The sequence below is a fragment of the Actinoplanes sp. NPDC049681 genome, assembly GCF_044465265.1.
GTDB lineage: Bacteria > Actinomycetota > Actinomycetes > Mycobacteriales > Micromonosporaceae > Actinoplanes.
On sequence record NZ_JBITLP010000003.1, the window covers coordinates 656,298 to 712,184 of the forward strand.

Sequence of the window (55,887 nt, forward strand, 5' to 3'; positions counted from 1 at the left end):
CGAGCCGGAGCCCGCCCAGCCCGAGCCCGCCGAGCCGGTGCCCGCCGAGCCGGAGCCCGCCCAGCCCGAGCCCGCCCACCCGGCGCCGGGCGAATCCCCGTGTCCGGGGAACGGCGGATCCGGCCCCGCGATCAGATCCCGCAACACATCGGGTGCCGACGGAGGATCGGCGCCGGGCCGCACGACCCAGTAATAAAAGGTGCCGCTCGCATGCCGGGAGGGTGGTGCCACCACGTAGCCGCCCGCCCCGCGCCAGTCGACGCCGGGCAGGAGGTGGACGCGGTTGCCGTACCCGAGGGGCGCGAACCAGAAATGCCAGCCTCCGCTGCCAGTGCGGACCTGGGGACCCACCGGCATGGCTCCGCCGAGGATGTGGCGCAGGCCGTGCCAGCCGGTGGGTGAGTCCACGTCGGCGACGTCCATGGCTGTGCCCGTACGCAATCCGATGTTGGCTTCCGGCCACCGCGACCACCACATCTCGATCCGGCGGGGGTCGACGGTCGCGTCGGTGAGGCCGTGCCGGAGCCGGGGGTGCTTGCCGGGCCGGTCGCAGTCCGGCCGCCCGCACGAGCAGGAGCCGTCTCGCGCGGGCGTGTGCACCGGCAGGACGGGGATTCCGTGCCGGGCGTACGCGAGAGCGGCGTCGAGCATCATTGGAACAAGTGTACGAGAGACTCGGGTGGTCCGCCTGGTTGTCCACAGGAGGTCCGGGCCTGTCAGGCGGCCAGCGTCTGCAGCACGTGCGCGATGTGGTGCGACGTGCTCCAGCCGATCCAGCTCGCCGGGCTGCCTCCGCCGCGCGCGCTGCGAGCGCGGGAGGCGATCTGGGCGTCTCCCCAGGAGAACCGGGCTCCTCGGGCGGGCCAGTGGGGTGAGTCGACCAGGGTTCGGCACAGGTCGTGGCAGCGGTCGTCGCTGCGGCCTCCGCGCCGGGCCCAGCGGTAGATCCACCAGTCGGTGTCCGCGGTGTAGCGCAGGGTCGGGAGCTGGCGGTGGCTGCTGCCGTTCCGGCGTACCGGGGAAGTGACGCCGTAGTCCGCATAGCCGACGCCCGGGTCGCTCAGCCGGGCCCACACCTGGGCGTCGAGGCGTCCCACGGTGACCGGCTCGTCGGTCGGCAGATCGTCCAGATTGGGCGGCATGGCGCCGGCCGCGACGGTGACCGAGCGCCACGGCATCGAGCGGGCCCAGCGCAGCACGAGCCGGGCGCGTTGCTCGAAGCGGTCCGCGTGCGCCGCGCATGCCGTCTCCGCGAGGTCGATGATCAGGTCGACGTGCTCGGGCTCGAGGCCGGCGCCGGCCAGCATGCGGGTGGTCTCGGTCGTGGCCTGCGCCGAGTTGCGGACGTCGACGTGGGGCTGAAGACGCAGGACCGCCCGCATCAGGTGCATGCGTGCGGCCAGGCCGTGCTCCACCAGGCGGCGGGGACTTTCGTACGCCCTGAGCACCGGCACCATCGCCACACCCAGCGCCGCGAGCCCCTCGGCAAGGTCGAGCGGTGGTGACACCAGCGGGTCCCGGGGGTCCGGCACCGCGCTGAGGTCGACGGCGATCACGCCGGTGCGGGGCGGCAGCTGCCGGACGAGCTGGGGGAGCCGATCCACCGGGGAGACCTCGACGATCGGGGTGACCCGCCGGGCCGCGGCCGCGTCGAGGTGGTGCAGGGCGGCCATCTCGCCGCGGCGGGGACGGAGGATGGGGCGGTACACGCCATCCTCCGTGATCTCCGGCCGGGTGAATACCGTCATTCACTCAAAGTAGCGAAATATGACGCTCTCGTGTCGATGCAGAGTCCATTCCCCACTTCGGGGGAAGTTGCGTCTCCCGTATTGTGTCGGACTCCCCGGATACGGTGGGCGCCGTGACCGCGACACCACCACCGGAAACCCCTGCCGCCGAGGCGGCCCGGGTCGTCGACGCCGTGCTGCGCGACCTGGCGACGTCGGAGCATCGCGGCGTCGTGGTCGACTCGCCGCCCGGCGCCGGCAAGAGCACGCTGGTGGTCAAGGCGGCCGGGGTGCTCGCCGCCACCGGTGCCCCGCTGATGATCGTCGCCCAGACCAACGAGCAGGTGGACGACCTCATCGCCCGCCTCGGGACGGCGTCGCCGGAGCTCGGGGTGGGCCGCCTGTCGGCGGTGGACTACGCGGCGACCGAGCGGGTCCGGTCCCACCCGTCGTGCCGGGTCGCGGCCAAGGTCGCCGACCTCGGCGGAGCACCGGTGACGATCGGCACGGCCGCCAAGTGGGCGACGGTCACCGACGGCACGTGGCCCTGGGCGATCGTCGACGAGGCCTACCAGATGCGCTCCGACGCCCTGCTCCGCGTCGCGCCCCGCTTCGAACGGGCGCTCTTCGTCGGCGATCCCGGCCAGCTCGACCCGTTCTCCACGGTGGAGGTGGACCGCTGGACCGGCCTTTCGTGGGACCCGATGCAGAGCGCTGTTGCGGTCCTGCTGCGGCACAACCCCGGCCTTCCGGTGCACCGCCTTCCGGTGTCCTGGCGCCTGCCCGCTTCCGCGGCCCCCGTCGTCGCCGAGGCGTTCTATCCGTTCACGGGATTCCGGTCCGGCACCGGCCCGGACGACCGGAGCCTCCGTTTCGCCGATTCGCAGGGCCCGGCCGAGCGGATCGACGAGATCCTGGACACCGCCGCGGCAACCGGCTGGGGCCTGTATGAACTGCCCGCGCGCTTCACCGTACGCACCGACGCGGAAGCTGCCGCAGCCTGCGCCGCGCTCGCCGCTCGAGCGCTGACCCGCGGCGGCGTCACCGCCTCCGAGTCGGGAACGGCTCCACTCACCGCCGACCGCATCGCCATCGGCGCGGCCCACCGGGACCAGGTCGCAGCGATCCGCTCCTTCCTCCCGTCCGAGGCGGCCGATGTCACGGTGGACACCGCGAACCGGCTCCAGGGCCGCGAGTACGACCTGACCGTCGTCCTGCATCCCCTCTCCGGCCGCCAGGACGCCACCGCCTTCCACCTGGAGTCGGGGCGGTTGTGCGTGCTGACGTCGCGGCACCGGCATGCGTGTGTCGTGGTGGCCCGCGCCGGGATCGCCGAGTTGCTGGACGCCCACCCGTCCACCGAGCCGGTTCACCTGGGCGTACCGGTGAAGTTCCCGGACGGCTGGGAGGCGAATCAGGCGATGCTCGCCCACCTGGCTCTGGTGCGCCGATGATCACTGTGCGTGGATGTTCGCATCGCTGTCACCCGCTCGAAATATGGACAGGATTCACTGTCAAATAGAGGACTGACTCGCGAGCCGACATGCAACTTGCATGCGCGATTCGCCGTGCAAGTTGCATGTTCGCGGGTCGCGGACCTGCTGCTCCAATGTCGCCGCAACGGTTTGACCGTCCTGCCGCATTTCATTCACGAACGTTTCTGAGATCTCGCGGGAATCCTCTTCCTGTCGATCTCCGGAGATGCAACTCTTCTAGCCAGACGTAGCGCCAGCGACACGGACGGTGGTGGTACCGAATGCGTCCAGACGTTCTTGTCGGTCCGAGCGACTGGGTTGTCGAGCAGTTCGGTGACAAGGTCGCCGCCGAGCTCTGGACCCGGGTTCCCGAGGCGTTGAGCACGGCGATCGAGCGTGAGGTCACCGCGCATCCCTCGACGGCTCAGACCGCGGAACGAGTCATCGCCAACCCGCGCTGGCCCCTGCCGTACGAGGAACTGGTCCTCTTTCTCGGCACCCTGCCCGGCGCCGAGATCATCAGCGTGCCCAAGTCGGTCTACCAGCTCGTGGTCATCAACGGTCACGTGGTCGTGCCCTGGTGTTACGGCCAGTCGGCGCGGGACTCGATGCGCGACGCGCCTGTCGGCCGCTCCTTCGGCCGTCTCGCCCGGGAGCTGCTGCGCCGCTTCGGCCCGCCGTGGCGTCGTCCCCAGGCCGAGTACCCGCTCCCGCTCGACGCCGTCGACGAGCGCGAGGTTGCCAAGATCTGCGCCGCCATCGCCCGCATCGTGCCGACGCCGGAAGTGGTGATCGCCGGCTTCGCAGGCGCACCCAACCTGGGTCTGCTGCGCGCCTGCCTCGGGGAGATCAAGTCGACCGACAACGGCTCGCTCAACTGGAGCCACGTCGACGACCTACCGCTGCCGCCGCCGGTGATCCCGCGCCCGCGTCGCATGCGGTTCCCCTGATCCGCGTCGCGCCGGTGCCGTGTGCCCCGGTGGGCCGGGAGAATGCCGGCATGGCGCTGGCTGACTTCGTACGGTATCCGCTGCTGTTCGGGCCCTCACCCGTGCACCGGCTCGAACGGCTGACCCGCCACCTCGGCGGCGCCGAGCTGTGGGCCAAGCGCGAGGACTGCAACTCGGGCATCGCGTACGGCGGCAACAAGACGCGCAAACTCGAGTACCTCGTCGCCGAGGCGCTCGAGCAGGGCTGCGACACGCTGGTGTCCATCGGCGGCGTGCAGTCCAACCACACGCGGCAGGTCGCGGCCGTCGCGGCGTACGCCGGGCTCAAGTGCGTCCTCATCCAGGAGAGCTGGGTCGACTGGCCGGACAGCGTCTACGACAAGGTCGGCAACATCCTCGTCAGCCGGCTCGCCGGCGCCGACGTGCGGCTGGTGCGGGCCGGCTTCGGCATCGGCTTCAAGGAGAGCTGGGACCGCGCGCTGGCCGAGGTGAAGGAGGCGGGCGGGAAGCCGTACGCGATCCCGGCCGGCGCCTCCGACCACCGCCTCGGCGGCCTCGGCTTCGCGAACTGGGCGAAAGAGGTGGCCGACCAGGAGGCCGAGCTGGGCGTCTTCTTCGACACCATCGTCGTGTGCTCGGTCACCGGCAGCACCCAGGCCGGCATGATCGCGGGCTTCGCGGCGCTCGGCGACGACCGGCCGCGGCGGGTGCTCGGCATCGACGGCTCGGCGAAGCCGGCGGAGACGTGGGCCCAGGTGGCCCGGATCGCCCGCGCCACGGCAACGCTCATCGGCGTCGGGCGCGAGCTGCGCGACGACGAGATCCTGCTGGACGACCGCTACCACGCCGGCACGTACGGCATCCCGGACGAGGCCACTGTGGACGCGATGCGGCTGGCGGCCCGGACCGAGGGCATGGTCACGGACCCGGTCTACGAGGGCAAGTCGATGGCCGCGCTGATCGACCTGGTCCGGCGCGGCGAGATCCCGGCGTCCGCGACCGTTCTGTACGCGCACCTCGGCGGCCAGCCGGCACTCAACGCGTACAGCGCCATCGTGACCTGACCCGGGCAGGGACGCAACGGTGGCCGTTTCGCCATCTGTCGGTCGGGAGTGGACAGCTGGTTCCCTCTCTCGTATGCAACGAAGAATGCTTCTCGTCAGCGGCGGCGCGGCCGTGGCCGGCATGCTGGTCGCGGGCAGGGCGTCGGCTCTTCCCGCGGTCGACATGGAAATGGTGCTGCTTGCCGCCCAGGTCGACCCGCCCAAGGACGGCACCGGCACCACCTCCGGCGCCGCCGCGCACGTGCTGGAGGTCGAGCGGGCCCTGCAGGCCAAGGGCCTGCTCGCGGCCGATGCGGTGGACGGTCACTACGGGACGTCCACCATCGCCGCCTACGCCGCCTGGCAACGGTCGCTCGGCTACTCGGGGATCGATGCGAACGGCATCCCGGGCGCCACCTCGCTGGCCAAGCTCGGGAGTGGCCGCTTCACGGTGACCAGGACGGTCTCGGCCGGCTCGCGGACCAGCACGTACGGCGGCAAGCGCGTCGACGGCCGTACGGGGGACATGCTCGCCGCGGCTGACGCGATGCTCAGCTGGAACCTCACGCTCGACCAGGGCTCGTACAGCACGTCGGATCCCACGTCCGCCGGTACGCACGACGGCGGCGGGGTGGTCGACGTCTCGGTGGGGAGCTTGTCCTCGACGCAGCGCTGGGAGACGGTGCGTGCGCTGCGTACGGTCGGGTTCGCCGCGTGGTTGCGTACGCCGTCGCAGGGGTCGTGGCCGTACCACATCCATGCCGTCGCGGTTTCCGACCCGGATCTGGCGAAGCCGGCCGCCGATCAGGTCCACGACTACTACTTCGGGAAGAACGGGCTCGCCAACCACGCCCCCGATGACACGCCCAGCGCCTACCGGGCGGCGTTCACGTGGTGGGAGAAGTACGCGCGGAGCTGACGGGCGGCGTACATCGGATAACCTGCGAAGAATGCCCGAGCCTGAGTCGCCCACCGTCATCCGGGACCGGGCCGTCTCCGTCGCCGACTATCTGCTGGCCGTGCGCGCGCAGATGGAACGGCCGGCTCGCACCGTGCCCGCGGAGGCGCACTGGCTCGACGCTCTGCCCGGGCATCCCGCATGTCAGAGCGGTCCGGCGGCCGACGGCACGACGTGGCTGCGGGTGGGTCTGCCGGACCTGCCCGGCCCGCCGCCGGTCCCGGCCGAGTTGCGCCGCCGGCTCAACGACGCGGGCGGCGAGATCGGGGCAGCGGCGGGCGACGAGCCGGTGGTGGAGGCGGAGGAGCCCGACGACGGGTTCGCGGCCTGGCGGGACGAGGTGTGGCGGCCGTGGTCGTTGCTGAGCCGCGGCGCCGAGCAGACCCGTACCCTGCATCGGCAGCTCTTCGATCTGATGCACCAGGTCGACATGAGCGCAGCCACCACCGAGCTCGTGTGGGGGCACGGCATCCTGGACACGGTCGTCGACGGCCAGCGGGTGCGCTATCCGCTGGTCGCGACGCCGGTGATCATCGAGTACGAGCCGGACCGGTCCCTGATCACGGTCTCCCCGCAGGGGCCGTCCCGGCTGCAGACCGACGCGCTGGCCGGCCTCGACGAGCGCTATCTGGCGCAGCTGCTCGCCCTGGCCGGGCCGGCGGGCACCCTCGAGGTGGACCTCTGGGACGACCTGGAGCGGCGGGAGCTGTTCGAGCGGGCGCTGGGCCGGCTCGGCTACGACCGGGTCGTCGCCCGGCCCGGTGACCAGGTGGCCGGTCCGCACATCGTCGACACCGGCGTCCTCTTCGCGCGGCCGAAGCAGCGGCTGCTGCGCGGGTTCCTGGAGAGCCTGCGTGACCGCCTGCTGGCCGGCGACACCGCGAGCGTCGGCGCGCTCGCGGCGATCGTGGCGCACGAGCCGAGCCGGCTCGAGATGCCCGGCGACCGACCGGAGGACTGGCATCGGGTGGGGGAGCGGCTGCTCATGCCGCTGCCGACCAACGAGGCGCAGGAGTCGATCGCCCGGCGGCTGGCCCACCACCGCAACGTCGCCGTCCAGGGCCCGCCCGGCACCGGCAAGACCCACACGATCCGCAACCTGATCTGCCATCTGATGGCCAACGGCAAGCGGGTGCTCGTCGTCGCGCAGAAGGAGGATCCGCTGCGGGTGCTCCGCGACGGGCTGCCCGAGCAGGTCCGGGCCCTCTGCCTGGCGGTGCTGGGGCGTACGACCGACCAGCTCGTGCAGCTGCAGCTCGCCGCCCGGGAGCTCTCCGACCGGGCCGCCACCCTGGACAAGGCCGCCGAGGCCGCCCGGGTCGAGCGGCTCACCGGCCGGCTGGAGGAGGCCGAGCGGGAGCTGGCCCGGGCGCTGGGCGGCCTGCGGGCCATCGCCCAGAGCGAGTCGGCCACGTACCGTCTCGACGACGTCGACCTCTCGCCCGCCGACGTGGGTTCCTGGCTGCGGGAACGGGCGGCCGCCCACGGCGGCATCCCGGACGCCGTCGATCCGCTGGATCCGCCGCCGCTGGGCGCCGACGAGTTCGCCGTGCTGCTCGAGCTCGCCGCGTCCCTCGCACCGGCGGACCGGGCCGCGGCGTTGCGCGATCTGCCCGACGTCGCGTCGCTGCCCGACGCGGCGCAGGCGAAACAGGACCGGGCCGACCGGGCGGCGGCCGCGGAGCGGGTGTCGCGCTTGGAGGCGGCCGGCGTCGACCCCGATTCGGTACGGGCACACGGCTCGAAAGCCCTGGCTGACCTGCTCGACGGGCTCCGGGACGCGGTCGCGTGGCTGCACCGGCGCGAAGGCACCTGGACCGACCGGCTCGGCCGCCTGCTCGCCGACCCGCACTGGGCCACCGTGTGGGCCGACCACGTCACCGCCACCGAGGAGCTCCAGCGGTCCCTGGCCGACCTGACCCGCCGCCTCGCCGGGCACCGGGTCGCCGCGCCGCCGTCGCTCACCGCCGAACCCCGACGGCTGCTGGCCAGCCTCGCCGAGGTGCGGGAACGGTTCGCGGCCGGCAAGGGCCTCCACCGGCTGCTCCAGGCGTCCCTGTGGAAGGTCGCCGACGAGGTACGCGTCGACGGCGAGCCGCTGCGTAGCGCCGACGACGTCGACATCGCCGTCGCCTGGGTCGAGCGCGCGCGGGCGCAGCGCCGGCTGGGCGAGCACTGGTCGGAGTGGATCCAGCGCCTGGCCATCCCGCCGCGCGAGGGCGATCCGGAGGTATGGGCGGGTGGGCTGCTCGCCGACGCCGCACAGTCGCTGGGCTGGGACGCCCGCCAGTGGCCCGAGCTGTCCGCCCGGCTTGCTGTGCTCGTACCTCAGGAAGACCTTGAGCTGGATGCGGCCCGGCTGGCGGAGATCTCGGAGCTCCTCGACGACAGCCCGGTGGTCCTGGAACTGGACCGGCTGGACGCCGCCGACCGCGCGGTGGCCGACGCCCTCGCGCCCTGGCCGCGGCTGGCCGCGGCCTGGCGGACGCTGGACGGCTGGGACGAGGCGCTGACCGAGACCCGCCGGTTGCTGGCCCTGCGCCCGGAGGTGTCCCGCTTCCTCGAGCTGCACGGGCGGCTCGCGGCGGTGGCGCCGGAGTGGGCGGCGCAGATCGCCGCCGGCCTGGTGCCGGCCGTTTCCGGGACCGCGTGCCTGCAGGCGTGGCAGTGGCGGCAGGCGCAGACCTGGTTCGACCAGGTGGTCGGCAGCGTCGACCCGGCGGTGCTGAACCGCCGCGTCGAACAGGGCCGCGAGAAGATCCGCAGGCTCACCGGCGAGCTGGTCGTCGCCTCCGCATGGCTCGAGGTGGCCCGCGCCCTCGACGACCGCCGCCGCGCGGCCCTGGCCGACTGGACCACCGCGCTACGCAAGATCGGCAAGGGCACCGGGCGCAGCGCCGCCGCCTGGCAGGCGCACGCCCAGCGGGCCATGGAGTCCGCCGTGGAGGCCGTACCGGTCTGGGTCATGTCGGTGGACCGGGCGATCGAGCAGTTCGCCGGCGGGGCCCGCTTCGACGTCGTCATCGTGGACGAGGCGTCGCAGGCCGACCTCTTCGCCCTGCCGGTGCTGTCGCTGGCGGAACGGGCCGTCGTGGTCGGCGACGACCAGCAGATCGGCCCCCAGCTCGGCTTCGTCGGCTCGGTCTCCGGCCTCATCCACAGCCATCTCGGGGACGTGCCGTCCGCCGAGCACTTCGATCCGGAGTCGTCGCTCTACGACCACGCGGTGCGCCGCTCGCCCGAGCGGATCCTGCTCACCGAGCACTTCCGGTGCGTACCGCAGATCATCGAGTTCTCGTCGCGGCACTACTACGACGGCAAGATCCAGCCGCTGCGCGCCGACCGGTCCGCCCTCGACCCGGTCAAGGCCGTCTTCGTCGCGGACGGCGTCCGGCAACCCCTCCCGACCTTCGGTGACGTCAACGTCGACGAGGCCGAGGCCCTGGTCGACCGGGTCGCGGCGATCGTGGCGGACCGGGCGTACAGGGGGAAGTCGATCGGCGTCATCAGCCTGCTGAGCAGCAGCGGCCAGGCGTCGTACCTGCTGTCGCGGCTGCGCGAGACCATCGGCGAGGACGAGATGGAGGCCCGCCGGCTGCGGGTCGGCGACGCGTACACGTTCCAGGGCGACGAACGCGACGTGGTCCTGGTGTCCATGGTGGTCTCCGACAACGACGGCCGCGTCGCGGCCTTCACCAAGCGCGAATACCACCGCCGGATCAACGTCGCCGCCTCCCGCGCCCGGGACCAACTCTGGATCTTCCATTCGGTACGCCCGCAGTCCCTGCACGCCGACGACGCCCGCGCGCTGCTGCTGAACTACGCCCTGAACCTCACCGCGTTCGGCGCGCAGGCAGACGCCGACATCCTCTGCGAGAGCGACTTCGAACGGGAGGTCCTGCGCCGCATGGTGGCCCGCGGATACCGGCCGACGCCGCAGTTCCGCATCGGCGGTTACCGCATCGACTTCGTGCTCAACGCCCCGGGCGGACGGCGGCTGGCGGTGGAGTGCGACGGGGACGCGTACCACGGGCCGGAGCAGTGGGAGAGCGACATGCGCCGGCAGGCGGTGCTGGAGCGGGTCGGCAACTGTGTCTTCGTCCGCATCCGGGGAAGCATCTTCGCCCGCGAACCGGAGGCCGCGCTGCGACCGCTCTGGCAGCGCATCGAGGAGCTGGGGATCACGCCGTTCGTGGACCGAAGCGACGCCGGTACGACGTCGGGGTCAGGCCCGTCTCCCGGCGCATCAGCGCGCGGAGATTAGTCGCTGTCCCCAGGCCGGTGCGGCGGGCCACCACGTCCAGCCGGGTCTCGCCGCGTTCGATCAGGCGGCGGGCCAGCGTGACGCGTTCGCCGGTGAGCCAGGCCAGCGGGGTCGTGCCCAGTTCGGCGCGGAAGCGGCGATGCAGGGTGGCCGGGCTCACCGCCGCCTGAGCGGCCAGGTCGGCGACCGTGAGCGGGTGATCGAGCCGTTCCTGGGCCCAGGCCAGGACGGGCGCCAGCGAGTCGTCCGGGATGCGGGGGACGGGACGCTCGACGAACTGGCGCTGGCCGCCGTCGCGGTGGGCGGCGAAGACCAGGCGGCGGCTGACCGCGTTGGCCACCTCGGCGCCGTGGTCGCGGCGGACGACGTGCAGGCCCAGGTCGAGGGCGGCCGCGCTGCCGGCGGACGTGAGGATGTCGCCGTCGTCGACGAACAGTACGTCGGGTTCGAGCCGTACCTGGGGGAAGCGGGACCGGAACGCGTCCGCCCACTGCCAGTGGGCCGTGGCGCGTCGGCCGTCGAGCACACCGGCCTCGGCGAGGGTGAACGCTCCGCTGCAGAAGCCGATGAGGCGGGCGCCGCGGGCGTGGGCGCGGCGGATCGCCGCCAGGACCGCGGGGCGGCGGGGCGTCTCGACGTCCGGGCGGTTCGGGACGATCACCGTGTCCGCGTCGTCGACCGCCCGCAGGGGCGCCACCCCGGTGAGCGTGAAGAAGCCGTCGCGCATCCGGGTGCGGGGGGCGGCCGCGCACAGGCGGAAGTTGTAGAGGAGGCGGCCGATCTCGGGGCGGCGCAGGCCGAACACCTCGGTGGCGCAGCCGAGCTCGAACGGGTTCGAGTTCTCGTCCACCAGCACGACGACGCGGTGCAAGGATCCTTGCGACATGTGCGATTCCTAGCACTCACCACGTACCCGGGGAAGGGGCGACGATCGGGGGGTGAGCGAACCGATCTCCCTGACCGGGGCCCTGGCGTCCTTCGACGCTCTCTGGAGCCCGCGCATCGTGACCACGGTGAACGACTACGACGTACGCATCGCCAAGGTGCAGGGTGAGCACGTCTGGCACACGCACGACCACACGGACGAGTTCTTCCTCGTCCTCGACGGCGAGCTGCAGATCGCCCTGCGCGAAGGGGTGGTGACCCTCCGCCGCGGCGACGTCTTCACCGTGCCGCGCGGGGTGGAGCACCGGCCTTCGTCAGCCGCCGGCGCGGCGATTCTGATGTTCGAGCCGTCCGGGACGCTCACCGTGGGCGACCGGCACGACGGCGTCCCGGATCACGTCGACGCCACCACGGGCCACCCGCTCTAGACAGCTGCCTCCTCGGCGGGCTCGATGCGGGCCTTGAGGCCGGAGTGCTCCGCGAGCAGGCTCAGGAGCGCCGGACCGTCGAGCAGCTCGATGGGCCGGCCCCTGACCGCCTCCTGGGCCTCCTGCTCAAAGCCGTCCGTGGCCACCAGGACGCCTTTCGTGGCGCCTGCCTCGGTCACGGCGGCAACCAGTGCCGTTGCGGTGGCCGCGTCCACGGTTCTGCCGCGTACCGCCTGGATCACGACCTGGCCGCCGAACAGCGGCCGCGGGTCGGTGGCCCGCCACCGGCCGTCCTCGGCGGCGCCGACCGCCAGGCCCATGTTGCCGAACAGGTCGGCGATCGTCTGCTCCCACTCCCCGGCGGCCATCGTCGCGAGGTTGGGACGCTGGTCGATGTCGGCCAGGACGTTGAACTCCTGCGTGAAGTCGCGGTCCGCCTCCCGGTCGAAGTCCACCACCGGGTCCACGCCGTCCAGCTGATCCGGCGTGCCGGAGAGGCCCGCCTGCAGGTGCTTGAGGCAGGCGATCGGGTCGACGCGGCGCAGCTTGATCGCGGCGAAGGTGTCCCGGTCGGTGCGCAGCGAGACCAGGCAGGGCCGCACGAAGAGCCCGGTACGCCGGTCGATCGTGTCCACGATGCCGTTGAAGAGCACCTCCCGGACCAGCCCGCCGCGGTCGGCCTCGATGATCTCGTGGACGGTCCGCAGCGCCACCATGGAGATGATCTCCGTGTAGCGGCGGCGGATCTCGTCGTCGTCGCGCGGCACCGCCAGCAGGTCGTCGCGGACCCGGTCGTAGCGGTACTCCTTGACCACCGGGATCACCTCGACCGGCGGGAGGTGGTACTCGACCAGGAGGTGCTGCTTCTTCGGCAGGTACGCGAGCCGGAAGTGCTGAGGGAAGTCGTCCGGGTACACGGAGTTGCCGAGCACCATCGCGAAGTACTCGACCACCGCCGTGGGGTTGGCGCTCGCGACGGCCGCGGCGAACCGGTCCACCTCCGCGTTGTACTCGAGCAGCTTCGCTTCATGACGGCGGCGGTTCTCCTCGTACTGCCGGCGGCGTGCCTCGAGCTGGCGGGTGCGGCGCCGCTCGCCCTCTGCCCACTGCGCCTTCGCCTCCTCGAACGCCTGCCGCGCCTGGGCGAGCTGCTGCTGGTGGAGGCGCTCGCCGCCGAGGATCTTGCCGACGCCGCGGGGCTCCGGCGGGGCGTAGCTCTGCCAGGACGGCTCCGGCGCCGGGCGGCCCAGCCGTCCCGGGTCGAACGCGGGCACGGCGATCGGCTTCTTGAACCGGTCGAGATCGATGTGGTCGTCCACGTCCAGCGTGGACAGCAGCAGCGCGTCGAGGTCCGACAGCCGTGCCCTGAGGTCCGCGTTCGCGGCGGCGGCGTCGGCGCTGCGGGCCTCCGCGTACAGCCTGCGGTGCTCGCGTTGCCGTTCGGCGTCGGCAGCGGCCTGCTGCGCCGCGGCGATCGCCAGGTCCGCGTTGCGCCGGATCAGCTGGCGTTGCTGGGCCGCGGCCGTACGCGCCCGTTGCTCGGCGGCCGCCTGCGTCGCGTGCGCCCGCTGCATGTCCCGAATGATGCCCATGCGTGGTCCTCGCTCACGTGTCCGAAGGGCCACCATATCCACCGTCTCGTGATCTCTTTACGGGGAGCACCGTCCCGGACGCGTTCGGTGCATGTTGATCGAGGTCGACGGGTAGGTGTCGCACATGGTTCCACTATCACCACTCGCAGTAACTGTCCGTCATGGACCCGGGGTCGCCGGCCGTGCGCCGGGACCGTCGGCCGATCGGCTAATTTCACCGTCTGAACGGCGGAGAACTGCCTGTTCGCTGTTTTGTTGGGCGAGCTGCGAAAACATTCTCGCGGCCGCCCCCTGTTACCCGGAGCGGTAACGGGTCGTAATAGGTCAGGGGCATCATCGCGGCAGGACGGGAGGTGACGGCTGCACATGACAGCACCGGACGAACGTTTTCCGCGTCCGCGCGCGTTGCGCGACCGGCTCTCCCGGCGTCCCCGCCTCGGCCCCAACTCGGCGCCCAAGCGGCCCCATCTGCCGGAGTCGCGCATGCCCGCCGACGACGAGGTCTGGTTCACCTACACCGCCGACGGCGACCGGATCATCTGGTCCGAAGGGCTCGCGGCGCTGCTCGGCCGGCCACCGAAGGGCGACGAGCTGAGCCGTCAGCTCCTGGCCCGGCACGTGCACCGCGACGATCACGCGAAGGCGCTGGGCTCCATCACCCGGGCCTGGACCGCGCGCGAGCCGGTGCGCACCACCGTGCGCCTGATGCGCGCCGACGGCGGCTGGTTCGACGTGGACTGCCGCCTCGAGCCCATCGCCGGCCCTGATGGCACGGTCAGTGGCGTCCGAGGCGCGCTGCGTGACGTCTCGGCGCGCGAGCGGGCCCGCCGCGAAGTGGCGCGCCTGACCCGCCGGGGCGAGACCGTCCAGGCCTCCATCATCGACCCCGACCCGGCGACCGGGTTGCTCACCCGCGCCCGGTTCGCCGACGAGATCGACCGCGCGCAGCGCAGCGGCGGGGGAGCGTTGCTGATCGTGCGCGTGGAACCCGACCGGACCGACGGCGTGCGCTTCGACGCCAACGCCGATCTGCTGCACCGGGCTGCGCGCGTACTCGAAGGGCTGGTCCGGCCGGACGACCTGCTGGGCCGCGTCGGCCCGAACGAGATCGGGGTGCTGCTGCCCGGCGCCTCCTGGGTCATGGCCCGCCGCCAGGCGGACCTCTTCGTCGAGGCGCTCCGCAGCCAGGCGTTCGTCCTGCCCGACGCATGGGTGCGCGCCCGCGCCTGGGCCGGCCTGGTGCGCTTCCGCCCGGACGGCGACGCGGGCAGCCACGACCTCCTCATCGACGCGGAACACGCGTGGCGGCAGGCCCGCGAGGGCGACCGGCCCCTGACCCTCATCGCCGACCCGGTGCCGGCGAAGGACCGGCAGGGCTCCTACCGCAACCGGGTCGCCGACGCCCTCGGCACCGACCGGTTCACCCTCTTCGCGCAGCCCATCCTCGAGCTGCAGACCAACCTGGTGCTGCGCCACGAGCTGCTGCTGCGCGTCCTGGACGAGAACGGCAACCCCCAGTCGCCGATCCACGTGCTCGACACGGCGGAGCGCCTCGACGCCGTCTACGACATCGACCTGTGGGTGGTCGAGCGGGCGATGGAGGTCGCGGCGACGCTGCCCGCGCAGGCATTCCAGATCAACCTCTCCGGGCGTACGGTGGGCGATCCGCGCCTGACCGCGGAGGTCGAGGCCTTGATCGACCGGTACGCGGTGAACCCCGAGCAGCTCACGTTCGAGATCACCGAGACGGCGCTGATCGGCAACCTGAGCGAGGCCCGCAACTTCGCCGACCGCATCCGCGACCTGGGCTGCCAGCTGGCGCTCGACGACTTCGGCTCCGGGTACGCGTCGTTCCGCTACCTGCGGCTGTTCCCGATCGACCTGGTCAAGATCGACGGCGAGTACGTCCGCGACCTCGTGCACAGCCCGCAGGACCAGGTGCTGGTGCAGGCGCTGGTGCAGGTCTGCCAGGCGTACGGGATCCACACGGTGGCCGAGTTCGTGCAGGACGAGGCGACGTTGCGGATGCTGCGGGAGTTCGGGGTCGATTTCGCCCAGGGCTACCTCATCGGCCGGCCCGAGCCGGTATCGGCATTGGGCCCGGTGCCCCGCCTGCGGCGGTCCTGACCGGCGCCGCCGGGGGATTGCCGACCCGGGCTTGCGGGTAACGGGCCAGGCATGGAGCACTACACGATCGCCACCGTTGCCGAGAAGAGTCCGGATTTCCGCCGTGTGCTGTGGACCGGCAAGCACACCCAGCTCGTGATCATGACGATCCCGCCGGGCGGCGAGATCGGCGAGGAGGTCCACGAGGTGGACCAGATCCTGACGTTCGTGAGTGGCACCGGCGAGGCCAAGGTCAGCGGCCAGACCCGCAAGGTCAACCAGGGTGACCTCGTGGTGGTACCGGCCGGGCACAAGCACAATTTCGTGAACGCCGGCCCGAACCCGCTGGTGCTGTACACGGTCTACGGCCCGCCGGAGCACGCGGAGGGCGCGGTCCACAAGACCAAGGAGCAGGCGGACAAGCTGGAAGAGGCCGGCAAGGACGAGCCCCCGCAGTCCTGAGTTCTGGTGCGCCGGGATCGGCCGAGCCCCCAGCGGCCGATCCGGGCGGCAGGTCACTAACCTGCAGCCATGGAACAGCCACGGTGGTTGACGGACGAACAGCAGCAGGCGTGGCGCACATTCGTCGAGGTTCTCGTCAAGGTCCCGGCCGCGCTCGAGGGCCAGCTGCAGCGGGATGCGGGCGTGACCCACATGGGCTACCTCGTGCTCGCCACCCTCTCGGAGCGTACGGACCGCCGGCTCGCGATGAGTCGCCTGGCGAAGAAGGCGAGCGCCTCCCTCTCCCGCCTCTCCCACGTCGTGGCACGCCTCGAGGCCCAGGGGTGGGTACGCCGCGAGCGCGACCCGGAGGACGGCCGGGTGCAGATCGCCGTCCTGACCGACGAGGGCTACCGCAAGATCGTCGACTCCGCTCCCGGGCACGCGGAGGCGGTGCAGCAGCTCGTCTTCGACCGGCTGAGCCCGGCCCAGGTCCGTCAGCTGCAGAAGCTCTGCGAGTCGCTGCTGGAGAAGCCGGCCGAGGGCAGCTAGAAGCGCCCGCCACCTCCCCGGCGTCCGCCACCGCCACCACCGGTGCGACGGCCGCTGCCGCCGAAGCCACCGCCCCAGCCGCCGCCGACTCCGCCGCCGTGCGACCGGCCACCACCGGCCAGGATGCCGCCGAGGACGGCTCCGGCGAACGCGCCGGGGTCGAAGCCGCCCGAGCCGTATCCCCCCGGGCCGTACCCGGACCAGCTCTGCACGTCGGAGTGGGCCGCGCTGCTCGCCGCCATGGCGTGCTGCTGGGCCTGCTGAGCCTCCGCCACCGCCGTGACCGGGTCCGACTCCGCGAGGCTCTCCGCCAGGGCCAGATGCCGATGAGCCTCCGAGAGCGAGGCCCGCGCTCCGGTGCCGACGGCCCCGCGCCGGGTGGTGATGAAGTCGGTGGCGGTGGCCACCTCGGCCCTGGCCACCGGGAGCGCCTGGCTGAGCAGCCCACGAGCGCGAGCCGATCGTTCCGCGGCGTCGCGGGCCTCGGCGAGCGCGCGATCCAGCGCCGCGTCGGCGGCCTGCAGGGCGGCCACGGCGGCGACCGGGTCCGGCTTGTCGGCGGCGAGCCGGGTACGCACCTCGGCGACCGTCTGCTCGGCACCGGCGACCGCGGCGGCGAGCCCGGCCGAAGCCCCGCTCGGCGCGGCGCGGCCGGCGGCGATCTCGGACTCCAGCTCGGTGAGCAGCGAGCCGGCCGCGGAGCCGGCGTTCTCGAGGTCGGCGGCGGCGCGATGCACGCCCGCCACGAGCTGTTCCGCCTGCTGCACAGCCTGCTCGGCCGCCCGCACGGCGAGCGCCGCCTCGGCACGCCCGCCGCCCGTGGCGCTGTGACCACCTGCGACGCCTTCGCCGGTGGGAGCGCTCTGGCTGCCGCCTTCGCCGGCCGCCGCGCTTTCGCCGGCCGCCGCGCTTTCGCCGGCTGCGGCGCTTGGGCCGGTCGCGGTGCTTGGGCTGGCGGCCGCGCTCGGGCCGGCCGCCGTGTCGCTGCCTGATCCGGCTGTCTCGCCGGCCGACGCCAGGGCGGCACGTGCCCGGGCGACGGCATCCGTGGTGAACTGCAGCCGCTCCCGTGCCTGATCGACATTCCCGGAGACCGCGGTGACCGTCTGGCCCGCGTACCGCCGGCTCAGCTCTTCCGTCACCCGCGCGGCCTCCGGCAGGGCGGCCTCCACCGCGGCCCGGCGGCGTTCCACCTCGGTGGCCGCCTCCTCGGCGCGGCCCTCCAGGTCGCGGAGCCGGTCGAAGGCCTCCGACTCGGCGTCCAGTCGCTCGTCGGCACTCCGGCAACGGGCGATGATCTCCGCCAGCGTGCGGCGCCGGGCCTCGTCGTCCGGCGCCGGCTCCTCCTCCAGGGTCATCCGCAGCCGGAACGCCTCCGCCACGTCCGCCCGTGAGGCCGCCAGCGCCTCGGCGAAGCGGGCCGTCTCCGGCTCGCCGTACTGGGCCTTGGCCAGGGCCAGCTCGCTCCCGCTGGCCCGCAGGTCGTCGTCGAGCTCGAGCAGCAGGGCGTTCGCCTGGGCCGTGAGCTCCTCCAGCGACGGACCGGCGGGCGCCGGCGGACGCGCCCGCCGGCGGCGACGGCGCCACACCCACAGCAGCGCTCCGGCGATCACCAGCGCGAGAACGACGAAAACCCAGAGGTACGGGATGCCGTCGGTGGCGTCCGTGTAGCCGTCGGCCGCCGCGACGACCGCACCCGACCAGTCCGCTCTGGACAGGGCCGTTTCGATGTCCCGCTCGGCCACCCGCTCCAGCTCGGCGTCCGACATGCGGGGGTCGGGCGGGAACGAATACGCGTACGCCCGGTCGGTGGTCGCGACCGCCAGCAGGGCGTCGCGGTCTCCCAGGTCGCTGAGCTGGGCCGTCCGGTCCGTCCACTCCTGGGCGGGGACGCCGTCGAACGAGTCCACGAACACCACGAAGAGCTGGACCCCGGTCTTCTCGCGCAGACTGGCGAGCGCCCGGTCGACGGTCGCGCGGTCGGTGAGGACGCCGGCCTCGTCGGTCACCTGGGTCGCCAGCCGGGCCGGCGGATCCGCCCGGGCCGGGGCCGGGAGCAGCACGAGAGCGAGAACCAGCAGCAGTACGCGGCGGACGACGGTCACCCGGACACCGTAGATCCTCCGGCGCCTGATCGCGCCCGGCGCACCGCGGTGGCAAGGTGGTCGGCATGAGCCAGCGAGTCAACGGAGTCATCGCCCGGGCCAAGGGCGCACCCGTCGAGGTGACCACGATCGTCGTGCCGGATCCCGGGCCCGGCGAGGCCGTCGTGCGGGTCCAGGCGTGCGGGGTGTGCCACACCGATCTGCACTATCGCGAGGGCGGCATCAACGACGACTTTCCCTTCCTGCTCGGCCACGAGGCGGCGGGCGTCGTCGAGGCGGTCGGTGCCGGCGTCACCGACGTCGCCCCGGGTGACTTCGTCGTGCTGAACTGGCGTGCGGTCTGCGGCGACTGCCGGGCCTGCCGCAAGGGCAAGCCGTGGTACTGCTTCAACACCCACAACGCGGCACAGCGGATGACGCTGGAGGACGGCACCGAGCTGTCGCCCGCGCTGGGCATCGGCGCGTTCGTGGAGAAGACGCTGGTGCACGCCGGTCAGTGCACGAAGGTCGACCCGGCCGCCCGGCCCGCGGCGGTGGGCCTGCTCGGCTGTGGGGTGATGGCCGGCATCGGTGCGGCGATCAACACGGGTGGCGTCACCCGGGGCGACTCGGTGGCGGTCATCGGGTGCGGCGGCGTCGGCGACGGGGCCGTGGTGGGGGCGGCGCTCGCCGGGGCCACCACGATCATCGCGATCGACACCGACGATCAGAAGCTCGAGTGGGCGCGCAAGTTCGGTGCCACCCACACGGTCAACGCGCGCGGGACGGACGTGGTCGCCGCCGTGCAGGAGCTCACCGGTGGGAACGGCGCCGATGTCGTCGTGGAGGCGGTGGGCCGGCCGGAGACGTACAAGCAGGCCTTCTATGCCCGGGATCTGGCGGGCACGGTCGTGCTGGTGGGCGTGCCGACCCCGGAGATGACCATCGAGCTGCCGCTGCTCGACGTCTTCGGCCGCGGCGGGGCGCTCAAGAGCAGCTGGTACGGCGACTGCCTGCCCACCCGCGACTTCCCCATGCTGACCGAGCTGTACCTGCAGGGCCGCCTGGACCTGGACGCGTTCGTGACCGAGGAGATCCGCCTGGACGGGGTGGAGGACGCGTTCGCCAAGATGCACACGGGCGGCGTACTGCGCTCGGTGGTGATCTTCTGATGGGCGTACGCGTCGATCACGCGGTCACCAGCGGCACGTTCTCGCTCGACGGCGAGACGTTCGACGTGGACAACAACGTGTGGGTGGTCGGCGACGACACCGAGTGCGTGGTCGTCGACGCGCCTCACTCCGTACCGTCGATCATGCAGCTGGTGAACGGCCGCAAGGTCGTCGCGATCGTCCTCACCCACGCGCATGACGATCATGTCCGGGTCGCTCCGGAGCTGGCCGCGGAGACCGGGGCGCCGCTGCTGCTGCACCCCGCCGAGGACGTGCTGTGGAAGCTGACCCATCCGGGCGTGCCGATGCCGGCGCCGCTGAACGACGGCCAGGAGATCGCGGTGGCCGGCATCACCCTGCGCGTGCTGCACACGCCGGGGCACAGCCCGGGCGCCGTCTGCCTCTACGCACCGGCCCTGGGCTGCGTCTTCACGGGAGACACCCTGTTCCAGGGCGGGCCGGGCGCGACCGGCCGCTCCTACAGTGACCGGCCCACGATCGAGCAGTCGATCCGCAGCCGGCTGCTGACGCTGCCGCCCGAGACCGTCGTGCACACCGGTCACGGCCCGGACACGACGATCGCCGCGGAGAAGCTCTAGGCCGCTCGCGCGTAGGCGGGCACGGAACGGTCCGCGAGCAGGTCGAGGGCCAGGGCGGCGGTCCAGCTGAACGTCGGGGCGCCGATGCCCGCGCCGGTGTCCGGGTGGAAGTACTCGAAGTGCCCGGAGCGATGGACCAGCCGGACCATTGCCGTACGCAGGTCCTCGGCCTGGTCGCGATAGCCGTGCACCAGCATGCCGCGGCGCAGCAGCCAGTTGACGTTGATCCAGATCGGGCCGCGCCAGTAGCGCAGCGTGTCGAAGTCCGGCGCGGTCCGGTCGTAGCTGGGCACCGGCAGGCCCGTCGTCGCCGGCAGGCCGAACCGGGGTGACGCGGCCTCCGCCATGATCGCCTCGACCTGGTCGCGCGGCAGATCCGGCAGGAGGAGAGGCACCAGGCCGTTGATGCACCGGGCCGGACTGAGTTCTCCGGTACGCACATCGCGCGCGCGGAAGGTCGCGGTGCTGTCGTCGTACAGGTGCCGCGAGATCGCCTCGGTGATCCGACGCGCCCGCCGCCGGTGCGCCATCGGGTCGGCGCCGACCACCGCGGCGATGTGGACGAGGGCGAGTTCGGCGGCCGCCAGGATCGCATTGAAGGACGGGCACTCGACGACGAACGCGTGCCGCTGCGCCAGGTCGGTGTCCGCATAGCCGCCGTCGCGGTAGTCGAGGACCAGGTTCACGTAACGGGCGTAGTCCAGGTCGGTGGGCCGGTGCGCGGCGTCCGCGACCTCGATGTCCCGGCGCCGGAAACGCTCGAGCAGGCCGAGGTCCCCCGGTACGCGCGCCATCGCCGCATCCCACGAGGGGCTGTTGTCGAGGCCGGACTCCCACGGGTGCACGATGCTCGCCAGCCCGTTCCCGCCGGCGTCACGGCGCCGGGTCAGGTACTCCTGCTGTGCCACGAGCCGCGGGTAGAGCCACTTGAGCTGCTGAATGGCCTCGTGCGCGCACGCCGCCCCGTGCGAGGCGGCGCGCCGGTACACCGCCCAGGCGGCGACGGCGTGCAGCGGCGGCTGGACCAGCCCGGTGCTGCCCCGCGCGGGCCGGCCGCCGTACGCCGGAACGTCCCAGAAGCCCGGCCCGGGGAAGTAGTCCTCCTCGGCGGTCAGCGGGTCGAAGACGATGTGCGGTACGCGGCCGTCCGGCCACTGCGCCTCGAACAGGCTTCGCAGGTCGCGCCAGGCCCGGGTCGGGTTCACGTACGCGAGGCCGAGGGCGATGAAGGCGGCGTCCCAGCTCCACTGGTGGGGATACAGCCGGCGGGACGGGACCATGTGGTCCTGCGCCCAGTTGGTGTCGAGAACGGAAGCGGCGGACTTCCAGAGATCAGCAGACATGACGGGATTCACTACAGCGGTCGGGTCGGACGGGGACAAGTGCATCTTCGTATAGACCTTTCCGCTGCGGGCCGCGGCAAACCCCCCTCATCGGCCGGCGGGCGTCCCGCTGTAGAGATCAACCCGGGCGGCCGGTGCGACATGTCCGTTCGGCCGAGAGGCGGGGCGGCGCGCCGGCCCATGATCGCCTAAGCTGCGACGGCTTCAGGCGTTCATGGGGAGGAATGTTTCGATGCCGTCCAACTCCGTCCGGCGCGTCTCTGCGGCACTCGCCGCGATCGCCGCGACCTGCGGGCCCGCCGCGGCCGCCGCCGCACCCGCGGCCGCCGCCCCGGCCGCGGGACTCACCATGATCGTCCGCGACATGACCCTGCCGGTGGGCGGCGCCGGCACCCTGCTCAGTCCGTCGTGGTGGGCCGACGAGGAGACCGTGCTGTCCGAGCCGCGGCTCACGTACACCCTCAGCGGCCTGACCGGCGTCACCCTCGCCGACGGGGACGGCGTCGGGGAGTGCGTCAACGAGTCTCCGGTGAAGCTCGAGTGCACGGACGACTGGGAGCTCTCCACCGGCCCGGACGGCATCACCGGCTGGTTCTCCGCCATGCTCAAGGCGACCCGCTCGGCGACTCTCGGCACCTCCGGGACCCTGACGGCGACCTTCGTCGCCGACGGGATCGCGCCGATCACCGAGCAAGCCACGATCCGGGTCGCCGGCGGCGTCGACCTGAAAGCGGGTCCGGACGTCTCGTTGAGCCGCAAGCCCGGCGCCACCTTCGACGCGCCGCTCGTCGTCCACAACGCGGGCCGGACCGTGGCCGACGGCACCTCGGTCGTGTTCAACCGGGACTGGGCGTTCCAGACGACGACCCGGTTCAGCAACTGCTTCTACCGCGACGGCGAGCTCACCGCCTGCACGTTCGACCAGTCGCTCGCCCCGGGTGCCACGCTGCGCGGCGCGATGCCCTACAAGCTGCGTGCCGACACGTACGCCCCCGGCGGCGCGGTCAATCAGCTCGAGTGGCTCACCCCGGCCGAGCTGGAGGACCTCGAAGCCCTGTTGCGCCAGGAGGGCCGTACGCTCGGCACCCCGGGCGGCGGCGGAGTCCTCAAGCTGAGGCAGGCCGCGTCGGCGAGCAGCCGGCAGGCCGACACCAACCCGGACAACAACTGGACCAACGTGGGGATCCGCGCCACCGGCACGAACGGCGCCGATCTCGTAGCCGTCGGCGCGGACCTGAAAGGTGCGGCCGGCGAGGTGGTGACCGCCCGGGTCGGGGTCCGCAACGCCGGCCCGGCCACCGTCGACTTCGGCCGCTCCGGCGAGCCCGTCGCGAGAATCAAGGTCAAGCTACCGGCCGGCACCGAACTGGTCTCCGCGCCCGACGGCTGCTCCCGGGACGGCGCCGCCTACCGCTGCTCCGGCGGCTGGTTCCTGCAGACCGGCCACGCGGAGACGTACACGTTCAAACTGCGCGTCACCCGCGTCGTCCCCGACGCGAAGGGTGCGGTCGTGGTGAACGAGCCGTGCGAATGCGAGCAGTTCAGCCAGGACACCAACCCGGCGAACAACACCGGGGCGATCGTCCTCAACGGTACGGGCACGGGCACGGGCACCGGCACCGGCACGGGTGGCGGCGGTGGCCAGGGCGGCGGCCTGCCCGTGACCGGCCCGGTCGCAGGCGTGATCGGTGGCGCCGGGCTGGTGCTGCTGGTCGCCGGCGGCGCGGGAGTGGTCATCGCCCGGCGGCGCCGCACCCGCTTCGTCGCCTGACGCTCCGCACCATCACGACGCGCCCGCCCCGCCAGGCGGGCGCGTCGCTCGTTTCGGCTCAGGTGGCGTCCACGGCCAGCCACAGGCGGCTGCGGCGGCCCAGGAGATACGGCGAGTCGAGGCGCTTGGCGACCACGCCGCCGAGCCCCTGCGCCTGCGCGGCCTGCAGCGCGAACTCGCCCCCGCCCGGGAAATACGGCGGTGTCTGCCAGTTGTCGCCCGCCAGCCCCAGGCCCTCCAGCAGTTCACGTCGCTCGGCGTAACGGACCAGCTCCACGGTGGAGTGTCCTTCGAGCCACAGCAGGTCGTAGATCAGGAACTGCACCGGCGTGCGCTCCGCGGCCCGCCGTGCCGCCGCGGAGTCGCGCGGCGCCTTGCGGCGCTCCAGCAGCTGCGGGGAGACGGCGGGCCCTTCGAACGCCACGATCTCCCCGTCCAGTACGGCCTCCAGCGGCGCCAGCGCCTCCCCGAGCGGCCGCACCTCCGGGTACCAAGAGGTCACGTCGGCGCCGGTCGCGTCGGTGAGGCGTACCCGGCCGCCGGAGACGTACGCGAGGGTACGGCGGCCGGCCCAGCTCAGCTCGTACCCCCAGTCCTGATCGTCCGGCGGAAGGCCGGCGGCCCTGGTCGCGAGCATGGGTTCGACGGCCTCGGGCATGCTCTCCCAGCCGGGTTCCGGCGGGTCCATCCGGCGCACCATCCAGTCCCGGCCGCCGGTCTGAAAGAAGACGTAGCGTCCCGAGGTGCGGTCGCCGTGGAACGTGACACCGATCTCGTCGTCGCGCCACTTGTCCGCCTCGTAGGTGCCGCGGTCGTGGATCAGCATGTGGCCGCCGCCGTACTCGCCCGCCGGGATCTCACCGTGGAAGTCCAGATACTCCAGTGGGTGGTCCTCGGTGTGTTTGGCCAGGTAGTTGCGGGCGCGGTCGCGGGGCAGGCCGCGCGGCACGGCGAAACTCACGAGTACGCCGTCCCGCTCCAGCCGCACGTCCCAGTGCAGGCTGCGCGCGTGGTGCTGCTGGATGACGAACCTGTTCCGGCCGCTCGGGCGGGGCCGGGCCCGCGGTACGGGCTCCGGCGTGCGGCGGGCGTCCCGCTTGCGCCGGTACTCGTCCAGACGGTCGGTCATATCACGATTGTCTGCCCGGATTACACGGTTGTCATTCGCGCGGACTGTCGTACCCCCGTGCCAGGGTGAACCCATGTACGCCGAACGGGCATCGAAGCTGCCGCACGTGATCGCCTGGCGCAGCATCGTGCCGCCCGGCTGCCCGCCGACGCGGGTCCTGCCCGACGGCTGCCTCGACGTGATCTGGCAGGACGGCAGTGTCTACATAGCCGGGCCGGACACGACCGCGCAGGTGGTCGGGTCGCCCGCCGGCAGCAGGCTGTTCGCTCTGCGCTTCGCCGACGGCGTCGGCGCCTCCGTGCTCGGTGTCCCGGCCGACGAGCTGACCGACCGTCGCGTGCCCCTCGACGAGCTGGTCGCTCCGCCCGAGGCGCGCCGGCTCGCCGAGGCCGACGACCCGCTCGCGGCCCTGGAGGCCTTCGCGGGGCGCCGGTGGCGGACCCCTGACAAGGCGATGGTCGCGGTCGCCGAGCAGGCGCGCGCCGGCGTTCCGGTCGGCGCGATCGCCGAGCAATGCGGCCTCAGCGCGCGACATCTGCAGCGACGATGCCGGAGCGCTTTCGGGTACGGGCCGAAGACTCTGGCCCGCATTCTCCGGCTGCAGACGGCGCTGGGCCTCGCCCGGCGTGGCCGCCCGTTCGCCGACGTGTCGGTGGCGGCGGGCTACGCCGACCAGGCCCACCTGTCGCGGGAGGTGAAGGCGCTGGCCGGTGTGCCCCTGCGGGAGCTGGTCACGTAGGAAGCGGCGCGAAGAGCTCCACGTTGTTGCCGTCGGGGTCCAGGACGATGCCGTAACGCTGTCCCCATACGGCGTCCCAAGGTTCCAGGTGAGACTGATAACCGGCGGCCACGAGCGCGCTGTGCGTACGGTCCACGTCGGCCGGATCGTCGCAGGCGAAGGCGAGGCTGACCCGGCTGTCGCCGGAGGCGGGGGAGAAGCCGGGGTGGAAGGAGCGGATGGTCTCGTAGGGGTCCCACATGAGCCGGACGCCGGTCGGCAGGGTCACCTCGGCGTGCGGCGCGTCCCCGGCGCCGGACGGGATGTCGAGGCCCAGCCGGCGGTAGAACGCCAACGACTTTTCCATGTCGGCCACTGCCAGGCCGATCGCAGCGAAGGTAGGTGCCATGGCCACGACGCTACGAGCCGTCGGCGGGGCTCGTCTTGAACAAATCGGACGTGATCATTCTCGTGGGTGGCCTGGTTCGGTGGCGCCCGGTAGTGTCTTGGCTCCGACGCGTATCGACCACCCCTCGGAGGCGTTGCTGCGATGACCTTGCGCATCCTCGTCGTGGGCGCCGGCATCAGCGGCCTCGCGGCGGCCCGGGGGCTGCGGATCGCGGGCTTCCGGCCGGACGTGGTGGAGGAGCTGCCCGCCACGATGGTGCCGGGTGCCGGCATCTATCTGCCGGGCAACGCCTCGCGGGCGATGCGCCTGCTCGGTCTCGACGCCCCGCTGCGTCCCCTGGGCGATCTCATCTTCCGGCAGGTCTTCCAGGACAGCGCCGGGCGTGAGCTCTTCGAGCTCGACGTGGCCGCGCTCTGGGCCGGCGTCGGCGAGTCCCGGGCGCTGTCGCGCGGCGACCTGCAGCAGGTGCTGCTCACCGGTGTCGGCGGCGAGGTGCGCTACGACACCGCCGTTCGCGGCCTCGACCTGATCGACGGCGCCGCCAAGGTCGAGTTCGGCGACGGCAGCGTCGCCGAGTACGACCTCGTGATCGGCGCCGACGGCCGGCGTTCCATGATCCGGGAGAAGGCCGGCCTCGGAGGCCCGGCCGTCCCGACCGGTCAGATCGTCTACCGCAGCGTGGTCAGCGGAGGGCCCGCGCTCAGCGACTGGACGGCGCTGCTCGGTCATCGGGCCCAGTTCGTGGCCATGCCCATGGGCGGCCGGCGCCTCTATCTGTACGCCGACGAGTCCGCAGGCCCGGACACGCCCAACCCGGCCGATCCGCGGGCGCGCCTGCGGGAGGTCTTCGGCGGCTTCGGCGGGTGCGCGCCGGCGATCCTGGACGCGGTGGAGAAGGTCCAGGTGGCGCGCACCGACGAGGTGGCGATCGACGGCTGGACCGCCGGCCCGGTGCTGCTCGTCGGTGATGCTGCCCACGCCACCGCCCCCAGCCTCGCCCAGGGTGCCGCGATGGCCCTCGAGGACGCGGTGGTGCTCGGCGAGGTGCTCAAGGCGGCCTGCGGCGACGTCCGAGCGGCGCTGCGTGCATACGAACGCCGCCGCAGGGAACGCTGTGACCAGGTCCGGGAGCGGACCCGCGAGCGCGACCGGACCCGGGACGTGCCGCCGGCGGAGCGCGATCCTATGCTGCGCAGGCGGGGCCAGCGGATCTTCACGGATCACTACCGCGCGCTCGTGGAGCCGTTCTGAGACCTGGGTGGTCTTTGGTCACCCCGCGCCCGCCGGAGGTCGGCGGGGGACTATTCTGCCTGCGAGGTACGCCTTTCACTTCCGGCGTACGCAGTGGGACGAACGAGACACCGGAGGCTATCCGTGACGACCGTTGCGCCTAAGCCGATCGTGACCCGGCCATGGCCGGTCAGGCAGCAGGTCAAGGGCTCGGCCCTCGCACGGATCCTGCGGACGACGGACGCGAAGCAGATCGGGATCATGTACATGATCACCGCCTTCGTGTTCTACATCCTGGGCGGCTTCATGGCCCTGCTCATGCGGACCGAGCTGGCCCGGCCGGGCATGCAGCTGCTGTCCCCGGAGCAGTACAACCAGCTGTTCACGATGCACGGCACGATCATGCTGCTGTTCTTCGCGACGCCGATCGTGTTCGCCTTCGCGAACTTCGTGGTGCCCATCCAGATCGGCGCGCCCGACGTGTCGTTCCCGCGGCTCAACGCCTTCGCGTACTGGCTCTACCTGTTCGGCGGCACGATCACCATCGCCGGGTTCGTGACGCCGGGTGGTGCCGCCGACTTCGGCTGGTTCGCGTACACGCCGCTCAGCAACTCGCTGCACTCGCCGGGCATCGGCGGCAACATGTGGGTGGTCGGCCTGGCCCTGTCGGGTCTGGGCACGATCCTCGGCGGCGTCAACATCATCACCACGATCATCACGCTGCGCGCGCCCGGCATGACCATGTTCCGGATGCCCATCATGACGTGGAACATCCTGGTCACCAGCCTGCTGGTGATCATGGTCTTCCCGTTCCTGGCCGCCGCGCTCTTCGCGCTCGCCGCCGACCGCGTCATCGGCGCGCACGTCTTCGACGTCGACACCGGCGGCCCGATGCTGTGGCAGCACCTCTTCTGGTTCTTCGGCCACCCCGAGGTGTACATCATCGCGCTGCCGTTCTTCGGCATCATCACCGAGGTCATCCCGGTCTTCAGCCGCAAGCCCGTCTTCGGTTACAAGGGCCTGGTCGGCGCCACCCTGCTGATCGCGGCGCTGTCCATGAGCGTCTGGGCGCACCACATGTTCGTCACCGGCCAGGTGCTGCTGCCGTTCTTCAGCTTCCTGAGCTTCCTGATCGCCGTGCCGACCGGCATGAAGTTCTTCGTGTGGATCGGCACGATGTGGCGCGGTCAGATCAGCTTCGAGACACCGATGATGTTCGCGATCGGCTTCCTCGTGACGTTCCTCTTCGGTGGCCTCTCCGGCGTGCTCCTCGCCGCCCCGCCGATCGACTTCCACGTCTCGGACTCGTACTTCGTCATCGCGCACTTCCACTACGTGCTCTTCGGCACGATCGTGTTCGCGGTGTTCTCCGGGATCTACTTCTGGTTCCCCAAGATGTTCGGCCGGATGCTCGACGACCGGCTCGGCAAGATTCACTTCTGGCTGACCTTCATCGGCTTCCACGCGACGTTCCTGGTGCAGCACTGGCTCGGCGCGGAGGGCATGCCCCGCCGGTACGCCGACTACCTGCCGGGCGACGGCTTCACGTTCCTCAACACGTTCTCGACGGTCGGCTCGTTCGTCCTGGGCGCCTCGACCCTGCCGTTCATCTACAACGTCTGGAAGTCGTACAAGGTCGGCCAGCTCGTCACGGTGGACGACCCCTGGGGCGCGGGCAACTCCCTGGAGTGGGCGACCTCCTCGCCGCCGCCGCTGCGCAACTTCGACCGCATGCCGCGCATCCGCTCCGAGCGTCCCGCCTTCGACGCGAAGTACCCGGAGCTGGCAGCGGGCGAGCAGTCCATCGCCGGGCCCCCGGAGGGCGGCGCCCGCCCCCTGACCGGCGAGTCCGACGGCGGCGCGACGTACAAGGAAGACCTGACCGACCGCAAGTAGCCCGACCGCAACGACGAGCAGCCCGCCCCGGCGTCCCGGGGCGGGCTTCTTCGTTCCGGTGTCGCGGCCGGCTCCGGGGTGGGCCGGGAGTGAGGTCCGTCAAATCCGTTGGGAATGTCGTACCCCTGGCGGACACTGTCGGGCGGAGGTTAGGACCGCAATGACACTCACGCCTTACCGCGAGACGCTCGCCCTGCGCGGGATCCCGTCGCTGCTCATCGTGGCGACCCTGGCCCGGATCCCGATCACCGCCGGCACGGTCACGCTGACCCTGCACGTCACCCAGGACCTGCACCTCGGGTACGGCGCCGCGGGCCTGGTCGGGGCCGCGTTCACCATCGGCAGCTCGCTGGGCGCTCCGGTCATCGGGCGGATCACCGATCGCCGCGGGCTGCGACCGGTGCTGGTGCTGACCACCGCCGCCGAGGTGACGTTCTGGTCGGCGGCACAGGCCATGCCGTACTGGGCGCTGCTCGTCGCCGCCCTCGTCGCCGGGCTGCTGACGCTGCCCGCGTTCGCGGTGGCCCGGCAGTCGATCGCGGCACTCACCCCCGAGACACACCGCCTGCCCGCCTTCGCGCTCGACTCGATCACCACCGAGCTGTCGTTCATGGCCGGCCCCGCGCTGGGCGTGCTCATCTGCACGACGGCCGGCGCCCGCCCGGCCATGTTCGCCGTCGGCGCCGGCATCCTGCTCTCCGGCGTCGGTCTCTACCTGCTCAACCCGCCGATCCGCGGCAGGGACGAGGCACCCATCTCCGCCGGCGAGCGGGTGCCCCGCAGCACCTGGCTGCGCCCGCGCCTGATCGCGGTCCTGGCCATCAGCAGCGCCGCCACCCTCGTGCTCAGCGGCACGGACGTCGCGGTGGTCGCCGTGCTCCAGCACTCCGGTGAGGTCGAGTGGACCGGGGCGGTGCTCGCCATGTGGGCCGGATATTCGCTGCTGGGCGGATTCGCGTACGGGACGGTCAAGCAGGGTTTCCCGCCGTTGATGTTGTTCGCCCCGATGGCCCTGCTGACGGTCCCCGTGGGGCTCGCGGGCGGCCACTGGTGGCTGCTGGGCCTGCTGTTGCTGCCCGCGGGAGCGCTGTGCGCCCCGACGATCACGGCGACGGCGGATGCGGTGAGCCGCCTGACGCCCGCCGCTGCCCGCGGCGAGGCGATGGGCTGGCACAACTCATCCCTGACCGTCGGCGTCGCGCTGGGCGCCCCGCTGGCCGGCGTGGTGATGGACGCGACAGCACCGGCCTGGGGTTTCGCGGCGGTCGGCGGCGTGGGGCTGGCGGTGGCGGTGCTGGTCCTGCCCCCGGAACTCCGCCGCCGCCGCGAGGAGCGGACGGCCGCTCACCGGCTCGCCGAAGCGACCGTCCCGGTCGCGGCCGAGCTCCGCCCGGCCGCCGCGGACATGGAGGTGGCCGGGAGCCGGCGCAGTGCGTCGGGGGACGGCGTGGGCGGGGCTGGGCACGGCGGTGCGGCGGCGGGCGGTGCGGGGGCGGGCGCGTGGCAGAACGGCTACGGCGGTCCGGCCGCGGACTTCCCTTCGCCGGACGACGCTCCGTCAGCGGCTCGCTGAGAAGGCCGCGTAACCGGACGATGCGCCGTCAGCGGCCCGCTGGCCAGGTCGTCGTAACCGGACGATGCGCCGTCAGCGGGGCGCCGGCCAGCTCGTCGCAGCCGGAGGAAGCTCCGTCGGCGGCTCGCTGGCCAGGCCGCCGCAAGGCGAAGCGGCCGACCGCAAGGAGGAGCCTCGGCGGAGAGGCGTCAGCCGGCGGGGACGACGACCGGCTCGCCCGTCGTCGCCACCGCCGCCTCCTCGAACTGGCTGAGCGCCGCCGCGGTCGTGGCCGGCGCGACCCCGGCCGTCAGGTCCAGCAGGACCGTCGTCGCGAATCCCGCCTTCTTCGCGTCCAGGGCGGTCGCCCGCACGCAGTGGTCCGTCGCGATGCCCACCACGTCGACCTCCGTCACGTCGCGGTCCCTGAGCCAGTCCGCCAGGCCCTCGCCGGCCTCCGTGTGACCCTCGAACCCCGAGTACGCCGCCGCGTGCTCACCCTTGTGGAAGACCGCCTCCACCCGCTGCGTGACCAGCGACGGGTGGAACTCGGAGCCGGCGGTTCCCACCACGCAATGCGCCGGCCACGAGTCGACGAAGTCGGGGTGCGTGCTGAAGTGCGCCCCCGGGTCGACGTGGTAGTCCTTCGTCGCCACGACGTGGTCCCAGCGCCCGGTGGGTCCGGCGAGCGCCGACGAGATCGCCGCGGCCACGCCGGCTCCCCCCTGGACGGCGAGGGAGCCGCCCTCGCAGAAGTCGTTCTGGACGTCGACGATGATCAGGGCACGGGACACGGCGTCCTCCAGTGGTCGGGTCGGTCGGCGCGGGCGCCGGGGCGGCGGCTCGCGCCGTCAGGCGGTCGGGATCACCGTGACCGGGATGGCCGGATCTCCCGCGGACAGCTTGAGCCCCTCCCACGGGATGGAGATCAGGCACTGCCGCAGGTGCTCCCGCGACTCCGCCAGCGCCGGGATCTCGAGGATCTCACCCTCGGCCACGAACGACCGCTGGAGCAGCCGGTCGTTCGCCTGGTGGTCGGGTACGCCCTGGGAGACGACGATCTCCTCGGTGGCCGTACCCGTCGGCTTGTGGCGGCGGATCGCGGTCTTGCGGCCGCCCACCGTCGCCTTGTTCTCGGAACGCTTGACCACCGGCCGGCCCTCCACCTCGACGAGCTTGTAGACGAGCCCGGCCGTCGGCGCGCCCGAGCCGGTGACCACGGCCGTGCCTGCGCCGTACATGTCGACCGGTTCCGCGGCGAGGGTGGCGATCGCGTACTCGTCCATGTCGCCGGAGACGATGATTTTGGTTTCGGTGGCGCCGAGGGAGTCGAGGAGCTCGCGGGAGTGCTGGGCCAGGACCGAGAGGTCGCCCGAGTCGATGCGGACGGCTCGCAGGTCGGGGCCGGCCACCGCGATGGCGTTGCGGATGCCCTGGGCGATGTCGTACGTGTCCACGAGCAGCGTCGTGTTCTTGCCCAGCGCGGCGACCTGCGAGGCGAAGGCGGCCGGCTCGTCGTCGTGGAGAAGCGTGAACGCGTGGGCGGACGTACCCGTGGTCGGGATGCCGTAGCGGCTGCCCGCGGCCAGGTTGGACGTGGAGGCGAAACCCGCCAGGTATGCCGCGCGCGCCGACGCCACCGCCGCCTGCTCGTGGGTGCGCCGGGAGCCCATCTCGATGATCGGCCGGCCCCGGGCCGCGGTGACCATGCGGGCCGCCGCCGAGGCGATGGCGCAGTCGTGGTTGAGCACCGACAGGATCAGCGTCTCCAGCACCACGCATTCCGCGAAGCTGCCGCTCACGGTGAGGATCGGCGAGCCGGGGAAGAACAGCTCGCCCTCGGCGTACCCGTCGATGTCGCCGGTGAACCGGTATTCCGCGAGCCAGGCCGCCGTGGTCTCGTCGACGATGCCCGCCTTCCGCAGGAAGGTCACGTCCTCGTCGGTGAAGCGGAAGTCGCGGATCAGCTCGATCAACCGGCCCTGGCCCGCGGCGACGCCGTAGCGACGGCCGCTGGGCAGGCGCCGGGCGAACACCTCGAAGACGCTGCGGCGGTCCGCCGTCCCGTCCTTGAGGGCCGCACTGACCATCGTCAGTTCGTAATGGTCGGTCATCAACGCCGTCGAGAACTCTGCATCCACGCCACCACCCTATTGCGGAAGCAGTCGAAGTGCGGGCGCAAGCTCGTTGCGTCCGCTGACCCCCAGCTTCGTGTAGACGCGCTGTAAATGGTTTTCCACGGTACGTGGTGACAGGAACAGGCGGTCGGCGATCTCGCGGCTGCGTACGCCGTCCGCGGCCAGCTCGGCCACCTGCCGTTCGCGGACGGTGAGCGTCGGCTGCACCGAGCGGAGGGCGGGCGTCCGGAGGGCGTCGCACCGGCCGAGCACGTCGGCGAGCAGGGTGCTGGCCGCCAGGGCCCGGGGGTCGCGGGCGGACCGGAAGATGCGGACCGCGCCGGCCGCCGCCTCGGCCGCGAAGACCTGGTAGCCCAGGCCGGAGAACTCCCGGGCGACCGCGAGGTGGGCCTCGCCGTCCGCGTCGGCCAGGGCGTGGCGTACGAGCAGGGGGGTGGCCCGTCCGCCGACCGTCCCGGCCAGCTTCGTCATCCGCCCGGCCGCGAGTTCCGGCCGGCCCAGCCGGACCAGGTCGTAGAGAACGAGCAGCTCCACCGCGTAGAAGCCGTCGGCGCGCAGCCGGGCCGCGGCCTCCAGCAGCATCTGTACGGCTGTGGCCAGGTCCCCGGCGCAGGCGCTGGTCCAGGCACGGGACTGCTGCCACCACGCGTAGTAGAGGCCGGTGGCGTGACCGGCCGCCGCCTCGGCGATCTCCAGCGACGACCGGGCCAGGGCGTGGTCGCCGCGCATGGCCGCGATGTTCGCGCGGGCGAAGTGGGCGCTGCCGTCGTAGACGCGGGTCATCGCGAGCGCCGCGCAGGCCTGGTCGGCGGCCCGCAGCGCGTCGTCGGTGCGCCCGCGCAGCCAGGCCGCCCGGGCCTGGAGCAGCGACACCCAGCCCGAGCCGAACCCGAAGCCGCCGGACTGCGCCAGGTCCGCGAACTCCGCGGTCAGGATGTCGTCGATCCCGGGCAGGTCCATCGAGACGCTGACCAGCGTGCCCTCCGCCATCTGGAGGGCGTACTGCAGGGTCGGTATGTCCCGCCGCCACGCCTCCCGGTCGCCGGCGGCGGCCTTGAGCAGCGCGCGGGCGCCGTCCGGGTCGCCGCCCAGCGCCGCCAGCAACGCCAGCACGCACCGCGCCAGCCCGCGGGCGGGGGTTGTCGCCGCCGGCGCGTGCACGACGCCCACCGCGAGCTCGTGGGCGCGCTCCACCTCGCCGACCTGGAGGTTCAGGAAGGCTTCGACCGCGCGTACACGGGTGGCGTCGGCCGGATCGGCGGGTCGCACCGCGGCGAGCGCCGCGGCGGCCTCCCTGCTGCCCAGGCCGAAGAACTCCACGGTGGCGCGAGCGGTGATCCGGCGGCTGCCCTCGTCCGGTGCCGCGTCCAGCACGCTCAGGGCCGCTTCCGGTTCGTCGGCGAAGAGCAACGCGGTGGCCAGCAGCTCCGCCGCGGGGTAGCCGGCGCCGGCGTCGCGGGCCGCAGACGCCAGCCGCCGGGTCAGGTCCATGTCGAACCGCGCGAAGGCCTGCGTCGCCGCGTCCAGCAGCAGCGCGCCGTCCTGCGCCGTTCCGGAGTCGAGGCGCCAGACCGCCACCCGCAGCAGGTCGTTGCGCCGCCGGGCGCCGGCCTCCGCCACCAGGTCGGCTAGCGTGGCGAGCAGGCGGCGCGACCGCGTGACCGGGCATCGCCGTCGCACCACCTCGCCGTAGAGCGGGTGGGCCAGCCGGACGTCACGACGCCGCTCGTCGCCCACGACCCGGATCAGCCCGCGCTCCTCGGCGGTCTCCACGTCGGCCGGGTCGGCGGCGCGCAGCAGCAGCGTCAGCCCGACCGGCTCGCCGAAGGCCACGAGTTCCAGCACGTCGCGGACGCCGGTGGTGAGGCTGCCGACCCGGGCGTCCACCAGCTCGGCCAGGCTGGGCGCCAGCGCGAGGCGGCCGGTCCAGCGCCAGAAACCGTGCGCCTGGGTCAGCTCGCCGCCTCGGACCGCGGCCATCACCAGCTCGCGCAGCAGCAGCGGATTGCCGCCGCCGAGGCGGGCCAGCCGCTGCGCGGAGCCGGCCTCGACCGGCCCGCCGACCAGGGTGGCGAGCAGCGAGCGGGAGTCCTCGTTGTTCAGCGGCGCCAGGTCGGCGTGACCGACCAGGCCCTCGGTCCACAATGCGGAGATCGGTGCGGGCACCGGTTCGGAGGTACGCAGCGTGGCGAGCAGCGTCGCGTCCTCGCGGACCAGCAGGTGCACCAGGGCCGCCGAGGGCGGGTCGAGCAGGTGGGCGTCGTCGACCGCGAGCACGATCGGACGCTGGCCGGCCTTGGCGCGCAGGCCGTCGGCCGCCCAGCGCAGCAGCCCGGCGGGGGAGACGCCGGCGGGCGGATCCGAGGGCAGGATCTGCGCGAGCCCGCCGAACGGCAGGCCGGAGCTGGCGATATTCGCGGAGGCGCGGTGCACCGCCCAGGTGTCGCAGGGCAGCACGGCCACCGACTCGTGCAGCAGCCGGCTCTTCCCGATGCCGGCCGCACCACTGAGGATCAGGCCGTGTTCGGACTCGTTCGTGGCAACTGTCCGGAGGCGGGCCAATTCGTCGGCACGGCCCACGAATGCCCAGTCCTCCACCCGGCCAGCATATCGAGATCCGTCATGGTCCCGGAGCCGCCCGGAACATGTCCGATAATGAGTATCCGCCGCTCAGGCGGTGAGTAGTGCGGTGCCTGTTCCGTATCGTCCCGGCCGTTTACCGTTCGGCGGTGCCGGCGCGACGTGCCCGGGTCCTGCCTGGCGGGGCGGGCCCGGGCGCCTGCCACGTCCGTGCTCGGCCGGCCGCAGCACCAGGCGGGATCAGGCACGCGCCGGTGGCGTCGTTCGTCGGCGGTCGAGCCTTCGTCCCGGACGGCGTGGCACGATGGGGGGCATGGCGTTGCCTCAGGTCGCTCCCGTCGAGACGCCGCAGATCGAGGAGGTACCGGCTGATGACCGGCCGTGGGTGACCATCGTCTGGGACGATCCGGTCAATCTGATGTCGTACGTGACCTGGGTCTTCCAGAAGCTCTTCGGCTACAGCCACGAGAAGGCCGAGGAGCTCATGATGGATGTCCACAACAAGGGCAAGGCGGTCGTGTCGACCGGCGCGCGGGAGCGCATGGAGATGGACGCTTCCCAGCTGCACGGCTACGGTCTGTGGGCGACGGTGGACCGCGCGTGAGTACGGATACTGGGCGGGTGATCGACTGATGTTCCGGCGCAACGGCAACCTGTGCGTGGCCACCTTCGCCGTGGACGAGGTGCGGGTGCTCCGCAAGGTGGCCGGCGAGGTCGTGGGGCTGCTGATGGACGGCTTCGACCACACCGATCCGGTCGTGTCCCGGCTCTTCCCGGACATCTACCCCGACCGGCCCGACGACTCCGCCGAGTTCCGCCTCTACACCGAGGGCGATCTCAAGACGGGCAAGATCGATCAGGCCGGTGCGATCCTCGCGGCCCTGCCGGACGACGGCCCGGGCGAGGTCCGGCTCGACGGCGAGGAGGCCGAGGCGTGGCTGCGGGCGATCAACGACGCCCGGCTGGCCATGGCCACCCGGCTCGACATCCAGGCCGACACCGACCTCGGCGAGGAGCTCGACGAGGCGGTCATCCACGACCCGGGCTCGAGCCGGGTGTTCCAGCTCTCCGTCTACGCGTACCTGGGTTATCTCCAGGAATCCCTGCTCAACGCGCTTCCCGAAGCGTAGGGGCATCCAGCTCGCGCAGCTCGGCATCGTCGAGCGTCAGGTCGGGTGCCTGCGCGGAGTCGGTGATCGACTCGGGGCGGCTGGCGCCCGGGATGGGGATCACCACCGGGCTCTTGGCCAGCATCCAGGCCAGCGTGACCCGCTGCGGGCTCACCCCGTGCGCCTCCGCGACCCGCGCGAAGGGCGCGAAACGGTCACCCAGCTCGCCGGCGCGGCTGATACCGCCCAGCGGCGACCACGGCAGGAACGCCACCCCGAGCTCGTCGCAGAGCCGCAGCTCCGGCTCGGAGGAGCGGAACGCCGGGGAGAATTGATTCTGTACGGACACGAGCCGGCCGCCCAGAATCTCCTGCGCCTGCCGGATCTGGATGACGTCGGCGTTCGAGATGCCGGCCATCCGGATCTTGCCGGCGTCGAGCAGGTCCCGCAGCGCGCCGATCGAGTCCTCGTACGGCACCTTCGGGTCGGGCCGGTGGAACTGGTAGAGGCCGATCGCCTCCACGCCGAGCCGCTTGAGCGACGCCTCGACGGCCTCGCGCAGGTGGGCGGGGGAGCCGTCCAGCGTCCAGGAGCCGTCGCCGGGCCGCAGGTGGCCGCCCTTGGTAGCGACGAGGACGCCGGAGGTGTCCCCGCCCCAGCTCGCCAGGGCCTGCGCGATCAGGATCTCGTTGTGGCCGACCTCGTTGCCGTGCAGGTGGTACGCGTCGGCCGTGTCGATCAGCGTCACGCCCGCCTCGAGGGCGGCGTGGATCGTGCGGATCGAGCGCTCGTGGTCGGGGCGCCCCTCGATGGACATCGGCATGCCGCCGAGCCCGATGGCGCCCACCTGGACATCTCCGATGGTTCGCTGCCTCATGGCGTGGGAGTACCCGGCGTGAGCACTGCCACGCCCGCTTCGCGCCGGTGTCACGGTAATGTGAACCACGTGCTGACCATCGACAGCGCGATCCTCGAAGCGATCGTCGCCCACGCCCGCCGGGACCACCCCGACGAGGCCTGCGGCGTCGTGGCCGGCCCGCTCGGCAGCGATCTGCCGACGCGGCACATCGCCATGGACAACGCGGCGCGGTCGATGACCTTCTACGAGTTCGACTCGATGGAGCAGTTGCGCGTGTGGCGCGAGATGGACGACAACGACGAGGAACCCGTCGTGATCTACCACTCGCACACCGCCACCGAGGCCTACCCCTCGCGCACGGACATCTCGTTCGCCGGCGAGCCGGGAGCCCACTACCTGCTCGTCTCAACCCGTGAGCCGGACTCCGAGGAGATTCGTTCGTTCCGTATCGTGGACGGTGTGGTGACCGAGGAAGAGGTCAACATCGTGGATGCGACGGTGGACGCGTGAGTATGAGTGCGGACGGGTACGCCGTCCAGTCGTACATGTTCGGGCAGAGCCCCGCGTCGGTCTATTACGAGTGTCGCTGAGCGACGACTCCCGACCCGCCCTGAACGTCTCTCGACACACTCTTCCTGCAAGGAGCATCTTCACCATGGCTATCGAAGTACGCGTTCCGACCATTCTGCGCAGCTACACCGGCGGCTCGAAGGTTGTCGAGGGCTCCGCCGACACCCTGTCCGGCCTGATCGACGACCTGGACGCGAAGCACTCCGGCCTCAAGGGGCGGCTCATCACGCCCGAGGGCGGCCTGCACCGCTTCGTCAACATCTACGTGAACGACGAGGACGTCCGCTTCCTCGGCGCGCTCGACGCGAAGCTGAACGACGGCGACTCCGTGACCATCCTCCCGGCGGTGGCCGGCGGCGCGCTCGGCTTCGCCGCCGCGGCCGCGATCCTGGGTAGCTCGTCCGACCGCCCCGCCACCGCCCACATTCGGACTGAAGGCCAGTAAGCCGATGGCTCGCTACGAGAGCCTTCTGGACGCCTGCGGGGGAACGCCGCTCGTCGGCCTGCCCCGGCTCTCACCGACGGTGCCCGAGGGGGCACCGCCGGTGCGGCTCTGGGCCAAGCTCGAGGACCGCAATCCGACCGGCAGCATCAAGGACCGGCCGGCGCTGTTCATGGTGCGCGAGGCGGAGGAGTCCGGCCGCCTCCGCCCCGGCGACACGATCCTCGAGCCGACCAGCGGAAACACCGGCATCTCCCTGGCCATGGTCGCCAAGATGCGCGGCTACCGCCTGGTCTGCGTGATGCCGGAGAACGTCTCCGCCGAGCGCGTCCAGCTCCTCCGCATGTACGGCGCGGAGATCATCTTCTCGCCGGCCGCGGGCGGCTCCAACCAGGCGGTGGCCGTCGCCAAACAGATCTCCTCGGAGCACCCCGACTGGGTGATGCTGTTCCAGTACGGCAACTCCGCGAACGCCCGCGCGCACTACGAGACGACGGGCCCCGAGCTGCTGCACGACCTGCCGACGATCACCCACTTCGTGGCGGGCCTGGGCACCACGGGCACGCTCATGGGCACCGGCCGTTATCTGCGGGAGAAGGTCGACGGCATCCAGATCGTCGCGGCGGAGCCCCGCTACGGCGAGCTGGTGTACGGCCTGCGCAACATCGACGAGGGTTACGTCCCGGAGCTCTACGACGCCTCGGTGCTGAGTCGGCGGTTCTCGGTCGGCACCCGCGACGCGGTGCTGAGGACCCGGCAGCTCGTCGAGGTCGAGGGCATCTTCGCCGGCTTCTCCAGCGGCGCGATCCTGCACGCCGCGCTCGCGGTGGCGCACGAGGCCGTCCGCGAGGGCAAGCGGGCCGACGTGGCGTTCGTCGTCTGCGACGGCGGCTGGAAATACCTCTCCACCGGCGCGTACGGCGGCACCCTGGCCGACGCGGAAGACGCCCTGGACGGCCAGCTCTGGGCCTAGGGCCTAGTAGGCGACCGCCAGCAGGATGTCGGCGGTCACCGGCACGGCGGCGGCGGTCAGGAGCGCCAGCGGCAGCACCCGGCGGTGGATCGACAGGAACGCGCCCACCGCCAGTGCCACGCTCACCATGCCCAGGAACGCCAGCACCCACGTGTACCACCCGGGCACCCCGCCGCCGATCTGCGAGACGAGCCCGCGTACCCCGACCCCGACCCCGGCCAGACCCAGGAACGACGCGTAGATCGACATGCCGAGCAGGCGCCGGGTCCCGGGCGCCGGGTCGTCGGCCGCCGGGAAGCGGAACAGGGCCTCGTCGTCGGGACGGGGCGTGGCCGCCGTCCGGGCCGGCTCCCAGCCGAAGGGCACCACGTCCGGTGCCGCTACCTCGCTCGTGCGGGCCGCCTGCTTCACTTCCGTCGTCGTCACGTCGTACCCCTCCGCATTGCCCCGGGTGTCCCTTCACCCTGTGCAACGGGTGCGACTCACAAGGCGTAACGCGGGCCAAAATGACCCAGGTCACGACGGGTGTGACGTACGTTGTCGATTTAGCGACAAATCGATCAGACGTTTACGTGACGCAGCGGTCCCGGCGTAGGCTGCGCAGCGTGATTGACTGGTCTGCATTCTCTGCCGGTGACCTTTAGGTTAAGTCTTCAACCTAGAGCACCGCCGGCCGAGTCGTGGACGACCGAGCGTTAACCAGAGGGACCCGCATGCGACTGACCGTTCTCGGCTGTGCCGGCAGTTTCCCCGGCCCCGAGTCGGCCTGTTCCGCCTATCTCGTGGAGGCCGACGGCTTCCGGCTGCTGATCGACTTCGGCTCCGGCTCGCTGTCCGCGTTGCAGCGCTACGCGGGCATCGACGCCGTGGACGCCATCCTGCTCACCCACCTGCACTGTGACCACATGCTGGACGCGTGCACCTACGTGGTGGTCCGCCGTTACGCCCCGGGCGGCCCGCTGCCCCCGCTGCCGGTCTACGCGCCCCTCGGCGCCGCGGAACGCATCTCGGCCGCCTACAGTTCCGAGAACGAGCCCGTGGACGACGTCTACACCTTCTACGCGCTGCAGCCCGGGACGTTTCCCATCGGTCCGTTCACGGTCACGGCCGATCGGGTCAACCATCCGATCGAGACCTATGGGGTACGCGTGGAGCACGGCGGGAGCGTCCTCGCGTACTCCTCGGACACCGCCCCCTGCGAGCCGCTGCTGCGCCTGGCCCAGGGCGCCGACCTGTTCCTCTGTGAAGCGAGCTACCTGGACGGTGTGGCGAACCCGCCTGACCTGCACCTGACCGGCGGCGAGGCGGGGGAGGCCGCGACCAAGGCGGACGTGGGCCGGCTGCTGCTGACGCATCTCGTGACGGCATGGGGATCGGAAGCCTCTACTGTGGAGGCCGCGTGCGCCGCGTACGCGGGTCCGGTGGAGGTGGTCCGCCCGGGTGCCCGCTACGATCTCTGAGCTTGCCGAGGGGACGGCACGAGCGCACCATCGGACTCGATTGTGACCTTGGAGTGCCCTGCATGACCGGTCGATCAGTGGGCGGGCGTGGACTGCGCATCGTCCGGCTGGCGAACTTCGTCTCACCCCGTTCCGGCGGCCTGCGGACCGCCCTGCGCCACCTCGGCGAGGGCTACCTGCGGGCGGGCCACGAGCCGATCCTCATCGTGCCGGGCCGCGAGCGCTCCGACGAGATGACCGAGCAGGGTCGCGTGATCACGCTGCCGGGCCACCCCCTGCCGCGCACCGGCGGCTACCGCGTCCTCGCCGGCCGCCGGGAGCTCACCCGCCTGCTCGACGAGCTGGCCCCCGACCGCCTCGAGGTGTCCGACCGTGCCACCCTGCGCTGGACCGGCCGCTGGGCCCGCGAGCGCGGCGTGGGCTCGATGATGGTGTCCCACGAGAGCCTCGCCGGGCTGCTCGGCGTCTGGGGCATGCCGCACCGCGACTCCCTCGCCGACCGGCTCAACCGGCGTACCGCGGAGGCCTTCGACCAGATCGTCTGCACGACCGCCTTCGCCGCCGCCGAATTCCGGCGCCTCGGCGTGCCCAACCTGGTCGAGATCCCGCTCGGGGTCAATCTGCGCCAGTTCCACCCGAGCCGTCGCGACCCGGCCGTCCGGGACGGGTACGCCCGCCCCGACGAGCTGCTCGTCGTCTACTGCAGCCGGCTCTCCGCGGACAAGCGCCCGGAACTCGCCGTCGACACCGTGGCCGCGTTGCGTGCCGCCAAGGCGCCCGCCGTGCTGGTGATGGCCGGCGACGGAGCACGCCGGGCGGCGCTCGCGTACCGTGCGGCCCGCCTGCCGGTCCGGTTCGCGGGGCACATCACCGATCGTGACGCCGTCGCCGCACTGCTCGCGAGCGCCGACGTAGCCGTGGCACCGGGGCCGGTCGAGACGTTCGGGCTGGCCGCGCTCGAGGCCCTGGCCTGCGGGACGCCCGTGGTGGTGAACGCCGCCAGTGCGCTGCCCGAGGTCGTCGGCGAGGCCGGGATGGCCGTGCCCGGCACCGCGGAGGCGTTTGCTGAGGGCGTACGGAAAATCATGGAGCGTCCGGAGCAGGAACGCCGCGCCGCCGCACGGACCCGGGCCGAGCTGTTCGGCTGGCCGCAGGCCGTGGAGGGTTTCCTCCGGGCGCACGGTGCCCAGCCGGCACTGCGGCCACCGACGGTGGTGACCCGGCCCAGCGCACGGGCCCTGCGACCCGCCGTTCCGGCCGTGGCCGCAGCATCGCCCGTGTGGTCTGCCGACCGCCTCTGACCATCCACACCACGGAGTTGTCCACAGCCCGCGGCACCCCGCGGCACGAACCGGTCACGGTCCGCCTAGGCTCTTGGCCATGGCACGTCCCGACGGCCGAGCGCCGGACCAGCTTCGTCCCGTGACCCTGAACCGCCGGTGGAGCATCCATCCCGAAGGATCGGTGCTCGTCGAGTTCGGCAACACCCGGGTGCTCTGCACCGCGAGCGTGACCGAGGGCGTGCCGCGCTGGCGCAAAGGCTCGGGCCTGGGCTGGCTGACCGCGGAATACGCGATGCTGCCCCGCGCCACCAACACCCGTGGCGACCGCGAGAGCGTCAAGGGCAAGGTCGGCGGCCGCACCCAGGAGATCTCCCGGCTGATCGGGCGCAGCCTGCGCGCCTGCATCGACCTCAAGGCCCTCGGTGAGAACTCCATCGTCCTCGACTGCGACGTGCTCCAGGCCGACGGCGGCACCCGCACCGCCGCCATCACCGGCGCCTACGTCGCCCTGCACGACGCGGTCACCTGGCTCGCCGACCGCAAGGCCCTGGCCGGCAAGCCGGCCGCCGTGCTGCACCGCTCCATCCAGGCGGTCAGCGTCGGCATCATCGAGGGCGAGGCCCGCCTCGACCTCATGTACGCCGAAGACGTCGCGGCCGAGGTCGACATGAACGTGGTCTGCACCGGCGACGGCGACTTCGTCGAGGTCCAGGGCACCGGCGAGGCCAACGTGTTCCGCCGCGATCAGCTGGACGCCCTGCTCGACCTGGGCGTCCTGGGCTGCGCCGAGCTCGCCGCCGCCCAGCAGAAGGCCCTCGCGTCGTGACCGCCCGCCTGCTCCTGGCCACGGGCAACAAGAAGAAGCTCGTCGAACTCCAGCGCATCCTCGACGCCGCCCTCGGCGCCGGCGGCGTCGAGCTGGTCGGCCTCGGCGACTTCCCCGGCTACCCGGACGTACCCGAAACCGGCCTGACGTTCGGCGAGAACGCCCTCATCAAGGCCCGCGAGGGCGCCTCCCGCACCGGTCTTCCCACGGTCGCCGACGACTCGGGCCTCGCGGTGGACGCCCTCAACGGCATGCCGGGCGTCTTCAGCGCCCGCTGGTCCGGAGCCCACGGCGACGACCAGGCCAACCTGGACCTCGTCCTGGCCCAGATCAGCGACGTCCCCGACGATCACCGAACCGGCGCCTTCGTCTGCGCCGCGGCCCTCGTCCTCCCCAACGGCCGCGAACACCTCGTCGAAGGCCGCCAGACGGGCCGCATCCTGCGCGCCCGCCGGGGAAAGGGCGGCTTCGGCTACGACCCCATCTTCCTCGGCGACGGTCAGGACCGGACGAACGCGGAGCTGACACCGGCCGAGAAGGACGCCATCAGCCACCGCGGCAAGGCATTCCGCGAGCTCTCCAAGGTGATCGCCAAGGAACTGCCCCGCTAGGGGGCCTGGCAGGCACCGCGCCGGGCCCCGGGGCCGTCTCGCCGCACCCGCGGATCCGCCAGCCGGCGGGCTTGCCCGGCCGCGCACCCGCCTACCGCTCACCCTCCGAGCCGCGTAGGCGTCCACCGCACACCCTCCGAGTCGCGTAGCCGTCCACCGAGCGCCAGTCCGGCCGCCCACCTGCGCTGCCGCGCACCGCGTGCGACGTGGCGTGGCGGCTTGAGATGTGAGAAGACCTCCGGCGAGGTGGAAGTTACGAGGCTTTCACGCGCAGCCCCCTACCGCTCACCACCGCTGCTCATCGCCGCCCTCATCTGGCTTCGATGATCGGCAGGAGAGACCCCTAGGCGCGGGCACAGCTACCTGAGAAATCCCGCCGGTGCTCTGATGGATGCGACGGTATCGGACCACCCGGCCGACAACGGGAAAAAGGGAAGATCGTGACCGCCATCGCTCCGTGGGCCTGGCGCACCGGTCCGGGCGCGAGCTGCTTCCGGTGCGGCCGGGCAAAGCAGGAGGTGGGGAGGACATGACGACGCGCATGACGAAACGGCTGGCACTGGGGATCGCGACGATGGTGGCCGTGGTGGGAGCCGGTGCGGCTCCGGCCGAGGCCAACCCCAACGCGCCGCTGTTAGGGCCGGGGTCGACGGGCCACGGAGTGTGGTGTGTCCAAGGTGGTCTCAACTTTGTGGCCGGCGCGGGCCTGGTCCAAGATTCGATTTATGGCCAGGCTACCTACAATGCGGTGCTCAACTTCCAACGCTATTTCCACATGACGTACCAGGACGGCATCGTAGGACCCGAGACCGGGAGCTTCCTCGGCTACCTGGTGGATCTGCGTGTGCCGCACCTCTGGGAAGACGATGGCTGCTGGGACGCCGTACCCAGCTGAACTCCGAATCGGACGACGCCCGGAGGCGGGAGCAACACTCCCATTCGCGGAGCTTGTCGGTGAAGACGCCGGTGTCGTCGATGACGACACCGGCGCGCATGCGCTGGGGGTGTTCGACCGCTCGTGCCTTCACCGCCCTGGTCGATCCTCAGTGGAGTGCGCCGATCGTGGCCTCGATGTCGGTGCGCAGGGTGCGCCCGGCGATGACGGCGCGGGCCTGTTCCATCACCGGCGCGAGGAAGACGTCCGGTCCTGGTTCTCCGGCGAAGCCCGCCACGGCGGCCACGGCGGCCCGGCCCGACGGTGACGGTGTGAGGGGCGCGCGCAGCTGGATGCCGCGTACGCCCGCGATCAGCTCCACCGCCAGCAGGCTGGTGAGGTTGTCGAGAACGGTCCGCAACTTCTTCGCCGCGGCCCAGCCCATCGAGACGTGGTCCTCCTGCATGCCGCTGGTGGGCAACGAGTCGACCGAGGCCGGGTTCGCCAGCCGGCGGTTCTCCGCGACGATGCCCGCCGCCGTGTACTGGGCGATCATCAGTCCCGAGTTGACGCCGGCGTCCGGGGACAGGAAGGGCGGCAGGTCGCGGGAGCGCGCGACGTCGAGCAGGCGGTCGACCCGGCGTTCGGCGATCGCGCCCACCTCGGCCGCGGCGATGGCGAGGAAGTCGGCGGCGAAGCCCAGCGGGGCGCCGTGGAAGTTGCCCGTGGACTCGACGCGGCCGTCCCGCAGGACCACCGGGTTGTCCACCACCGAGCGCAGTTCGCGGTCGGCGGTCGTACGGACGAACTCCAGGGTGTCCCGGGCGGCGCCGGCCACCTGCGGCGCGCAGCGCATCGAGTACGCGTCCTGCACCGCATGAGCGAGGTCGTCGCGGTGCGAGTCCATGATGGCCGAGTCCTGGAGCAGCCGGTGGATGTTCGCCGCCGACGAGGCCTGGCCGGGGTGCGGGCGGATCGCGTGCAGCTCCGGCAGGAACGGGCGTTCCGAGCCGAGCATCGCCTCGATGGCGAGCGCGGCCGTCACGTCCGCCATGGCGAACAGGTGCTCGGCGTCCTCGATGGCGAGCAGCAGCATGCCGAGCATGCCGTCGGTGCCGTTGATGAGGGCCAGGCCCTCCTTCGCGGCCAGGTCCAGCGGCTCCAGGTGGGCGGCGTGCAGGGCCTGGGCGGCGTCGACGCGCGCGCCGTCCTTGCCGAGGACCCAGCCCTCGCCGAGCAGCACGAGCGCGCAGTGGGCGAGCGGGGCGAGGTCGCCGGACGCGCCGAGCGAGCCGTGTTCCGGCACCCACGGCGTGATGTCGTTGTTGAGCAGGTCGACGAGGCCCTGGGCGAGCTTCGGGCGGACCCCGGAAAGACCGAGGGCCAGCGACCGTACGCGCAGCAGCATCATCGCGCGCACCACCTCGCGGGGCATCGGCGCACCGACCCCGGCGGCGTGCGAGCGGATCAGCGCGTGCTGCAGCTCGGCGCGGCGTTCCGGTTCGATGGACGTGTTGGCGAGGGCCCCGAAGCCGGTGGACACGCCGTACACGGGACGGCCGGAGGCTTCGATGCCGTCGACGATGCCGCGACTTCGGCTCATGGCCGCGACGGCGGCCTCGGCGAGCTCGACCTTCGCGTCGTGCCGGGCTACGGCGAGGACGTCGGCGGGGGTGACGCCGGTGGGCTGGACGATGACGTTCATAGCGGCACTCCGTCGTGCAGAACTGTGCGGATCAGCGGAACTCCGGGCCGGTAGGCCAGGTGCAGGTGGGAGGGGGCGTCGAGGACCACCAGGTCGGCGCGGGCACCGGGACGCAACGCCCCGATGTCGTCGCGGCGCAGGGCCCGTGCGCCACCGGCGGTTGCCGCGTGGACGGCCTCCGCGGGGGTCATGTGCATTTCCCGTACGGCCAGAGCGATGCAGAACGGCATCGACGACGTGTACGACGAACCGGGGTTGCAGTCCGTCGCCAGCGCGACCGTGGCACCGGCGTCGAGCAACCGGCGCGCATCCGGGTACGGCGACCGGGTCGAGAACTCCGCGCCCGGCAGCAGCGTCGCGACGGTGTCCGAGCCGGCGAGCGCCTCCACGTCGGCGTCGCTCAGGTGCGTGCAGTGGTCGGCGCTGGCGGCGCCCAGCTCCACGGCGAGCCGTACGCCGGGACCGGCCGTGAGCTGGTTGGCGTGGATCCGCGCGCCCAGCCCCGCCTTGAGCCCCGCCGTGAGGATCTCGCGAGCCTGCTCACCGTCGAAGGCGCCGCGTTCGCAGAACACGTCGACCCAGCGGGCGTGCGGCGCGGCAGCCTCGAGCATCGGACCGGCGACCAGGGTGACGTAGTCGTCGGGGCGGTCCCGGTACTCGGCCGGGACGACGTGCGCCCCGAGGAAGGTGGTCTCGGCGGTCAGTTCGCCGGCGATGCGCAGGCTGCGCGCCTCCTCGTCGACGCTGAGGCCGTAGCCGCTCTTGATCTCGACGGTGGTGGTGCCCTGTCGGCGCATCTCGGTGACCAGGCGTCGTGCGGCGGACAACAGCTCGTCGTCGGATGCGGCGCGGGTGGCGGCCACGGTCGTGCGGATGCCGCCGCCGGTGTACGCCTCGCCGTTCATCCGCGCCGCGAACTCGGCCGCGCGGTCGCCGGCGAAGACGAGGTGGGCGTGGCTGTCGACGAAGCCGGGCAGCACCGCGTGCCCGCTCGCGTCGAGTCGTTCGTCGGCCTCGGGTGCCTGCGCGGCCGGTCCGACCCAGGCGATGCGTCCGCCGTCCACGACGACGGCGGCGTCGTGCAGGATGCCGAGCTCGTCGTCGCTCGTGAACAGCTCGCCGATGTTGGTGACAACCAGGCTCATGACAGCGCCTCCCGCAGGGCCGCGGCCACGTCGAAGCCGGTGTGCCGACCGCCGTCCACGACGACCCGCCCGTCCACGACGACGTCGGTGACGTCGGCGCCGGTCGCGGCGAAGACCGCGCCGGCCGGGTCGGCCCCCGCGGTCCGCACGGAGTCCAGCGAGACCGCTACCAGGTCGGCTCGCTTGCCGACCGCGATCTCGCCGGCGTCGTCCCAGCCCAGGGCGGTGTGAGCGGCGGCCGCGGCGAGCATTTCCGCGGCGCTGAAGTGTCCGCGGCGCTCGGTGGCGAGCCGCTCGTCCAGCTCCATGCCGCGGGCTTCCTCGAACAGGTCGATGACGGCGTGGCTGTCGCTGCCCAGGCTCAGCGGGGAGCCGGCGTCGGCGAGAGCGCGGCCGGGACCGACGCCGTCGGCCAGGTCCCGCTCGGTGGTGGGGCAGAGGCATACTCCGGTACGGCTACCGCCGAGCAGCTTGATGTCGCCGTCGGTGAGATGCGTCGCGTGGACGGCGGTGGTGCCGGGGCCCAGGACGCCGTGCCGGTGCAGCAGTTCCGTCGGTGTGCAGCCGTGCACGGCCTGGCACTGCTCGTTCTCCGCACGCTGCTCGGACAGATGGATGTGCAGTGGTGCGCGACCGGCGAGCCCACCGAGGAAGCGTGCCGGCACCGCGCGGACGGAATGCGCGGCGGCGCCGATCCGCACGCCCTCGCCGTCGCGCAGGGCCGACGTCCGGGTGAGCCAGCCGTCGAGGTCGCCGTCGCCGAAGCGCCGCTGCACACCTTCGAGCGGCTTGCCGTCGACACTGGACGTCAAGTAGAGCGTGTCGAGCAGCGTGATGCGGATGCCCGCGTCCCGCGCCGCACGGATGAGGGCGTGGCCCATCTCGTTGGGGTCCGCGTACGGTGTGCCGTCCGGGTTGTGGTGCAGGTAGTGGAACTCGCCGACGCTCGTGATGCCGGCCAGGGCCATCTCGCCGTACACGGCCCGGGCCAGCGGGTAGTACGAGTCCGGGTCGAGGCGGCCGGCGACCTCGTACATCAGCTCGCGCCAGGTCCAGAAGCTGCCGCGGTCGCCGTGCGTACGGCCGCGCAGCGCGCGATGGAACGCGTGCGAGTGGGCGTTGGCCAGACCCGGCAGCACGAGCCCGCGCAACCGGGTTCCGTCGGGCGCGGACCCCGGCGTGACCGCGGTGAACCGGCCGCCGTCGACCTCGAGGGCGACGTCGTGCTCGACCCGCCCGCCGATCCACGCCCGCTCGGCGAAGTACCTCATGTGAGCGCCTCGAGAACCGTCGCCAGGGCCTCGACGCCGGCCGCGCAGTCCTCGTCCGGGGCGTGCTCGGCGGGGGAGTGCGACACACCGGTCGGGTTGCGGACGAACAGCATCGCGGTCGGTACGTGCGCCGACAGCACCCCCGCGTCGTGCCCGGCGCCGGTCGGCAGGATCGGTGCGCCCCCGAGGACCTCCGCCAGCCGTGCGGCCAGCGCGGTGTCGAAGGCGACCTCCGGCGACACGGATTCCGGCTCGACCACGACCTGGGTGCCGTCGCGACCGGCCTGCTCGGTGGCGCGCTTCAGCACGACCTCCACCAGGCGGTCCAACGTGGGCGTGTCGGCCGCGCGCGCGTCGAGCCAGCCGCGGACCAGCGACGGGATCGCGTTGGTGGCATTGGGCGAGACCTCCACCCGGCCCACCGTGGCGTGCGCCCCGGCCTCCCGTGCCTCCGCGTTGGCGGCCAGCACGGTGTGCGCGAACGTCAGCATCGGGTCCTGCCGGTCGGCCATCCGGGTGGTGCCCGCGTGGTCGCCCGTGCCGGTGAAGTCCATCCGCCAGCGCCCGTGCGGCCAGATCGCGCTCGCCACCCCGACCGGGGCGTCCAGGTCGATCAGCGCCTTGCCCTGCTCGATGTGCAGCTCCACGACGGCGGACACCCGGCGGATCAGGTCCGGCAGCGCGCCCGCCGGCCGGGCGCCGAGCGCCTCGCCGAACGTGACGCCGTCCCGGTCGCGCAGGGCGGCGGCCTTCTCCGGCGTGATCGCCCCGGTCAGCAGCCGCGACCCGAGGCACGGTACGCCGAACCGCCCGCCCTCCTCCTCGACGAAGGCGGCGATGCCCAGCGGCCGCTCCGGTGTGACACCCCGCTCGCGCAGGGCGTCCACGGCGAGGAAGGCGCTGACGATCCCGAGCGGACCGTCGTACCCGCCGCCGTGCGGCACCGAGTCGAAGTGCGAGCCGGTCAGCACGGTCCCGGGCCCCCAGGGCCGGCCCCACCAGGCGAACAGGTTGCCGTTGCCGTCCTCGGTGACGTCCAGGTCGCGGCGGGCCGCCTGGTTGCGGAACCAGTCGCGCAGCACCAGCTCCGGCTTGCTCAGGGCGTACCGGAGATAGCCGCCCGCGGGATCGCGGCCGATGGTCGCGATCTCCTGCCAGAGCTGCTGAAAGGCGGCGATCATTTCTGTGCCATCGGAATGTGGACTCCCGATGCCGCGGCGGACTCGTAGCCGGCGTCGACGTGCCGGATGACGCCCATGCCGGGGTCGTTGGTGAGCACCCGCTCGATCTTCTGCCCGGCGAGCGCGGTGCCGTCGGCGACGCACACCTGCCCGGCGTGGATCGAGCGGCCGATGCCGACCCCGCCGCCGTGGTGGATGGACACCCAGCTGGCCCCGCTGGCCGTGTTGACCAGCGCGTTGAGCAGCGGCCAGTCGGCGATGGCGTCCGAGCCGTCCAGCATCGCCTCGGTCTCCCTGTACGGCGAGGCGACCGAACCGGCGTCGAGGTGGTCGCGGCCGATGACGATCGGGGCCGACACCTCGCCGCGCGCCACCATGTCGTTGAAGCGCACGCCCGCTTTGTCCCGCTCGCCGTAGCCGAGCCAGCAGATCCGCGCGGGCAGGCCCTGGAACGCGACGCGCTCGCCGGCCATCCGGATCCACCGGGCCAGCGGCTCGTTCTCGGGGAACAGGTCGAGCACCGCGCGGTCGGTGGCGGCGATGTCGGCCGGGTCGCCCGAGAGCGCCGCCCAGCGGAACGGGCCCTTGCCCTCGGCGAACAGCGGCCGGATGTACGCGGGCACGAAACCGGGGAAGGCGAACGCCCGGTCGTAGCCGCCGAGCTGCGCCTCGCCGCGGATCGAGTTGCCGTAGTCGAAGACCTCCGCGCCGGCGTCCAGGAAGCCGACCATCGCCTCGACGTGCCGGGCCATGCTCTCCCGCGCCCGGTCGGTGAACTCCTCGGGCTTGGCGGCGGCGTAATCGGCGGCGTCGGCGAGCTCCACGCCGACCGGCAGATAGCTCAGCGGGTCGTGGGCGCTGGTCTGGTCGGTGACGATGTCGATGGCCACGCCGCGGCGCAGCAGCTCGGGGAAGACCTCGGCCGCGTTGCCGACGACACCGATGCTCTTCGCCACCCGGTCCCGCTTGGCCGCCTCGGCCTGCGCGACCGCGTCGTCCAGGTCCTGCGCCACCGTGTCGAGGTAGCGGTCCTTCACCCGGCGGCGCAGCCGCGACTCGTCGACGTCCACGATGAGGCAGGCGCCGCCGTTCATGGTGACCGCGAGCGGCTGCGCGCCGCCCATCCCGCCGCAGCCGGCGGTCAGGGTCAGCGTTCCGGCGAGGTCGCCCGCGAAGCGCTTGGCCGCCACGGCCGCGAACGTCTCGTACGTGCCCTGCAGGATGCCCTGGGTGCCGATGTAGATCCACGAGCCGGCGGTCATCTGGCCGTACATGGTGAGGCCGAGCTTCTCCAGGCGGCGGAACTCGGGCCAGGTCGCCCAGTCGCCGACGAGGTTGGAGTTGGCGATCAGGACGCGCGGCGCCCACTCGTGGGTGCGGAACACGCCGACCGGGCGCCCGGACTGCACCAGCAGCGTCTCGTCGCCCTTGAGCGCGTCCAGCTCACGGACGATGGCGTGGAACGACGGCCAGTCGCGGGCGGCGCGGCCGGTGCCGCCGTAGACGACAAGGTCCTCGGGGCGCTCGGCCACGTCCGGGTCGAGGTTGTTCATCAGCATCCGCTTGGCGGCCTCCTGCGGCCAACCCTGAGCGGTGTACGCCGTGCCGCGCGGCGCGCGTACCTCTGCCATGCCGGGCTCCTTCATGCTTCGAAGATGTGGCGGCGGGCGGCCGTCGCCTCGAATTCCTCCAGGCGGCGCTGCACCGGCTCCGGCGCGGCGTCGCAGACGGCCTGCAGCAGCACCATGGCCATCGCCATCGGGCCGGTGTGCAGGTCGAACACGAGCTGGGTGCCGACCGGCGCGGGCAGCGCCACGTCGGCGGACTCGGCGGCCGGGCTGACCGCCGAATCGGTGATCGCGACCACGGCCATGCCGAGCTCCCGTGCCTCGCGGAGGGCGTCGAGCGCCTCCCGCGGGTAGCGGGGCAGGACGATCGCCAGCAGCGCGGTCGCCCCGGCGGCACGGGCCTGGTCCAGACGGTCGAGCAGCGTCGTGCCGCCGCCGTCGAGCACCCGCACGTCGGGCAGCACCTTCGCCGCGAAGTACCCGAAGTAGCCGGCCAGCGGCGCGGCGGCCCGCAGCCCGAGCACGGGCAGCGGCCGGCTGCCCGCCAGCAGCGCCGCGGCCTGCTCGACGGCCCCGAGATCACCCAGGTCGTCGGCCATCCGCTCGAGGTGGCGGCTCTCCGCGCGCAGGGCCCGCTGGGTCTCGTTCTCGCCGGTCTCCGGCGGGCTGGCCGGGACGTCGGCCAGAGACCGCAGCTCCCGCCGCAGGGCGGGATAGCCGGCATAGCCGAGCGCCATCGCGAACCGGGTCACGGACGGCTGGCTCACCCCGGCCAGCTCGGCGACCTCCGCGGCCGACAGGTACGCGGCGGAGGCCCCGTGCTGCACGAGGCTGTGCGCGATCCGTCGCTGGGTCGGGGTCAGCCGGGCGCCCTGAAAGAGGTCGAGCACGCGCCCGCCCGTCCTGACCGCTCCGTCATTCACAGATGAAGAGTATGCATAAAAAGTTTCACAGCGCTAGTGCCCTCCTGTGCGACGCTGGGCCGATGCGGATCTCGGCGCTCCACACGTACCCGGTCAAAGGGTGTCATCGGCTGGACCACGACGTGGCCGTAACCGAACCCTGGGGCCTGGCCGGCGACCGCCGCTGGATGGCGATCGACGCCCACGGCGTCGGCATCACCCAGCGCGAGACATCCGCCCTGACCCGCCTGCACGCGGTGCCGCGACCCGGCGGCGTGGTCCTGAACGGCTTCGACGTCGACGAGCCGCTCGACGGACCGCCGGTGAAGATCCGGGTTTTCCGGTCCAAGCCGCCGGTGGCCGCCCGCCTCGCCCCGGCCGCCACCGAGTTCGTCTCGGCCTTTTTGGGCCGCGACGCCCGCCTGGCCTGGCTCGCAGACCCCCGGGCGCGGCCCATCCAGCGCAATGCCCGCGAGGACGACCGGGTCAACCTCGCTGACGGCTTTCCCATCCTGCTGACCACCGAGGCGTCGCTGGACGCCCTCAACGGCTGGCTGGACGACCCCGTCCCGATGACCCGCTTCCGTCCGAACGTCGTCGTCGCCGGAAGCGAACCGTGGGCGGAGGACAAGTGGGTCGGCGGCGTGCTGCGGATCGGAGACACCAGCTACCGGGTGGCCGAGCCGAGCAACCGCTGCGTGGTGACGACCATCGATCAGGAGACCGGCGAGGGCGGCCGCGAGCCCCTGCGGACCCTCGGCCGCTTCCGCAACCGTGACGGCGGGCTGCAGTTCGGCGTCAACCTCATCCCCGACATCACGCCAGGTGAGACAAGCATCATCCGGGTGGGGGAGCCTGTCTTAAGCGTGTCTTAGGAGAGTTGCCCGCAGCGGTGGCCGCCCCGCAGGATGCCTCAGCGTGACAGCTCATCGCCTTCTGCGTCCCCGCTGGCTCGCCACGGGCGGCGCCGTCCTCCTGGCCGGCGTCCTCGGCACGGCGCTCCTGCTGCAGAACGGCGGCGGCGCCTGCGCGGCCCCGCCCACCAGCGCCAAGCACACGGGCAAAGCCACCTTCTACGACCTCGCCGGCACGGTGGGCAACTGCAACTTCAAACCCCCCGCGGACGACCTGTACGTGGCACTGGGCCGTACCGAATACTCGAAGGCCTTGTCGTGCGGCAGCTACATCGACGTGACCGGCCCCAAGGGCAAGGTCCGCGTCAAGGTGTTCGACTCCTGCCCCGAATGCACCCCCGGCTGGCTGGACCTGAGCCGCACGGCATTCAAGAAGATCGCCAACCCGTCCGCGGGCGTCGTCCCCATCACCTACCGCGCCGTCCCCAACGCCGCCCCCGGCCCGCTGAGCATCACCTTCGCCAAGGGCTCGTCCCAGTACTGGTGGGCGATCCTCATCGACAACCACGCCAACCCCATCAAGTCGGTACGCGCCAAGGGATCGGGCGGCAGCTGGATGACCGCCACCCACACCGACTACAACTTCTGGCTCATCGAACGGCGCACCGGCAACGGCCCGTTCCAGATCCAGATGACCGACATCTATGGCAACACGGCCACGGCGAAGAACATCAAGCTCATCCCTGAGAAGAAGCAGGCGACATCCGTACGCTTCGCCGGCGGCTCGGCCGCTGTGGTGAAGTCCGCGCCGTCCCCCACCCACACCAAGACGAAGGCCCCCGTGTCGAAGCCGAAGGCGTCCCCCGCGCCGAAGGCCTCCTCGCCGGCCGTCGTTCTCCCCGAACCCACGCTCGAAGAGAACATCGCCCTCGCCGCATCGGCGCCGAAGCCGCACTGCTAGGCGAGGTCGAGCCACATGACGACCTCGTCACGGTCGTCACCGTCCGCCACCCGCAGCGCCCCGGGAAAGCGCCCGACCGCGCGATAGCCGAGCTTGGCGTAGAAGGCATCGAGCCCGTGCCCGTCCCGCAGCGTCACCTGCAACCCGGCAAGCCCCATCTCCCGGCCGACCTCGGCGGCCCGGCGCATGAGCCCGGCACCGTAGCCACGGCCCTGACTGCCGGGCACCACCATCACCCGCTTGAGCACCCGCCAATGCGCCTTGAGCGCGAACCGGTTGTCGACGATGAAGAGCAAAGCCACGAGCCGGCCGCGGTCGGTCGCGATGAGCAGCCGGTCCGGGCCGTCGGTCACGCCGGCGAAGGTGTCCTCGGCGACCGGCCTCACCTCATCGGCGGTGACGGGCCCGACGAAGCCGACCGCGCCGCCGGCATTGGTGGCATCGACCCAGAGGTCGACGATCTGCTCGCGCAGGGCCGCGGTCAGGGGAGGGTCCAGGACGAAGGAGAGCATCGCACAGAACGGTACGTCAACCGCCCGCACCGCCAGAGCCGGTAGGCTCCCGCGGGTGGCTTCCTGACCCGGCCGGTCGGCGGCCGCTGGAATGACGTCATGGGCTGCCGCAACCCGGACTCCGCGGATGTACGCCGAGGACAGCCGCCTGCTGGAGCTTTCCCCGCACGAGTGTCTGTTCATCGACGACGACCCGCAGCTCGTGGCGACCGCGGAGGACCTCGGCTATCGCGGCGTCACGCTCGACCGGAAAGCCCGGAGCGGCAGGGCCGGCCCTGTCATCGTGTCATTGGACGAACTGCTCCCTATCGTCGCGGCGAGGTGATCGGCGACGGTTCCGTAGGAGCTGTGGTGGGGCCGGCGGGACTCGAACCCGCACTGTCACGGACCTAAACCGTGTGCCTGCTGCCAATTGGGCTACGGCCCCTTGCCTGACCACTCTAGGGCGTGCCGGATGCCGCCGTGTGCGCCGGTCCGGGCATGCTCTCGGAGACTCAGCAGATGAGGGCCGCGCAGCCTCCGGTTGGGCAGGCCGATCCGAGCGAGAACATTGCTGACCGTGTGGACGGCGACATCGATGCGGCCGTCAGTCGCGGTGAGCAGGCCGCGCGGCACGGCGGCCGCCTCGCGGATCCAGGCCGCGTGACGGCCGCCGTGGGTCGGCGGTCCCCGGAGGGATTGCTCAGTAGCGGAACATCGCCAGACTCTGCTGCAGGTCGTGGGCCACCCGGGCGAGTTCGTCCGCGGCCGCGGACGTGTTGGAGGCCGCGTTGGTCGTCTCGGCCGCCGTTTCGGCGACCTCGGCCACGTTGGCGGAGATCTCGGTGGAGGTGTTGGCGACCTCTGCCACGTTGCGGGTCATCTCGTTGGTGGTCGCGGTCTGCTGCTCGACCGCCGCCGCGATCGCCGTCTGGGTGGCGTTGATCTGGTCGATGACCGCGCCGATCTCGGCGATGGCGGTGACCGCCGCCGTCGAGTCGGACTGGATGGCGCCGACGCGGGTGCGGATGTCCTCGGTGGCGCGGGCCGTTTCCTGGGCGAGTTCCTTGACCTCGCCGGCCACGACCGCGAAGCCCTTGCCCATCTCGCCGGCCCGGGCGGCCTCGATCGTCGCGTTGAGCGCCAGGAGGTTGGTCTGCTCGGCGATCCCCGTGATGATTTTGACGACCGAGACGATCTCCTGGGACGACGTGCCGAGCTGCTGGAGGATCGCTTCGGCCTCGCCGGAGACGCGGACCGCGCGGCCCGCCACCTCGGCCGCGCTGGAGGTGCTGCGGGCGATCTCGGAGATCGAGGCGCCGATCTCCTCGGCGCCCGCCGAGACCGTGGTGATGTTGACGCTGATCTCCTCGGAAGCGTGGGAGACGGCCTTCGCGCGTTCGGCGGAGCGCGACGCCGACGAGTTCATCTGGCCGGCGACCGCGGTCAGCTCCTCCGACGAGGATGCGAGCGTGGTGACGTTCTCGCTGACCGTACGCATGGTCGCGGTCAGCCGGTCCAGGGCGGTGTTGAGGGCCTCCGCCATGCGGGCGACCTCGTCCCGGCCTCTCACCTGCAGGCGCTGGTCGAGGCGGCCCTCCGCCAGGCCCTCGAGGACCGTCACGGTGCGGCCGAGGGGGCGGGCGATGGCGCGGCTCACGACGATCGCGATGACCATGGCGAAGACGACGGCGCCGAGGATCAGAACGATGGTGACGATCCGGGCCAGGGCGGCGCTGTCGCGTGCGTCCGCCATCTCG

49 protein-coding genes, 1 tRNA gene and 1 pseudogene (1 of these 51 cut by a window edge) are annotated in these 55,887 nt (G+C 72.3%); 29 read left to right on the top strand and 22 right to left on the bottom strand.

Annotation, left to right across the window (positions count from 1 at the left end; all coding sequences use genetic code 11):
• Both ACIBO8_RS12935 and ACIBO8_RS12940 read right to left on the bottom strand, forming a co-directional pair.
• Positions 1 to 654 (bottom strand): bifunctional DNA primase/polymerase (locus ACIBO8_RS12935; RefSeq protein ID WP_396115326.1); only part of this gene is annotated, 654 nt, incomplete at its 3' end.
• 62 nt (positions 655 to 716) lie between these two features.
• Entirely contained in the window at positions 717 to 1,748 is a 1,032-nt protein-coding gene (locus ACIBO8_RS12940; RefSeq protein ID WP_396115327.1) for a beta family protein, read from the bottom strand.
• 113 nt (positions 1,749 to 1,861) lie between these two features.
• On the opposite strand from ACIBO8_RS12940, the gene ACIBO8_RS12945 reads away from it, so the two are divergent.
• From ACIBO8_RS12945 to ACIBO8_RS12965, 5 genes are all read left to right on the top strand, one after another.
• Complete coding sequence (locus ACIBO8_RS12945; protein ID WP_396115328.1) at positions 1,862 to 3,181, top strand: AAA family ATPase; 1,320 nt, start codon at positions 1,862 to 1,864, stop codon at positions 3,179 to 3,181.
• A 302-nt stretch (positions 3,182 to 3,483) separates the two neighbouring features.
• Positions 3,484 to 4,152, top strand: coding sequence for a hypothetical protein (locus tag ACIBO8_RS12950; RefSeq protein WP_396115329.1), 669 nt, complete (start codon positions 3,484 to 3,486; stop codon positions 4,150 to 4,152).
• Between the two features lie 50 nt (positions 4,153 to 4,202).
• Positions 4,203 to 5,216: a 1-aminocyclopropane-1-carboxylate deaminase gene (locus ACIBO8_RS12955; RefSeq protein WP_396115330.1), complete on the top strand. Its 1,014-nt coding sequence runs from the start codon at positions 4,203 to 4,205 to the stop codon at positions 5,214 to 5,216.
• 85 nt (positions 5,217 to 5,301) lie between these two features.
• A complete protein-coding gene (locus ACIBO8_RS12960) occupies positions 5,302 to 6,114 on the top strand; it encodes a peptidoglycan-binding protein (RefSeq protein WP_396115331.1) in 813 nt (270 codons plus the stop codon).
• Positions 6,115 to 6,145: 31 nt separating this feature from the next.
• Positions 6,146 to 10,417, top strand: coding sequence for an AAA domain-containing protein (locus ACIBO8_RS12965; protein ID WP_396115332.1), 4,272 nt, complete (start codon positions 6,146 to 6,148; stop codon positions 10,415 to 10,417).
• Here the strand turns inward: ACIBO8_RS12965 and ACIBO8_RS12970 are convergent.
• Positions 10,335 to 11,303, bottom strand: coding sequence for a GlxA family transcriptional regulator (locus tag ACIBO8_RS12970; protein ID WP_396115333.1), 969 nt, complete (start codon positions 11,301 to 11,303; stop codon positions 10,335 to 10,337). The two genes, ACIBO8_RS12965 and ACIBO8_RS12970, sit on opposite strands and share 83 nt — an antisense overlap.
• Before the next feature lie 52 nt (positions 11,304 to 11,355).
• Here ACIBO8_RS12970 and ACIBO8_RS12975 point away from each other — a divergent pair, with 52 nt between their 5' ends.
• Positions 11,356 to 11,730 carry a cupin domain-containing protein gene (locus ACIBO8_RS12975; protein ID WP_396115334.1) on the top strand — a complete coding sequence of 125 codons (375 nt, stop codon included), beginning with the start codon at positions 11,356 to 11,358 and terminating at the stop codon, positions 11,728 to 11,730.
• On the opposite strand, the gene ACIBO8_RS12980 is transcribed toward ACIBO8_RS12975, so the two are convergent.
• Complete coding sequence (locus tag ACIBO8_RS12980; RefSeq protein WP_396115335.1) at positions 11,727 to 13,322, bottom strand: restriction endonuclease; 1,596 nt, start codon at positions 13,320 to 13,322, stop codon at positions 11,727 to 11,729. The genes ACIBO8_RS12975 and ACIBO8_RS12980 overlap by 4 nt on opposite strands.
• A gap of 366 nt (positions 13,323 to 13,688) precedes the next feature.
• Here ACIBO8_RS12980 and ACIBO8_RS12985 point away from each other — a divergent pair, with 366 nt between their 5' ends.
• The 3 genes from ACIBO8_RS12985 to ACIBO8_RS12995 all read left to right on the top strand — a co-directional run bounded on the left by ACIBO8_RS12985 (position 13,689) and on the right by ACIBO8_RS12995 (position 16,421).
• Positions 13,689 to 15,449 (top strand): EAL domain-containing protein, encoded by a 1,761-nt coding sequence (locus ACIBO8_RS12985; protein ID WP_396115336.1) that lies wholly within the window; start codon positions 13,689 to 13,691, stop codon positions 15,447 to 15,449.
• A gap of 51 nt (positions 15,450 to 15,500) precedes the next feature.
• Entirely contained in the window at positions 15,501 to 15,890 is a 390-nt protein-coding gene (locus ACIBO8_RS12990) for a cupin domain-containing protein (protein ID WP_396115337.1), read from the top strand.
• A 69-nt stretch (positions 15,891 to 15,959) separates the two neighbouring features.
• A complete protein-coding gene (locus ACIBO8_RS12995; RefSeq protein WP_396115338.1) occupies positions 15,960 to 16,421 on the top strand; it encodes a MarR family winged helix-turn-helix transcriptional regulator in 462 nt (153 codons plus the stop codon).
• Here ACIBO8_RS12995 and ACIBO8_RS13000 read toward each other — a convergent pair.
• The gene (locus tag ACIBO8_RS13000; protein WP_396115339.1) at positions 16,418 to 18,526 is read right to left on the bottom strand and encodes a TPM domain-containing protein; all 2,109 of its coding nucleotides are present in this window, start codon (positions 18,524 to 18,526) and stop codon (positions 16,418 to 16,420) included. The two genes, ACIBO8_RS12995 and ACIBO8_RS13000, sit on opposite strands and share 4 nt — an antisense overlap.
• Positions 18,527 to 18,591: 65 nt before the next feature.
• Between ACIBO8_RS13000 and ACIBO8_RS13005 the strand changes: the two genes are divergently transcribed.
• Both ACIBO8_RS13005 and ACIBO8_RS13010 read left to right on the top strand, forming a co-directional pair.
• Positions 18,592 to 19,677, top strand: coding sequence for an S-(hydroxymethyl)mycothiol dehydrogenase (locus ACIBO8_RS13005; protein ID WP_396115340.1), 1,086 nt, complete (start codon positions 18,592 to 18,594; stop codon positions 19,675 to 19,677).
• The gene (locus ACIBO8_RS13010; protein WP_396115341.1) at positions 19,677 to 20,276 is read left to right on the top strand and encodes an MBL fold metallo-hydrolase; all 600 of its coding nucleotides are present in this window, start codon (positions 19,677 to 19,679) and stop codon (positions 20,274 to 20,276) included. Before ACIBO8_RS13005 ends, ACIBO8_RS13010 begins: the two co-directional genes overlap by 1 nt.
• Here ACIBO8_RS13010 and ACIBO8_RS13015 read toward each other — a convergent pair.
• Complete coding sequence (locus ACIBO8_RS13015; protein WP_396115342.1) at positions 20,273 to 21,619, bottom strand: MGH1-like glycoside hydrolase domain-containing protein; 1,347 nt, start codon at positions 21,617 to 21,619, stop codon at positions 20,273 to 20,275. The two genes, ACIBO8_RS13010 and ACIBO8_RS13015, sit on opposite strands and share 4 nt — an antisense overlap.
• 232 nt (positions 21,620 to 21,851) lie before the next feature.
• Between ACIBO8_RS13015 and ACIBO8_RS13020 the strand changes: the two genes are divergently transcribed.
• A complete protein-coding gene (locus tag ACIBO8_RS13020) occupies positions 21,852 to 23,390 on the top strand; it encodes an LPXTG cell wall anchor domain-containing protein (RefSeq protein ID WP_396115343.1) in 1,539 nt (512 codons plus the stop codon).
• A 58-nt stretch (positions 23,391 to 23,448) separates the two neighbouring features.
• Here ACIBO8_RS13020 and ACIBO8_RS13025 read toward each other — a convergent pair whose 3' ends face one another.
• Positions 23,449 to 24,519 carry a DNA polymerase ligase N-terminal domain-containing protein gene (locus tag ACIBO8_RS13025; RefSeq protein WP_396115344.1) on the bottom strand — a complete coding sequence of 357 codons (1,071 nt, stop codon included), beginning with the start codon at positions 24,517 to 24,519 and terminating at the stop codon, positions 23,449 to 23,451.
• A 73-nt stretch (positions 24,520 to 24,592) separates the two neighbouring features.
• Here ACIBO8_RS13025 and ACIBO8_RS13030 point away from each other — a divergent pair, with 73 nt between their 5' ends.
• Positions 24,593 to 25,258 carry a helix-turn-helix domain-containing protein gene (locus ACIBO8_RS13030; RefSeq protein ID WP_396115346.1) on the top strand — a complete coding sequence of 222 codons (666 nt, stop codon included), beginning with the start codon at positions 24,593 to 24,595 and terminating at the stop codon, positions 25,256 to 25,258.
• On the opposite strand, the gene ACIBO8_RS13035 is transcribed toward ACIBO8_RS13030, so the two are convergent.
• Positions 25,251 to 25,646 (bottom strand): VOC family protein, encoded by a 396-nt coding sequence (locus ACIBO8_RS13035; RefSeq protein ID WP_396115347.1) that lies wholly within the window; start codon positions 25,644 to 25,646, stop codon positions 25,251 to 25,253. The two genes, ACIBO8_RS13030 and ACIBO8_RS13035, sit on opposite strands and share 8 nt — an antisense overlap.
• 141 nt (positions 25,647 to 25,787) lie before the next feature.
• On the opposite strand from ACIBO8_RS13035, the gene ACIBO8_RS13040 reads away from it, so the two are divergent.
• The 3 genes from ACIBO8_RS13040 to ACIBO8_RS13050 all read left to right on the top strand — a co-directional run bounded on the left by ACIBO8_RS13040 (position 25,788) and on the right by ACIBO8_RS13050 (position 30,345).
• The gene (locus ACIBO8_RS13040) at positions 25,788 to 26,897 is read left to right on the top strand and encodes an FAD-dependent monooxygenase (RefSeq protein ID WP_396115348.1); all 1,110 of its coding nucleotides are present in this window, start codon (positions 25,788 to 25,790) and stop codon (positions 26,895 to 26,897) included.
• A gap of 123 nt (positions 26,898 to 27,020) precedes the next feature.
• A complete protein-coding gene (gene ctaD / locus ACIBO8_RS13045; RefSeq protein WP_396115349.1) occupies positions 27,021 to 28,772 on the top strand; it encodes a cytochrome c oxidase subunit I in 1,752 nt (583 codons plus the stop codon).
• A gap of 160 nt (positions 28,773 to 28,932) precedes the next feature.
• The gene (locus ACIBO8_RS13050; protein ID WP_396115350.1) at positions 28,933 to 30,345 is read left to right on the top strand and encodes an MFS transporter; all 1,413 of its coding nucleotides are present in this window, start codon (positions 28,933 to 28,935) and stop codon (positions 30,343 to 30,345) included.
• 188 nt (positions 30,346 to 30,533) lie between these two features.
• Here the strand turns inward: ACIBO8_RS13050 and ACIBO8_RS13055 are convergent, their stop codons facing one another.
• From ACIBO8_RS13055 to ACIBO8_RS13065, 3 genes are read right to left on the bottom strand one after another with little or no spacing between them, the layout of a single operon-like run.
• Positions 30,534 to 31,118, bottom strand: coding sequence for an isochorismatase family protein (locus ACIBO8_RS13055; RefSeq protein ID WP_396115351.1), 585 nt, complete (start codon positions 31,116 to 31,118; stop codon positions 30,534 to 30,536).
• Between the two features lie 57 nt (positions 31,119 to 31,175).
• Entirely contained in the window at positions 31,176 to 32,465 is a 1,290-nt protein-coding gene (locus tag ACIBO8_RS13060; RefSeq protein WP_396115352.1) for a nicotinate phosphoribosyltransferase, read from the bottom strand.
• 9 nt (positions 32,466 to 32,474) lie between these two features.
• Positions 32,475 to 35,060, bottom strand: a complete 2,586-nt coding sequence (locus ACIBO8_RS13065; protein ID WP_396115353.1) for a LuxR C-terminal-related transcriptional regulator — start codon at positions 35,058 to 35,060, stop codon at positions 32,475 to 32,477.
• Between the two features lie 295 nt (positions 35,061 to 35,355).
• On the opposite strand from ACIBO8_RS13065, the gene clpS reads away from it, so the two are divergent.
• Positions 35,356 to 35,646, top strand: a complete 291-nt coding sequence (clpS, locus tag ACIBO8_RS13070; RefSeq protein WP_396115354.1) for an ATP-dependent Clp protease adapter ClpS — start codon at positions 35,356 to 35,358, stop codon at positions 35,644 to 35,646.
• Between the two features lie 28 nt (positions 35,647 to 35,674).
• A complete protein-coding gene (locus ACIBO8_RS13075) occupies positions 35,675 to 36,172 on the top strand; it encodes a DUF2017 domain-containing protein (protein ID WP_396115355.1) in 498 nt (165 codons plus the stop codon).
• Here the strand turns inward: ACIBO8_RS13075 and ACIBO8_RS13080 are convergent.
• A complete protein-coding gene (locus ACIBO8_RS13080; protein WP_396115357.1) occupies positions 36,150 to 37,028 on the bottom strand; it encodes an aldo/keto reductase in 879 nt (292 codons plus the stop codon). The genes ACIBO8_RS13075 and ACIBO8_RS13080 overlap by 23 nt on opposite strands.
• Before the next feature lie 69 nt (positions 37,029 to 37,097).
• On the opposite strand from ACIBO8_RS13080, the pseudogene ACIBO8_RS13085 reads away from it, so the two are divergent.
• The 3 genes and pseudogenes from ACIBO8_RS13085 to ACIBO8_RS13095 all read left to right on the top strand — a co-directional run bounded on the left by ACIBO8_RS13085 (position 37,098) and on the right by ACIBO8_RS13095 (position 38,995).
• Positions 37,098 to 37,600: pseudogene (locus ACIBO8_RS13085) on the top strand (Mov34/MPN/PAD-1 family protein).
• 65 nt (positions 37,601 to 37,665) lie between these two features.
• Positions 37,666 to 38,025 (top strand): MoaD/ThiS family protein, encoded by a 360-nt coding sequence (locus tag ACIBO8_RS13090; RefSeq protein WP_396115358.1) that lies wholly within the window; start codon positions 37,666 to 37,668, stop codon positions 38,023 to 38,025.
• 4 nt (positions 38,026 to 38,029) lie between these two features.
• A complete protein-coding gene (locus ACIBO8_RS13095; RefSeq protein WP_396115359.1) occupies positions 38,030 to 38,995 on the top strand; it encodes a PLP-dependent cysteine synthase family protein in 966 nt (321 codons plus the stop codon).
• A 3-nt stretch (positions 38,996 to 38,998) separates the two neighbouring features.
• Here the strand turns inward: ACIBO8_RS13095 and ACIBO8_RS13100 are convergent, their stop codons facing one another.
• A complete protein-coding gene (locus ACIBO8_RS13100; protein WP_396115360.1) occupies positions 38,999 to 39,421 on the bottom strand; it encodes a hypothetical protein in 423 nt (140 codons plus the stop codon).
• A 287-nt stretch (positions 39,422 to 39,708) separates the two neighbouring features.
• Here ACIBO8_RS13100 and ACIBO8_RS13105 point away from each other — a divergent pair, with 287 nt between their 5' ends.
• From ACIBO8_RS13105 to ACIBO8_RS13125, 5 genes are all read left to right on the top strand, one after another.
• Positions 39,709 to 40,455, top strand: coding sequence for an MBL fold metallo-hydrolase (locus ACIBO8_RS13105; RefSeq protein WP_396115361.1), 747 nt, complete (start codon positions 39,709 to 39,711; stop codon positions 40,453 to 40,455).
• A gap of 62 nt (positions 40,456 to 40,517) precedes the next feature.
• On the top strand, positions 40,518 to 41,756 hold the full coding sequence (locus ACIBO8_RS13110) for a glycosyltransferase (protein WP_396115362.1): 1,239 nt from the start codon (positions 40,518 to 40,520) through the stop codon (positions 41,754 to 41,756).
• A gap of 79 nt (positions 41,757 to 41,835) precedes the next feature.
• Complete coding sequence (gene rph / locus ACIBO8_RS13115) at positions 41,836 to 42,564, top strand: ribonuclease PH (protein WP_396115363.1); 729 nt, start codon at positions 41,836 to 41,838, stop codon at positions 42,562 to 42,564.
• Positions 42,561 to 43,175 (top strand): RdgB/HAM1 family non-canonical purine NTP pyrophosphatase, encoded by a 615-nt coding sequence (gene rdgB, locus ACIBO8_RS13120; RefSeq protein ID WP_396115364.1) that lies wholly within the window; start codon positions 42,561 to 42,563, stop codon positions 43,173 to 43,175. The genes rph and rdgB overlap by 4 nt, the downstream gene beginning before the upstream one ends.
• A 529-nt stretch (positions 43,176 to 43,704) precedes the next feature.
• A complete protein-coding gene (locus ACIBO8_RS13125; RefSeq protein WP_396115365.1) occupies positions 43,705 to 44,070 on the top strand; it encodes a peptidoglycan-binding protein in 366 nt (121 codons plus the stop codon).
• A 148-nt stretch (positions 44,071 to 44,218) separates the two neighbouring features.
• On the opposite strand, the gene hutH is transcribed toward ACIBO8_RS13125, so the two are convergent.
• From hutH to ACIBO8_RS13155, 6 genes are read right to left on the bottom strand one after another with little or no spacing between them, the layout of a single operon-like run.
• Positions 44,219 to 45,754, bottom strand: coding sequence for a histidine ammonia-lyase (gene hutH, locus ACIBO8_RS13130; protein WP_396115366.1), 1,536 nt, complete (start codon positions 45,752 to 45,754; stop codon positions 44,219 to 44,221).
• On the bottom strand, positions 45,751 to 46,899 hold the full coding sequence (gene hutI, locus ACIBO8_RS13135; RefSeq protein ID WP_396115367.1) for an imidazolonepropionase: 1,149 nt from the start codon (positions 46,897 to 46,899) through the stop codon (positions 45,751 to 45,753). Before hutI ends, hutH begins: the two co-directional genes overlap by 4 nt.
• Positions 46,896 to 48,170: a formimidoylglutamate deiminase gene (locus ACIBO8_RS13140; protein ID WP_396115368.1), complete on the bottom strand. Its 1,275-nt coding sequence runs from the start codon at positions 48,168 to 48,170 to the stop codon at positions 46,896 to 46,898. Before ACIBO8_RS13140 ends, hutI begins: the two co-directional genes overlap by 4 nt.
• Entirely contained in the window at positions 48,167 to 49,351 is a 1,185-nt protein-coding gene (locus tag ACIBO8_RS13145) for an allantoate amidohydrolase (protein WP_396115369.1), read from the bottom strand. The genes ACIBO8_RS13140 and ACIBO8_RS13145 overlap by 4 nt, the downstream gene beginning before the upstream one ends.
• Positions 49,348 to 50,982 (bottom strand): urocanate hydratase, encoded by a 1,635-nt coding sequence (gene hutU / locus ACIBO8_RS13150; protein ID WP_396115370.1) that lies wholly within the window; start codon positions 50,980 to 50,982, stop codon positions 49,348 to 49,350. Before hutU ends, ACIBO8_RS13145 begins: the two co-directional genes overlap by 4 nt.
• 11 nt (positions 50,983 to 50,993) lie before the next feature.
• Positions 50,994 to 51,842, bottom strand: coding sequence for a MurR/RpiR family transcriptional regulator (locus tag ACIBO8_RS13155; RefSeq protein WP_396115371.1), 849 nt, complete (start codon positions 51,840 to 51,842; stop codon positions 50,994 to 50,996).
• A gap of 62 nt (positions 51,843 to 51,904) precedes the next feature.
• Here ACIBO8_RS13155 and ACIBO8_RS13160 point away from each other — a divergent pair, with 62 nt between their 5' ends.
• Together ACIBO8_RS13160 and ACIBO8_RS13165 are read left to right on the top strand one after the other, a co-directional pair.
• Positions 51,905 to 52,696, top strand: coding sequence for an MOSC domain-containing protein (locus tag ACIBO8_RS13160; RefSeq protein WP_396115372.1), 792 nt, complete (start codon positions 51,905 to 51,907; stop codon positions 52,694 to 52,696).
• A gap of 43 nt (positions 52,697 to 52,739) precedes the next feature.
• Positions 52,740 to 53,636 (top strand): expansin EXLX1 family cellulose-binding protein, encoded by an 897-nt coding sequence (locus ACIBO8_RS13165; RefSeq protein WP_396115373.1) that lies wholly within the window; start codon positions 52,740 to 52,742, stop codon positions 53,634 to 53,636.
• Here the strand turns inward: ACIBO8_RS13165 and ACIBO8_RS13170 are convergent.
• Positions 53,633 to 54,148 (bottom strand): GNAT family N-acetyltransferase, encoded by a 516-nt coding sequence (locus tag ACIBO8_RS13170; protein ID WP_396115374.1) that lies wholly within the window; start codon positions 54,146 to 54,148, stop codon positions 53,633 to 53,635. The two genes, ACIBO8_RS13165 and ACIBO8_RS13170, sit on opposite strands and share 4 nt — an antisense overlap.
• A 127-nt stretch (positions 54,149 to 54,275) precedes the next feature.
• Here ACIBO8_RS13170 and ACIBO8_RS13175 point away from each other — a divergent pair, with 127 nt between their 5' ends.
• Entirely contained in the window at positions 54,276 to 54,473 is a 198-nt protein-coding gene (locus tag ACIBO8_RS13175) for a hypothetical protein (protein WP_396115375.1), read from the top strand.
• Between the two features lie 24 nt (positions 54,474 to 54,497).
• On the opposite strand, the gene ACIBO8_RS13180 is transcribed toward ACIBO8_RS13175, so the two are convergent.
• Together ACIBO8_RS13180 and ACIBO8_RS13185 are read right to left on the bottom strand one after the other, a co-directional pair.
• Positions 54,498 to 54,575 (bottom strand) — tRNA-Leu (locus ACIBO8_RS13180).
• Positions 54,576 to 54,830: 255 nt separating this feature from the next.
• Positions 54,831 to 55,887, bottom strand: partial view of a methyl-accepting chemotaxis protein gene (locus ACIBO8_RS13185; protein WP_396115376.1) — the 3' portion only. The gene runs 740 nt beyond the window's last position; the window shows 1,057 of its 1,797 coding nt (coding positions 741–1,797); its start codon lies beyond the right edge, outside the window; the stop codon is at positions 54,831 to 54,833.

Excerpts from the sequence above, each read along its gene's own strand:
- ACIBO8_RS12955 (WP_396115330.1), top strand. The coding sequence starts at position 4,203 with ATGGCGCTGGCTGACTTCGTACGGTATCCGCTGCTGTTCGGGCCCTCA.
- ACIBO8_RS13095 (WP_396115359.1), top strand. The coding sequence starts at position 38,030 with ATGGCTCGCTACGAGAGCCTTCTGGACGCCTGCGGGGGAACGCCGCTC.
- ACIBO8_RS13040 (WP_396115348.1), top strand. The coding sequence starts at position 25,788 with ATGACCTTGCGCATCCTCGTCGTGGGCGCCGGCATCAGCGGCCTCGCG.
- hutI (WP_396115367.1), bottom strand. The coding sequence starts at position 46,899 with ATGAGCCTGGTTGTCACCAACATCGGCGAGCTGTTCACGAGCGACGAC.
- ACIBO8_RS12990 (WP_396115337.1), top strand. The coding sequence starts at position 15,501 with ATGGAGCACTACACGATCGCCACCGTTGCCGAGAAGAGTCCGGATTTC.
- ACIBO8_RS13175 (WP_396115375.1), top strand. The coding sequence starts at position 54,276 with ATGTACGCCGAGGACAGCCGCCTGCTGGAGCTTTCCCCGCACGAGTGT.
- ACIBO8_RS13030 (WP_396115346.1), top strand. The coding sequence starts at position 24,593 with ATGTACGCCGAACGGGCATCGAAGCTGCCGCACGTGATCGCCTGGCGC.
- ACIBO8_RS13015 (WP_396115342.1), bottom strand. The coding sequence starts at position 21,619 with ATGTCTGCTGATCTCTGGAAGTCCGCCGCTTCCGTTCTCGACACCAAC.
- ACIBO8_RS13105 (WP_396115361.1), top strand. The coding sequence starts at position 39,709 with ATGCGACTGACCGTTCTCGGCTGTGCCGGCAGTTTCCCCGGCCCCGAG.
- ACIBO8_RS13035 (WP_396115347.1), bottom strand. The coding sequence starts at position 25,646 with ATGGCACCTACCTTCGCTGCGATCGGCCTGGCAGTGGCCGACATGGAA.
- ACIBO8_RS12995 (WP_396115338.1), top strand. The coding sequence starts at position 15,960 with ATGGAACAGCCACGGTGGTTGACGGACGAACAGCAGCAGGCGTGGCGC.
- ACIBO8_RS13110 (WP_396115362.1), top strand. The coding sequence starts at position 40,518 with ATGACCGGTCGATCAGTGGGCGGGCGTGGACTGCGCATCGTCCGGCTG.
- ACIBO8_RS12970 (WP_396115333.1), bottom strand. The coding sequence starts at position 11,303 with ATGTCGCAAGGATCCTTGCACCGCGTCGTCGTGCTGGTGGACGAGAAC.
- ACIBO8_RS13025 (WP_396115344.1), bottom strand. The coding sequence starts at position 24,519 with ATGACCGACCGTCTGGACGAGTACCGGCGCAAGCGGGACGCCCGCCGC.
- clpS (WP_396115354.1), top strand. The coding sequence starts at position 35,356 with ATGGCGTTGCCTCAGGTCGCTCCCGTCGAGACGCCGCAGATCGAGGAG.
- ACIBO8_RS13145 (WP_396115369.1), bottom strand. The coding sequence starts at position 49,351 with ATGATCGCCGCCTTTCAGCAGCTCTGGCAGGAGATCGCGACCATCGGC.
- ACIBO8_RS13125 (WP_396115365.1), top strand. The coding sequence starts at position 43,705 with ATGACGACGCGCATGACGAAACGGCTGGCACTGGGGATCGCGACGATG.
- ACIBO8_RS13020 (WP_396115343.1), top strand. The coding sequence starts at position 21,852 with ATGCCGTCCAACTCCGTCCGGCGCGTCTCTGCGGCACTCGCCGCGATC.
- ACIBO8_RS12980 (WP_396115335.1), bottom strand. The coding sequence starts at position 13,322 with ATGGGCATCATTCGGGACATGCAGCGGGCGCACGCGACGCAGGCGGCC.
- ACIBO8_RS13005 (WP_396115340.1), top strand. The coding sequence starts at position 18,592 with ATGAGCCAGCGAGTCAACGGAGTCATCGCCCGGGCCAAGGGCGCACCC.
- rph (WP_396115363.1), top strand. The coding sequence starts at position 41,836 with ATGGCACGTCCCGACGGCCGAGCGCCGGACCAGCTTCGTCCCGTGACC.
- ACIBO8_RS12985 (WP_396115336.1), top strand. The coding sequence starts at position 13,689 with ATGACAGCACCGGACGAACGTTTTCCGCGTCCGCGCGCGTTGCGCGAC.
- ACIBO8_RS12940 (WP_396115327.1), bottom strand. The coding sequence starts at position 1,748 with ATGACGGTATTCACCCGGCCGGAGATCACGGAGGATGGCGTGTACCGC.
- ACIBO8_RS12950 (WP_396115329.1), top strand. The coding sequence starts at position 3,484 with ATGCGTCCAGACGTTCTTGTCGGTCCGAGCGACTGGGTTGTCGAGCAG.
- ACIBO8_RS13170 (WP_396115374.1), bottom strand. The coding sequence starts at position 54,148 with ATGCTCTCCTTCGTCCTGGACCCTCCCCTGACCGCGGCCCTGCGCGAG.
- ACIBO8_RS13090 (WP_396115358.1), top strand. The coding sequence starts at position 37,666 with ATGGCTATCGAAGTACGCGTTCCGACCATTCTGCGCAGCTACACCGGC.
- ACIBO8_RS13080 (WP_396115357.1), bottom strand. The coding sequence starts at position 37,028 with ATGAGGCAGCGAACCATCGGAGATGTCCAGGTGGGCGCCATCGGGCTC.
- ACIBO8_RS12965 (WP_396115332.1), top strand. The coding sequence starts at position 6,146 with ATGCCCGAGCCTGAGTCGCCCACCGTCATCCGGGACCGGGCCGTCTCC.
- hutU (WP_396115370.1), bottom strand. The coding sequence starts at position 50,982 with ATGGCAGAGGTACGCGCGCCGCGCGGCACGGCGTACACCGCTCAGGGT.
- ACIBO8_RS13050 (WP_396115350.1), top strand. The coding sequence starts at position 28,933 with ATGACACTCACGCCTTACCGCGAGACGCTCGCCCTGCGCGGGATCCCG.
- ACIBO8_RS13140 (WP_396115368.1), bottom strand. The coding sequence starts at position 48,170 with ATGAGGTACTTCGCCGAGCGGGCGTGGATCGGCGGGCGGGTCGAGCAC.
- ACIBO8_RS13160 (WP_396115372.1), top strand. The coding sequence starts at position 51,905 with ATGCGGATCTCGGCGCTCCACACGTACCCGGTCAAAGGGTGTCATCGG.
- ACIBO8_RS12960 (WP_396115331.1), top strand. The coding sequence starts at position 5,302 with ATGCTTCTCGTCAGCGGCGGCGCGGCCGTGGCCGGCATGCTGGTCGCG.
- ACIBO8_RS13075 (WP_396115355.1), top strand. The coding sequence starts at position 35,675 with ATGTTCCGGCGCAACGGCAACCTGTGCGTGGCCACCTTCGCCGTGGAC.
- hutH (WP_396115366.1), bottom strand. The coding sequence starts at position 45,754 with ATGAACGTCATCGTCCAGCCCACCGGCGTCACCCCCGCCGACGTCCTC.
- ACIBO8_RS13010 (WP_396115341.1), top strand. The coding sequence starts at position 19,677 with ATGGGCGTACGCGTCGATCACGCGGTCACCAGCGGCACGTTCTCGCTC.